Genomic DNA, 56101 nt, shown 5'->3' with positions numbered 1-56101 from the left:
TGCAGATCGACCATCGCCAGCCCCACCATCAGGAGGAAGCATAGGCCGAAGCGGATCAGGTGCTTGGCCGCCCACGGCTCCCACGAGCTGCCGGCGATCGAGAACATCATCAGGGCGCCGGCGCCGGCGATCAGCGCCAGCACCAGGCCGAAGGTCCAGTCGAACTGGCCGATCTTGACGATCAGGCGATCGCGCTCGCCTGGGCGTGTCAGGGCGCTGACGGTCATGCGGGCCTCCCGCTGGACGACTGGTCTTGGATTTCGGGCTCGGCCGCGCCGCCGATCGGCGGCAGCGGCGTGTGGATGCGCCTTAGCACTTCAGGGTCTTTCAAGAGGGCCACGCGCATCACCTCCCGCGCGCGCGGCGCGCCGGCGGTGGCGCCGCCCAGCCCGCCGTGCTCGACGATCACCGACACCGCATAGCGCGGATCGTCATAGGGCGCGAACGCCACGAACAGGTTGTGGTCCTTCAGCTTCCACTGGACGCTGGCGCTGTCGCGCGAGGCGGCGCGGTCGTAGCTGCGGACCTGGGCGGTGCCGGTCTTGCCCGCCATCATCACATCGCCCAGGCCAAGCTGGCTCTGGCGGTAGGCCGTGCCCGAGGCGTCGTTGGCCACGGCGCGCATCCCGCCGCGCACGTACTCCAAGTGCTCGGGGGCGAACGGCAGCGCCTCGGCCGCGTCGCCGCGGGGCAGCTCCACCCCGCCGATCGACTTGATCAGGCGTGGATTGAGCGCGGTCTTCCCGTTCGCCAGCCGCGCCGTCATCACCGCCAGTTGCAGGGCGTTCACCGCCACATAGCCCTGGCCGATGCCGTAGCTCACCGAGTCCCCGGGCTGCCAGACCGGCTCGCGCTTGACCGCCGCGCGCTTCCACTCGCGCGAGCCGACCACGCCGGCCCGCTGGCCGGGAATGCCGATGTCGAAGGTCTGGCCGAAGCCCAGCGCCTTGGCCGCTCGGGCGATCGCGTCCGGACCGATGCGCAGGGCCGTCTGGTAGAAATAGATGTCGCAGGAGTTCTTGATGGCGTCGTGCATGGTCTGCGGCCCATGGCCGCCATGCTTCCAGCACCGCCAGGTGCGGCCGCCGAAGCGCCAGCCGCCGGCGCAGTTGATCGGCTCGTTGGGATCGATGCCGGCTTCCAGCGCCGCCAGCGCCACCGTCGGCTTGAAGGTCGAGCCCGGCGGATAGGTCCCGCTCATCGCCTTGTCCAGCAGCGGCCGGCGCTCGTATTGCGCCAGCGCCCGATAGTCGGCGCTGGACAGCCCGCGCACGAAGGCGTTGGCGTCGAAGCTCGGCGCGGAGGCCAGGCACAACAGGTCGCCCGAGCGGCAGTCCATCACCACCACCGCCCCGCTCTCCTCGCCCATCACCTCCAGCGCGCGGTTCTGGATGTCGGCGTCCAGGGTGAGCTGCACGGTCTTGCCCGCCGTGGCGGCGATGTCGCCGGCCGGATCGCGCCGCACCTCGCGGCCGTGGGCGTCCACCTCCACCTTCTTCGCGCCGGCCTTGCCGCGAAGCTCCAGGTCCAGGGCCTTCTCCACGCCCTGGCGGCCGATGCGGAAGCCCGGATGCAGCAGGATCGGGGCGGCGTTCGGCCCGGTCTTGGTCAGGTCTTCCTTGTTCACCTTGGCCACATAGCCGATCACGTGGGCGAAGGCCCCGCCATGGGGATAGACCCGCACCTCGCCCATGTCGGCGGTCACGCCGGGCAGCTCGGGCGCGCGCACGTTGATGGCGCTGAACTCCTCCCAGCTCATGTCCTCCAGCACCGACACCGGCGCGCGGCGGGGGGCGCGGTCGATCTCGCGGATCAGGCGCGCGCGGCGCTCCTCGTCCAGCGGCACGTAGTTGGCCAGCCGCTCCAGCAGCGCCGGCGCGTCGGTGTTCTTGTCGCGCATCACCAGCAGGCGGAAGTTCGGGCGGTTGGAGGCCAAGACCGTCCCGTCGCGGTCGACGATCAGGCCGCGCGGCGGCGGGATGAGCTTGAAGTCGAACTGGTTGTCAGCCGAGAGCTTCTGGTAGCGCTGGGCCTCGACGAGCTGCAGTTGCGCCAGGCGGCCGGCCATGGTCGCCAGGCCCAGTCCCGCGCACGCGCCCATCAGCACCGAACGGCGGTGGAACAAGCCCTGCCGTTCATTGACCTCGGAGAAGACGATGGAGGGTTCGGCCACGAACGGTCGATCCTTGGGTTCTGTTCAGCGTTTGCGACGGTCCGGCCTCGGGGCCGGGTCCGTCACGTCGAAGTTCCCGGCGCGGCCGGGTGGTCGTCGGGAATGGGCGTGGGCGCCTCGGGCAGGCCGCCCTCCATCTTGGCGTCGGCGGGCAGCTCCGGCATCGGCAGCGGCTTGACGATCCGGGCGCGCACCTCCGGGTCCTTCAACAGCGCCACGCGCATGATCTCGCGGGCCCGGGGCGCGGCGGCCGAGGCGCCGAAGCCGCCGTGCTCCACCAGCACGCTCATGGCGTAGCGCGGGTCGTCATAGGGCGCGAAGGCCACGAACCAGGCGTGGTCGCGCAGCTTCCACTCGCCGACCGCGCCGTGCGCCCCTCGCCCGCCGCCGTAGGAATAGGTCTGCGCCGTGCCGGTCTTGCCCGCCATCTTGATCGGGCCCAGGCCCAGGTCCGCCACCCGCGCGGCCGTGCCGCTCGTCGTCACCGCCGCCATGGCCTCGCGCACGAACTGCAGATGGTCCAGGTTCACCGGCAGGTCGCCGAACGCCGAGCCGCGCGGCCGCTCGACCCCGCCGATGGATTCGACCAGGCGCGGGTGCAGCGCCTTGCGCGCGTTGGCGATCCGCGCGGTCATGACGCACAGCTGCAGCGGGTTGAGGTGGGTGTAGCCCTGGCCGATGCCCATGCTGGGCGTCTCGCCCGGGTGCCACACCGGGTCCTTCGGGAAGGTGCGCCGCTTGTAGGCCCGGTCGGGCACCAGTCCCGCCTTCTGCCCCGGAATGCCGATGTCGAAGATCTCGCCCAGGCCGAACTTGCGCGCCGTCTCGGCGATCTTGTCGGGGCCGACGGCCAGGGCGCACTGGTAGAAATAGATGTCGCAGGAGGTGGCGATCGCCCCTTTCAGGTCCTGCGCGCCGTGCGCTTCGTCGCAGTGCCAGACCCGCCCGCCCCACGGCCAGGCCTTGTTGCACACATGCACCGTCGCCGGATCGTAGCCGTTCTCCAGCGCGGCCAGCGCCACCATGGTCTTGAACGTCGAGCCCGGCGGATAGGTGGCCGTCAGCGCCTTGTTGAACAGCGGCTTGCGCTCGTACTCCGCCAGCGCCTTGTACTCGGCGCCGGTCAGCCCCTTCACGAACCGGTTGGCGTCGAAGCTGGGCGCCGAGAACAGGCAAAGGATGTCGCCCGTACGGCAGTCCATCATCACCGCCGCCCCGCTCTCCTCGCCGAACACCTCCATGGCGCGGGTCTGGATGTCGGAATCCAGGGTGAGCTGGATCGTCTTGCCGACGGTGGCGGGAATGTCGCCCGCCGGGTCGTTGCGCACCTCCCGGCCGTTGGCGTCCACCTCCACCTTCTTCGCGCCGGCCTTGCCGCGCAGTTGCAGGTCGAACGCCTTCTCCACGCCCTGGCGGCCGATGCGGAAGCCCGGATGCAGCAGGATCGGGTCGGAGTTGGGCCCGGTCTTGGTCAGGTCCTCCTTGTTGACCTTGGCCACATAGCCGATCACGTGGGCGAAGGCCCCGCCCTGCGGATAGACCCGCACCTCGCCCATGTCGGCGGTCACGCCGGGCAGCTCGGGCGCACGGATGTTGATCGCGCTGAACTCCTCCCAGCTCATGTCGTCCATGATCGACACCGGCACGCGGCGCGGCGCGCGGTCGATCTCGCGGATCAGCCGCTTCTGCCGCTCGTCGTCCAGCGGCACGTAGCTGGCCAGGGTCTTGAGCGTGGCCTCGGTGTCGGTGGTTTTGTCGCGCGTCACCAAGAGGCGGAAGTTCGGCCGGTTGGAGGCCAGCACCACGCCGTTGCGGTCGATGATCAAGCCCCGCGGCGGCGGCACCAGCTTGTAGTTGAACTGGTTGTTGGCCGAGAGCTTCTGGTACCGCTGCGCCTCGACGAGTTGCAGGTGCGCCAGCCGCCCGCCCAGCGCCGCCAGCCCCAGACCGGCCAGGCCGCCCAGCAGGATCGAGCGCCGGTGGAACACGCCCTGGCGCTCGTTGACCTCCGAAAAGAAGATGGATGGCTCAGCCATCTCTCCGCCCCCTAGCGGAACCTCACATCGGCGTCCTCGAAGCGTTCGATCAGCCTATGTGTGAAAGGGTAAAGGACGATTGTGGCCAGCAGTTGCCAGCCGACGCTCACGATGTTCGGCGCCTGATGGGCCTGCACCATGCTGAACAGATAGGCCGCCCCCACGGCGATGAGGCATGTCACCGCATACCAGGCCCACATCATCGGCTGGCTCTGGCCGGCCATCATGCTGCGGGTGACCAGCACCACGCCGTAGCCGGTCAGCAGCGCCAGCGCCCAGAGGCCCAGCGGCCCGCCCCAGAACACGTCCAGGAACAGGCCCATGAACAGCACCGCGATCGGCGCCATGATCGAGGGGCGGATCACCGCCCAGGCGAAGGTCGCCACCATCGGCGCCACCGGCTCGGGCAGGCGCAGGCCGAACATCCTCAGCGGAATCGCCAGCAGGATCGTCACCGCCAGGCATTGCAGCATCGGCACGCCGAGCCAGCGCAGGGGCGTCAGGGGCTGGGCGGCCGAATAGCTCATTCCTCGAACGGCGCCGTTTGCGGTTCGGACGACTGAGCCGGCGGTTCCCGCTGCGGCGGCTTGGCGGCCGGCGTGGACGCCGCCGGCGTCTGGGCGGCGGGCTTGGCGGCGGCCGGCTTCGGCGCGGCCGGCTTGGCGGCCGGCGGCGCGGCGGCGCCCGTCGTCGATCCGGCGGCGGATGCAGGCGGCTTGGCCGGGGCTTGCGTCGCCGGCTTGGGGGCCGTCGCGGAGGGCGTCGTCGCCGACGCGGGCCTGGACGGCGCCGGCGTCGCCACGGACGGGGCTGTGGCCGATGGGCTCGTCGCCGGCTTGGGCGGGGCCGCCGCCGGCTTGACCGCGGCCGCGGCGACCGCCGAGGCCGACGGCAGCTCCATGGCCGCCGGCGGGGTCATCCGGTCCAGCGCCTTGGCGTCGATGAGCTGGGTGAAGTTCTTGAACAGCAGGATCCGCACGAAATCGATCGGGGCGGCGTCCGAGGCGAGCACCACGCGCCACTCCCCGTCCAGCCCCTTCACCGCCACGCCCACCGGCAGGCCGCGCGGCATCAGCCCGCCGTCGCCGGAGGTGAGGATGCGGTCGCCTTCCTTCACCGGGTCCTGGCCGCGCAGGTACTCCAGCTTCGGGTTCGGTCCGCCGTCGCCGGTCAGGATCGCCCGTGCGTTGGTGCGGTCCACCATCACCGGCACACGGCTGGCGATGTCGGTGAGCAGCAGGATGCGGCTGGCGCCCCTGGTCACGCCGATCACGCGGCCGACGACCCCGTTCTCGCTCATCACCGGATTGCCCTCGGTCACCCCGCGCTCGGCGCCGGCGTTGGCCAGCCGCGTATTGGCGAACGGGCCGCGGGCGTCGGCCACGACGCGCGCTGTCGCCATCGGGATCGGCGGATCGGTCTTCAGGCCCAGGATCGTCTTGTAGCGGTCGTTGGTGTCGCGCAGGGCGATCGCCACGTCGCGCCACTGCTTCATCTCGGCGAGTTCGGCCTTCAGCTTGCGGTTCTCGGAGACCGCGAAGAAGTAGCCGCCGATCGCCTTGCCCCCCAGGCCGATCCAGCGGCCCGGCGTGGACAGCACGTCGCCCACCGGCGTCGCCACCGCATCGGTCACCTTGCGCGTCACGCCATAGGCTTCGGCCTGGAACCGCTCGCGCCGGTCGCCGATCAGCAGGGCGGCGGCCACCACCGCGGCGACGACCAAGGCCACCCCCGCCGTCCAGGTCAGCGGGACCTTCAAATCGCCGAACTGGTTGTCCCGCAAGGGCACTTAAGCGTCGTCTCCAAAGGCCGTCGTCACCTGCGCGCCCACGGCTGCGCAGGCGCGATTCGCTGGCCTCAGGCTAGAGTGGACTCCAGCACGCCCTTCATCCACTTCGGATGTTCGAGCACCTTGCCGCATCCCAGCGCCACGCACGACAGCGGATCGTCCGCCACGGTCACCGGCAGGCCGGTGTGATCGCGGATCTCGGCGTCCAGGCCGCGCAGCAGCGCCCCGCCGCCGGTCAGCATGATGCCCTTGTCGGCGATGTCGGAGGCCAGCTCCGGCGGCGTCGCCTCCAGGGCCATCTTCACCGCGTCGACGATCTGGCCCACCGGCTCGGAGAGCGCGTCGGAGGCCTGCTTTTCGCTGATGCGCACCTCGCGCGGCACGCCCTGCATCAGGTCGCGGCCCTTGACCTCGATCGACAGGCCCTCGCCGTCCGCCGGCGCCCGGGCCGTGCCGATCTCCTTCTTGATCCGCTCGGCCGTGGTCTCGCCGATCAGGAGGTTATGGTTGCGGCGCATGTAGCTGATGATCGCCTCGTCCATCTTGTCGCCGCCCACGCGGACCGAGCGCGAATAGACGATGCCCGACAGCGACAGCACGGCCACCTCGGTGGTGCCGCCGCCGATGTCCACCACCATCGAGCCGGTGGGTTCGTGGATCGGCAGGCCGGCGCCGATCGCCGCGGCCATCGGCTCGTCGATCAGACCGACGCGACGGCCCCCGGCGTTCAGGCAGGAATCGTTGATGGCGCGGCGTTCCACCGCGGTCGCGCCGGACGGCACGCAGACGATCACCTTCGGGTTCACGAAGCCCTTGCGGTTGTGAACCTTGCGGATGAAGTACTTGATCATCTCCTCGGCGACTTCGAAGTCGGCGATCACCCCGTCGCGCATGGGGCGGATGGCTTCCATGTGGCCGGGCGTGCGGCCCAGCATCTGCTTGGCCTCGATGCCGACGGCGTGCACCACCTTGCGTCCGCCCACGTTGCGCAGCGCCACCACCGACGGCTCATTGAGCACTATGCCCTTGCCCTTCATGTAGATCAGGGTGTTGGCGGTGCCGAGGTCGATGGCGATATCGTTCGAGATGGCGCCGAAGAGGGACGAGATCATTTAGTGCCCTGAAAGGAAAGCGAGCAGGAACGGCGAGTCCAAGAAGCCTTGCGGCGCGGCTCCACGCGCCCCGCGTCCGGAAGCGCCTGACCACCCAGCCTTCGCTGTCGGACTCCCGTCCGTGTGCCCTGCCATCTGGTCGATTTCAAGGCTTATTGACGCGAGCATGGTCAACGAACTCGCACAGCCGCGGAACGACGATCCAAGCGTGCATTGATTCGGCCAGCGACCCCCAGGTAGATCGGGTCCATTGTGGCGGGATGTCACGGGCCGGGGCCAGCCGTATCGCGCCTCGGTGGAACTTCGATCAGGCAGCGCAGCCCCTCTGGCGCGAACGTCAGGTCCACTCGCCCGCCCAGTTCGCGGCTCACCGCGTTCTCCAGGAAGCGGCGGCCGAAACCCAGCCGCGCAGGCGCGTCCACGGCGGGCCCGCCGCTCTCGATCCAGGCCAGGGCGAGCCCGCCGCGCGCGTCAGGCCGCCAGCTCACGTCAACTCGTCCGCCTACGGACGATAGCGCGCCGTAGCGCTCGGCGTTGGCCGCCAGCTCGTGCAGCGCCATGGCGAGGGTCACCGCCGCCCGCGCGGTGATCGGCGTCGGCGGGCCGCTCGCCTCGACGCGCCCCTCGCGTCCCGGATCGAGCACGGCCGCGGCCAGGACGCCCAGTTCGATCTCGCGCCAGTGGGCGCGCGCCAGCAGGTCGTGCGCCTGGCTCAGCGCCAGCAGGCGCGCCTCGAACGCGGCGGCCATGACCGCCGGATCGCCCCCGCCCCGGAAGCTCTGCCCGGCCAGCGACTGGATGGTCGCCAGGGTGTTCTTCACCCGGTGGTTCACTTCGTCGAGCAGCGCCTTCTGCCGCAGCTCGGCCTCCTTCCGCTCGGTGATCTCCACCAGCATGTTGACCGCGCCGATCAGCGCGCCGTTCTCGCCGTGCAGCGGCGTCGGATAGGCCAGCACCGCGCCGCGGGCGCCGTCGTGGCGCTCGAAGCCGACCTCGACGCCGACGCCCCCGAGCCCCTCCCGCACCGCCGCCGCCAGCGGACAGGTCTCGCGCGCCATCTCGCGCCCGTCGGGATGGAAGAGCCGGCGAAAGCCGCACCAGCGGTTGACGCCCGCCTCAGGGCGTCCGCCCCAGAGCATCTCGGCGGCCGGGTTGAAGGCGGTGATGCGGCCCTGCACGTCGGTCCAGTAGACGGCCACGGGCGAGTTCTCGACCATGCGCCGCGCCCACACCCGCTCCTTGCGCAGGTCGTCGCGGGCTCGGCCGATGGCGTCCACGCCCTGGAAGCAGACGATCACGCCGGCCGCCGCGCCGTCCTCGTCGCGCAGCAGGTCCGCGGCGGTGAGCAGGTGCAGCCAGCCGCCGTCAGCGCGCTCCACCGCCACCTCCAGGTCGCGGATCGGCGCATTGGCGGCCAGGGCCTCGGTCATCGTCGCGCCGCACAGGGCCTGGTCGAGCTCCTCCGCCGAGGCGGCGGCCGCGCCGATCTCCTTGGCCCGGCGGTTGGACCGCCTGAGCACGCCGTTGAGATCATAGAGGTGGGCGCCTACGGGCAGCGCCTCCAACAGGCTCGCCCATTGGGAGGCGAAATGTCCCCCTCCCTCCACCGGCCGCTCGCTTCGAGCAAACCCGTCTATCCGCATCGCCATCCCCATGGCCCCGGCGGGCGCCGCAAGCGCCGCGCCCGAACTAAAGCCCGAAACGCGCGTTGGTTCCGTCGCTGACGGCGCCGTCACCGAACGCCGGCGCGCGACACGGCCGAGCCGGTCGTCACGCCTTGGGCGCCTGCGCCGGCGCTGTGAAGCCGTAGCGCCGGAAGATCCGCATCGCCTCCTTGCCGGACATGAAGTTCAGGAAGCCGGCGGCCTGTTCGCTCTTGGTCGAGGCCGTCAGGGCGGCCGGATAGATGATCGGCGGATGGCTCCCGGCCGGGAACCGGCCCACGATCCTGACCTTGGGCTCCACGAAGGCGTCGGTCTCATAGACCACCCCCAGGGGGGCCTCGCCGCGGGCGACGTACTGCAGGGCCGTGCGCACGTTCTCGGCGTCAACGACCTGATTGGAGACGCTGTCCCACACGCCGAGCGCGCCCAGGGCCTCGCGGGCGTAGCGGCCGGCCGGCACCTGCGGCGCGGCCACCGCCAGCCGCCCTCCGTTCAGCGCGCGCGCCAGCGGCATGTTCGGGCCGATGCGCAGTTGCGTCTTCGACCCGGCCGGGGCGATCAGCACCAGCCGGTTGCCGAGCAGGTCGCGGCGGCTGGCCGCGTCGATCAGCTTGCGCTCGGCCAGATAGTCCATCCACTTCACGTCGGCAGAGACGAACACGTCGGCCGGCGCGCCCTGCTCGATCTGCCGGGCGATGGCCGAGGTCGCCGCGAACGACACCTTCACCTTCACCCCCGTGCGGGCCTCGTAGGCTTGGCCGACCTCGCCCAGGGCGTCCTTCAGCGAGGCGGCGGCGAACACCGTCACGCTCTGCGCCGCAGCCGGAACCACGCTCAACATCCAGGCGGCGACCAGCGCCGCGACCCACCGCATGACCGTCATGTCCGTCTACTCCACCGCCAGGATCACGTGGGGCGCCTTGATCAGGGCCAGCGCCGCGTCGCCCGGCTTCAGGTCCAGCGCCTCGGCGCTTTCGCGGGTGATCGTGGCGGTCAGCGTCTTGCCGTCGGCCAGCTCCAGGGCGATCTCGCTGTTCACCGCCCCGTCCTCGCGCCGGCTCACCACGCCGGCGAGCTGGTTGCGCGCGGAGGTGCGCAGCCCCTCGCCCACCGCCAGGGTGATGAAGCTCGACTTGATCAGGGCGATGGCCGCCGCGCCGGGACGCAAGCCCAGCTCGCGCACGCTGTCGCGAGTCACCATCGCGGTGATCGACACGCCCGGCGCCACCTCGACCACCACCTCGGCGTTGACCGCGCCCTCGGTCACCGCGCTCACCACGCCGCGCAGGGCGTTCCGCGCGCTCGTCCGCATCCCCAGGCTCCAGAAAAGCTCGCCGACGTCGGCGCCCGCCAGCCCCGCCTCCAGCCGCGCCACGGCCGAGGCCAGTTCGGCCTCCACCTTGCGGAAGGCGGTCACCACCGCCCGGCCCCGCGGCGTCAGGCTGGCCTCGCCACCGGAGCGGCCGCCGGCGTGGGCGGCGATCAGCGGCGCGTCGAACAGGTTGTTCAGCGCCTGCACCGCGTCCCAGGCGCCCTTGTAGGACAGGCCCAGGCGCTTGGCCGCGCCGGAGATCGAACCGAACTCGGCCACCGCCTCCAAGAGCGCGATCCGCTCGGCGCCCACGCGCGCGCCGGCGCCGCGCCGCAGCGTCAGGGAGGCGACCAGGGCCGAGACGTCGTCCATGCGTTATGTAGACGTACTTCATAACGACTCGGCAAGGCGAAACTCAGCCGAGCGCGGTCAGCACCACGCCCACCGCCGTCGTCACGCCGGCCGCCGCCTGGGCCAGCGAAAGCCGCTCCTTGAACAGCCGCCGGCCCGCCGCCGCGGCCACCGGCGCCTCGATCACGCCCACCGCGCGCACCAGCCCCGCCGGCGCCAGGGCCAGCGCCGAGAACCAGCAGGCCGAGGCGGCCGCGCCGAAGAAGCCCGCGCCCAGCGAGGCGCGCCAGGAGGCGATCACCGCGCGCAGGGCCGCCGGTCGGGTCAGCGCCAGCATCGCGGTCAGACCGATCGTCTGCAGCGTCTGGGCCACGCACACCGACGCGATCCCGGAATAGAGCGGATGGTGCGGCTCCAGGGCGAGGCCGGCCTCGCGATAGCCGTTGAGCGTCACGGCGAAGAACGCCGCCGAGGCCAGGCCCGTGGCGACCCCGACCCAGTCGTTCGCCTCCCGCCCGCCGCGGGGCCACGACAGGGCCGCCAGTCCGGCCGTGGTCGTCGCCACGCCGATCCAGCCCTGGGCGCTCAGGTTGTCGCCCAGCACCGCGAAGCCCAGCAGCGCGCCGAACGGCAGCGAGGCCTGCTGCATGAAGGTCGCCACCGCGAATCCCGAGCGCCGCATGGCGGTGAGCAGCGCCGCCGTGGCGCTCACCTGGCCCAGGGCGCCGATCGACACGGCCGCGAGGTAGCGCCCGCTGAAATGCGGATCGGCGCCGGGCGTCAGCAAGGCCGCCACCGCGAAGAGCGCCAGCGAGAACGGCAGGCCGAACAGGAAGCGCACCAGGGTCGCGCCCCAGGGCCCGGCCTCGCCGATCAGGCCGCGCTGCAGCGCGTTGCGCGCCACCTGCAGCGGCGCGGCCGCCGCCGTCAGAACAATCCACAACATGTGAGAAACATCCGCTCAGCCCGCGCACGCGCGGGCCCGCCGCCCGTCTCGGGGCGGCGAGGTCGCCATCAATCCCGCCTTGCGGCCGGTGCGTCTAGAAGCCGGAAGCGACCTTCGCTTCGGGCGCGCTCTTTTCCTTCCTCGCGAAGAGGTTGTTGAGCGCGTTGACGTAGGCCTTGGCCGAAGCCGTGAGCGTGTCGGTGTCGGCCGCCTGGCCGGTGGCGATGCGGCCGTCCTCTTCGAGCCGCACCGAGACCTGCGCCTGGGCGTCGGTCCCCTCGGTCACCGCGTGCACCTGGAACAGGCGCAGGATTGCGGTGTGCGGGATCACTTCGTGGATGGCGTTGAACACCGCGTCCACCGGGCCGTCGCCGGTGGCCACGCCCTTGCGTTCCTCGCCGTCCACCGAGACGGTCAGCTCGGCCTGCTGCGGGCCCTCGGTGCCGGCCACCACGCGCAGGTGCTTGACCTGGATGCGGTCGGCGCCGGACGCCAGGGCGTCGTCCACCAGGGCGACGATGTCGTCGTCGAAGACGTGCTTCTTCTTGTCGGCCAGGTCCTTGAAGCGCTGGAACGCCTCGTTCAGGGCGTTCTGGCCCAGCTCGTAGCCCAGCGCCTTCAGCTTTTCGCGGAAGGCGTGGCGGCCGGAGTGCTTGCCCATGACGAGGTTGGTGGCGCCCTGCCCCACGTCCTCGGGCTTCATGATCTCGTAGGTCTCGGCGTTCTTCAGCATCCCGTCTTGGTGGATGCCGCTCTCGTGGGCGAAGGCGTTCTTGCCGACGATCGCCTTGTTGAACTGCACCGGGAAGCCGGTGATCGCCGACACGTAGCGGCTGGCCCGGGTGATGTGTTGCGGGTCGATGTTGGTGTGGTAGGGCAGCGCGTCGCCGCGCACCTTCAGCGCCATCACCACTTCTTCGAGCGCGGCGTTGCCGGCCCGCTCGCCGATGCCGTTGATCGCCACTTCCACCTGCCGCGCGCCGCCTTGCACGCCCGACAGGCTGTTGGCCACGGCCAGGCCCAGGTCGTTGTGGCAGTGGGTGGAGAAGATCACCCCGTCCGCGCCCGGCACGTTCTCGATCAGGTCGCGGAAGATCTCGGCGTATTCCGACGGATAGGTGTAGCCCACCGTGTCGGGGATGTTGATCGTGGTCGCGCCGGCCTTGATCGCGGCCTCCACGCAGCGGCGCAGGAAGTCGCGCTCGGTGCGCGTGGCGTCCTCGGCCGACCACTCCACGTCGCCGCACAGGTTGCGGGCGTGGGAGACCGACTTGGTCACCATCTCCAGCACCGCGTCCGGCTCCATCTGCAGCTTCCACTTCATGTGGACCGGGCTGGTGGAGATGAAGGTGTGGATGCGGCCGCGCTTGGCCGGGCGGATCGCCTCGGCGCAGCGCTCGATGTCGGCCTGGCCGGCGCGGGCCAGGCCGCAGATCGTGCTCTCGGTGACGATCTTGGCGATCTCGCTCACGGCCTGGAAGTCGCCGTTCGAGGCGATCGGGAAGCCGGCCTCGATCACGTCGACGCGCATTTCCTCAAGGATCTTGGCGAGCTCCAGCTTCTCGTCCAGCGACATGGAGGCGCCGGGCGATTGCTCGCCGTCGCGCATGGTGGTGTCGAAGACGATGACGCGGTCTTGCGCGGCTTGGGATACGGAGGTCATGGGACGGGTCTCTTCGCGGAGGGCTGTTCTACAAGGGTCGGGCTCGTGGGTCATCCCCTGAACGCCCGGCCGCGAAGACGCGCAGCCTAGTAAGGCGCCCAGGGGCGGCTAAGGCCGAGTCCAAGCAGAAGTTGGCTGTCGCGACGCATGTCCATGCCGCTCATCTACCGAAAAGCCCCTGATCGCGCAAGGCTATTGCGCGTCCCGCGGCTCTAGGCCGCTTCCTCGGCAAGAACCTTCCTCACGGCCGGCCGCTCGGCCATCCGCGCGGCGTGCTCGGCCACCTTCGGGAAGCGGGCGATGTCCACCTCGTCGGCCTCCAGCCAGCCGCAGATCGTGAAGAGGTAGGGATCGGCGATGCTGTAGGCTTCGCCCATCACCCAGGGGCCCTTGAACATCTGGGCCTCGATCAGTTCGAAGCACTCGCCCATCACCTGCGGCGCCTTGCGGCGCATGTCGGCCAGCGAGCCTTCCTCGTCGGCCCAGCGGTGGCCGCGATGACGGTGGGCGTGCGCCGGGTGCACCGTCGAGCAGAGATAGGCGTTGAAGGCCTGCAGCTCGGCGAAGGCGAAGGGATCGTCGAGCGGCGCGAGCCCGGCCTGCGGGTGGGTCTGGGCGATGTAGGCCAGGATCGCCGGGGTCTCGGTGATCACCCCCTGGGCGGTCGCCAGCGCCGGCACGCGGCCCTTGGGATTGATCGCCAGATAGCCCGGCCCGCGCTGCTCGCCGCCGCGCACGTCGACGCGCACCGCCTCGTAGGTGGCGCCGGCCTCTTCCAAGGCGATGTGCGAGGCCAGGGCGCAGGCGCCGCGGGCGTAGAACAGTTTCATTCGGACGGATCTCCCAGGGCGCCCTCGCGCCGCTTCAGCCACCGGCGCGCGAACCAGCCGATGGCCAGCCACAAGATGGCGATGGCGGCGAGCCCCACAAGGTAGCGCCCGCCCTCCCCCTTCATGGCGTGGACGATGGAATTGCCGGCGAAAGCCGTCAGCGCAATCTTCGGCACGATGCCGATGGCCGTGCCGGCGACGAACGGCCAGACCTTCATCGGCGTCACGCCCGCGGCCATGTTGACCACGATGAACGGCGCGGAGGGCACCAGCCGCACGATCAGGCTGGCCAGGAAGCCGTTGCGCCCCACCAGGTCCATGAACTTGCGCACGCCGTCGCTGGACAGCAGCTCCAGCGTCCGCGCCCCCGCCACCCGGCCGATGTAGAATCCGACCATCGAGGAGACCATCGTGCCGATCCAGCTATAGGCGAAGCCGGCCCAGGCGCCGAAGGCGACCACCGCCGCGGCGATCAGCACGAATTGCGGCACGCCGACGAAGGCCAGCAGGGCGAAGGCCGCCACCGCCACCGGCAGCGCCCAGGGCCCGTGCGCCGCCAGCCCCAGCCAGCGCTCCACCGTCGCCTCGCCGGAGAAGCCCAGCACCTGGGCGCCGAACAGGAACACCACCCCCACGCCGCCGAACAGCACGAAGGACACGGCCAGCGTGCGCCAGGCGCGGGCGTCCATGTTGGTCAGGAAACTCAGGATCCGGCGCATGCCGCTCCCTCGCCCGTTCGCCTGCGCCGGTCAAGCGCGGCTGTGGGCGCGCGCCGCGTTCGCGAACGCCGCCTTCAAGGCTGCAATCACGCCAGCAGCCTCGCCCCGGCGAACAGCATCCAGACCCCGGCCGCCGACGACAGCGCCCACACGCCCAGCACCGCGGCGATGTTGACCAGGCTCAGCCACGCCGGCAGTCGCCGCCGCGCCACCAGATAGAGTCCGGCGCACATCAGCAATATCGCACCGTTGGCGAAGACGTAGCTCTGGGTCGGCGCGAACAACAGGAACCAAAGCACATAGGGAAAGATGAACAATCCCGGGAGCTGCGCATAGACCATGTAGCCGTGACAGGTCGTGGCCGCGCACCGGTCCAGCATGAGGGAGCTCAGGTCCACCGCCCAGAGCAGCGCCAGCACCGCGCCGATCGTCCACCCCGGGACGATCGGCGCGGCGCGCAGCGTTCTAATGGAACACGACTTGGCCATGCTCGAGCGCCCTTTGGTAGGCGTCGCGAGCCCGCCGCCCCAGTTCATCGGTTCCAGCTTCGTCGATCAGTTGATCGATCGCCGTCTTCTGATTTGGGCTGATCACGATAGGTATCCCCTCCGCACAGCCAAGGTAGCCCTCAATCCTCGGTTGTCAAGAACAAATATAGAACAACCAGCCCCGTCACCCCTTCGCCACGCCCGGCACGGCGAAGCCGCGGCAGAGCTCGCGCACCTGCCCGCACAGGCGTCCGGCCAGGGCCGCGTCCTCCGGCGCGCGCAGCGCCTCGACCATCCAGCCGCCCAGCCGGCGCATCTCCTCCTCGCCCATGCCCCGCGTCGTGCAGGCCGGCGTGCCCAGGCGCACCCCGCTCGGCCGCAGCGGCGGGCGCGGATCGTCCGGGATCACCTGCTTGTTGGTGGCGACGCCGATGCGGTCCAGCGCCTCCTCGGCGGCGCGGCCGTCCAGGCCGAAGCTCTCCACCGTATCGATCACCATCATGTGGTTGTCGGTGCCGCCGGTGATCAGGCGTGCGCCCCCGTCCAGCAGCGTCCGCGCCAGGGTCTTGGCGTTGGCCAGCACCTGTTCGGCGTAGCCGCGGAACGCCGGCTCGGCCGCCTTCTTGAAGGTGATCGCCGCCCCGGCCACGTTGTTCATGTGCGGGCCGCCCTGCAGCCCGGGAAACACCGACGAATCAATCGCCTTGGCCAGCCCCTTGCGGCACAGGATCATTCCGCCCCGCGGCCCGCGCAGGCTCTTGTGCGTGGTGGTGGTGACGATGTCGAAGCCCGCATCGAAGGGATTGGCCATCACCCCGGCCGCCACCAGCCCGCCGATGTGCGAGATGTCGGCCATGGCCAGCGCCCCCACCTCGTCGGCCACCTGGCGGAAGCCCGCATAGTCGTAGTCGCGCGGATAGGAGGAATAGCCGGCCAGCACGATCTTCGGCCGCACCTGCTTGGCGATCGTCATCATCTGCTCGAAGTCGATCGCCCCGCCCTCGCCGGTCTTGTAGCGGACGAAGTTGAACACCTTGCCCATGTGCGAGACCGGCGCGCCGTGGGTCAGGTGGCCGCCGTGCGACAGATCCATGGCCAGCACCGTGTCGCCCGGCTGCATCACGGCGAAGTAGGCAGCCTGGTTCATCGGCGAGCCCGACAGCGGCTGGACGTTGGCGTGCTCAGCGCCGAACAGGGCGCAAGCCCGCTCGCGGGCCAGCCGCTCGACGGCGTCGGTGTGCTCCTGGCCGCCGTAGTAGCGCCGGCCCGGATAGCCCTCGGAGTACTTGTTGGTCAGCACTGAACCCAGCGCCGCCAGCACCTCGGGATAGGTGTAGTTCTCCGACGGGATCATCTCCACGCCGTCGGTCTGGCGGCCCTCCTCGCCGGCTATCTCGGCGAAGATCTCGGGGTCGTACGACTTCAGGGCTTGGCGGTCGGCGTCCATGGGCGGCTCCTCCTTGGAAGAAGCGTTGGACCGGGATGGCTCCCGATCGCCCAGGCGAGCGGCCGATGACGCCCGCGCTTCCCGAGGGTTCAGCCCCTCCGATCTCGCCAGTCACGCGGACGGCGCAGACATACCCGCCCGTGTCACCCCTCGCAATGGATCAGGCCCACCGGCGCGGGGAACGGCCCGCCCTCCACGAGCACGCCCTTGGCCGCCTCGACGAATCGCAGGCTCAGCGCCTTCGCTGGCGTCGGCGCGCCCTTGCTGGCGCAGGCGGCCGCGACGTCGTAGCCGCCGGGCGCCTCGGCCACGCTGTCGAAATCGCAGGTCACCTCGTCCGGCGCCGACAGGCCGTCGGCGGTGAAGATCCAGGGCGCGGTCGCGCAGGTGGCGGTGGCCTCCGACCAGCGCCCGACATAGCGCGCCGCCTTGCGCTCGTCGGCCGAAAGCGTCCTTGGCGGCGCCGGCGCGGCCGCCGCCGGCTGCGCAGCCGCTGCGGGCGGTTTCTGCGGTTCGGACGAGCTGACGGGCTGGCCGCATCCGGCCAGAACCGCGCAGGCGAGGAACAGCGAAATCTTGCGTGGCATCGGCGCCTCCTGTGGCCTTTCGGCAAGCGCGGGCCGCAAGGCGCCCTTCGGACGCCCATATTGGGTTCCCGCAGTGAGCGGCATGGGCTACACCCGCGCCGTTTCCTCCACCCCTAACTGGAAAGCACGAAGAGCCATGTCGCTCCAGTCCGCCACGCTCGCCCGCGTCAAGCCCTCCGCCACCATGGCGACCGATCAGAAGGCTCGTGAGCTCAAGGCGCAGGGGAAAAACGTCATTAGCCTCGGGGCCGGCGAGCCGGACTTCGATACGCCGGACAACATCAAGGAAGCCGCGATCAAGGCGATCCGCGACGGCAAGACCAAGTACACCACCGTCGACGGCATCCCGGAGCTGAAGGAAGCCATCTGCGCCAAGTTCGCGCGCGAGAACGGCCTGACCTACAAGCCCTCCCAGGTGAACGTCTCGCCCGGCGGCAAGCCGGTGATCTTCAACGCCATGATGGCCACCCTGAACCCTGGCGACGAGGTGGTGGTGCCCACGCCCTATTGGGTGAGCTATCCGGACATGGTGCTGCTGGCCGGCGGCACGCCGGTGTTCGCGCCGACCACGGCGGACAACGGCTTCAAGCTGAAGGCCGCCGACCTTGAAGCGGCGATCACGCCCAAGACCCGCTGGCTGATCCTCAACTCGCCGTCCAACCCGTCCGGCGCGGCCTACACCAAGGCCGAGCTGAAGGCCCTGGCCGAGGTGCTGCTGCGCCACCCGCAGGTGTGGATCCTCACCGACGACATGTACGAGCACCTGGTGTTCGACGACTTCGAGTTCTGGACGATCGCCCAGGTGGAGCCGGCGCTCTACGACCGCACCCTGACCATGAACGGGGTCTCCAAGGCCTACGCCATGACCGGCTGGCGGATCGGCTACGCGGCCGGGCCGGAGGAGCTGATCAAGCTGATGGCCAAGGTCATGAGCCAGTCGACCTCCAACCCCTGCTCGATCAGCCAGTACGCGGCCGTCGAGGCGCTCAACGGCTCGCAGGACTTCATCAAGCCCAACGCCAAGCTCTTCCAGGAGCGGCGCGACCTGGTGGTGTCCATGCTGAACCAGGCCTCGGGCCTGAAGTGCCCGACGCCGGAGGGGGCGTTCTACGTCTATCCGTCCTGCGAAGGGCTGATCGGCAAGACCGCGCCGAGCGGGGTCAAGATCGCCTCGGACAAGGACTTCGCCAACGAGCTGCTCGAGGCCGAGGGCGTGGCGGTGGTGTTCGGCGAGGCGTTCGGCCTGTCGCCGTTCTTCCGCATCAGCTACGCCACCTCCAACGCCACGCTGGAAGAGGCCTGCGCGCGCATCCAGCGCTTCTGCGCCTCGGTGAAATAGGAATGGACGAGGCGGCCCGCCGCCGGCTCGCGAGGGACATCGCGTCCGTCGCCCGGCTGGAGGGCCGCTTCACCCTGCGCTCCGGCGCCGTCGCCGCCGAGTACTTCGACAAGTACCGCTTCGAGAGCGACCCCGCCCTGCTGAAGCGCGTGGCGGCCGCCATGCTTCCGCTCGTGCCGGATCGGGCCGAGGTGCTGGCCGGGCTCGAGCTGGGCGGCGTGCCCATCGCGACCGCCATGTCGCTGGCCGACGGCCGGCCGGCCGCGTTCGTGCGCAAGGAGGCCAAGGCCTACGGCACATGCCAGGCGGTCGAAGGCGCGCAGGTCGGCGGCAAACGCGTGGCGATCATCGAGGACGTCATCACCACCGGCGGCGCGGTTCGTGACGCGATCGGCCACCTCGAGGCCGCCGGCGCCGAGGTCGTCGCCGTCGTCTGCGCGATCTGGCGAGGCGACGGCGAGCCGAAAATCGCCGGCGTCGAGGCCGCCGTCCTCCCCGCCTTGCGCCGCGAGGACCTCGAACAGGCCTAGTGGCGCTCGCGCCAGGCCGAGCGCGCGGCGTCCTGGGTCAGGTTCAGGCACACCTTGTCCCGTTCGATATGATCCACCCAGGTCATCGGGATCAGGTGGTGCCTGAAGCCCGATCCGGTATCCAGGCGCGCCAGCTCGATCTCGCGGCCGAGCACGTGGTCGACCCTGCCGACGTGGCCGCCGTCGGAGCCCACCACCTCCATGTGCTCGTGAATGTCCGAAGCTTGGACCATCGCCGATCTCCTTCGTTGCTGCGGGTGCGAAGAAAACCGTTGAACCGCGCCGCGGTTGCCGCGGGCGGCGCGATCACGCGGCGCTTTCGACCTCCTCGTCGGGGGATGTGCTCGGCGGCGGCGCCAGGTTGAAGGCGATGGCGCAGGTCACCCCGTCCGGGTCGAAGTTGAGCCTGACGTCGCCGTTCAACTGGTGCGCCAGGCCGCTCACGATCAGGCGAGAGCCGAAGCCGGTGCGCGAAGGCGTCGTCACCGTCGGCCCGCCGGCCTCGCGCCAGACGATCGACACGCGGTCCGGCGCCTCGTCCGAGCGCGAGACGGTCCATTCGACCCTGACCCTGCCGTTGGCGCCCGACAGCGCCCCGTGCTTGGCCGCGTTGGTCGCCAGTTCGTGGAACGCCATGCCCAGGGCCACGGCGGTGTTGGGCGACAGCCAGACCGGCTCGCCCAGGATCGTCACCCGTTCGCGCCGCCCGCCGCCGTAGGGCGCCAGCTCGGCCTTGGCCAGGTCCGCCAGGCTCGCGCCGCGCCAGTTGTCGCGGGTGAGCAGGTTGTGCGCCTCGCTGAGCGCCATCAGCCTGGCCTCGAAGGTCTTGCGGCCGGTCTCCAGGTCCGGCGCGTTGCGCAGGCTCTGGGCGGCGATCGACTGCACGGTGGCCAGGGTGTTCTTCACCCGGTGGTTCAGCTCGCCCAGCAGCAGTTGCTGGCGCTCCTCCGCCAGCTGCCGCGTCTGGACCTCGCGTTCGGCGGCCAGCCGCGCCTGCACCTGGGCCAGCATGGCCCCGGCGATCAGCGCGGTCGCCAGCACGCCGATCGCCGCGAAGCCGGTGACGAACTGCGCGTCGTCCGCCGGCCTGAACTCGTCGTTGGCGTTGTAGGCGACGATCCAGCTACGGCCGGCCACGTCCAGCCGCCGCACCGACCGGAACTCCGCGCCCGGCCCGGACGTGCGAGGCGGCGCCGAGCGCTGCAACAGGTTCTGCGGCGCGGCGGTCCCGTCGTAGACCGCATACTCCAAGCCCCGGTTGTTCAGGTTGGCGATCACGCTCTGCAGCAGCGCCTTGGCCTGGAACGGCGCATAGACGAAGCCCTCGAACCGCGTGCGCCGCGCGGCCAGGTCCGCCGGCACGTCCCCGCCCGTGTAGACCGGCTCCAGCATCAGAAAGCCGGTCTGGCGGCCGTCGGCGTCCTCGCGGTGAAGCTCCACCTTGCCCGACATCGCCGGCCGGCCGCTGTCGCGGGAGCGGACGATCGCCTCGGCCAGCACCGGATCGGCCGCCAGGTCGCGCCCCAGCTCGCGCCGGTTCGGCTCGGTCTGCGGCTCCAGATAGGTCACGATCACGCCGTCTTCGGCGCGTCCCGGAGCCGGCCTGCGCGCGGCGAAGCCGATGCCCTCGATGCCCGGATAGCGCCGCACCAGCTCGATCCGCCGGGCGAAGCTCTTGAACTCGCCGGGGTCGACGGTCTTGCTGGCCGCATAGAGGCCGGCGCCGGCGCGCAGCACCGCCACATAGGTCTCCAGCCGGTCGACGATCGCGTCGTTGGTCTCGTCCACCAGCCGCTCGAAGCGGTCGTGCGAGCGCTGGGCGTTCACCTTGTGGATCAGGAAGCCGCCCGTGATCGTGGCCAGCGCGCCAAAGGCGGCCACCAGCAAGGGCGCCCACCGAAGGCGCGCCCACCGGACGCCATCGCTGATCGAGCCCGTCTTCACGACCGCCCCCAAGGGTTCCGTCGGTCAGCCGTGACTCATTTGGCGGCGACAGTCCACACCGTTCGCCCGGCCGCCGGCGCCCCGGTCACGGCGGTCGCCCGTGGGGTCGGCGGCGGGTCCGCCGCGCCAAACCCGTTTGCCGGCCGCGCGTTTGGGTGCAGGATCGGCGCCCGTCGCAAGGGTCCGCCGATGAGCGAAATCATCAATCTGAACAAGGCGCGCAAGGCGAAAGCCCGCGCCGAGGCCATGGCGCAGGCCGCCGAGAACCGCGTCCGCCATGGCCGCGCGAAGGCGCAGAAGGTCCAGACGCGGGCGGAAATCGCCAAGCTCGAGCGCCGCCTGGACGACGCCCGCAGGGAAGACTGACCTAGGCCGCCGCGCGGGCCGCGGTCATGTCGCGATCCTCGGGCGGGATCGCGTCGTAGAGCGTCGCCGGCGTGATGTTCAGCCGCTTGCGCGCCGCCTCCAGCGGCTCGCTCATCACGCGCGCATAGTCCTCGCCCAGCAGCCACTTGGCGGCCTTGCCGCGCTGGTAGCCCTGCCAGATCGCCCGCCGGTAGGGATGCGGCCGGGCCGCCTTGCGCGAACGCGACGCCGCGCCCGCCGCGATGAACGCCCAGCCCAGGCCGCCGGTCTGGGCGAACGAGAACGCCACCAGGCACGCCTCGCCCAGGCCGTCGCGGTGATAGCCCGACAGGATGTGCCAGATGTCGTGCACGTCGCGGGTGCGCCGGCCGAACCAGGCGTAGGGATGGGCGACGTCCACTTCCTTGGCGTTCTGCTGGCTGACTTCGGCCAGGCCCTGCGCCGAAAGGTTCTCGCTGCGCACGAAGTCGCGATAGGCCGCGCCCACCGTGCCGGCCGCGAAGCTGTCCAGCCAGGCGTCGTCCATCAGCCGCTTGGCGAACTCCTCGCGCTCATAGGCCATGCGCCCGCCCTCGGCGGTGGCCAGCAGGCGGTGATAGCCCTTGGCCGTCGAGCGGCCGTTCAGCGCCCGCATGATCTCGAACACCTGGCCGGTGTCCTCCTTGTCGCGGAACAGGCGGCGCAGGGCCTTGAAGGCCACGCCCCATTGCAGGCGCGGCGGGCCGATGTGGCGGGGAGCGGCGGAAGCGGGAGAGATTACGGCGTCGGTCATGCCGAAACCATAGACTGAACACTGTTTAAATAGAAGTGACGGTTGCGTCACGCACACGAGTTTTGCACCGCTCGCGCTTGCGCCCGGCCGCCGATCGCCCGCACAAGAGCCCATGCCCCGCCTGCGCAAGCGCTCGATCCTTCTGTCCGGCCACGCCACCTCCGTGGCGCTGGAGACCGAATTCTGGACCGAGCTGGAAGAGATGGCCGCCGAACAGGGCGTCAGCCTCGCCGCCCTGATGGCCGAGATCGACGAGACGCGCGCCGACACGCCCCTCGCCTCCGCCTGCCGCCTGGCCGCCCTGGCCCACGCCAAAACCGCCGCCCGAGGTTAACCGGCGGCCGGCGTGTGCTACATATGTTCTGATGTCTTCGCCTGAATCACTCGACCCTGCCGGCTTCGACGCCCCCTCCCCCCGTGTCAGCGACCTGGCCCGCGTGCGCGGTCCCGACTACCTGGAGGGCCTGAACCCCGAACAGCGCGAGGCGGTGGAGACCATCGAGGGCCCGGTGCTGGTGCTGGCCGGCGCGGGGACCGGCAAGACGCGGGTGCTGACCACCCGCCTCGCCCACATCCTGGCCGCCGGCAAGGCCAAGCCGTGGGAGATCCTGGCGGTCACCTTCACCAACAAGGCCGCGCGCGAGATGCGCGAGCGGATCACCGCCATCATCGGCCCGCAGGCCGAGGGCCTGCGCTGGCTCGGCACCTTCCACGCCATCGCCGCCCAGATCCTGCGTCGCCACGCCGAGCTGGTCGGGCTGAAGTCGAACTACACCATCCTCGACACCGACGATCAGGAACGCCTGATCAAGCAGGTGCTGGAGGCCGAGAACATCGATTCCAAGCGCTGGCCGGCCAAGGCCCTGGCCGGCCTGATCGACCACTGGAAGAACCGCGGCTGGACGCCCGAGCGGCTGCCGCCCGCCGAGGCCGCCCACTTCGCCAACGGCAAGGGCCAGGCGCTCTATCGCCTCTACCAGGAGCGCCTGCGGGTGCTGAACGCCTGCGACTTCGGCGACCTGCTCCTGCACAACCTGACGGTCTTCACCTCCCAGCCCGACGTGCTGGCCGAGTTCCACAACCGCTTCAAATACATCCTGGTCGACGAGTATCAGGACACCAACGTCGCCCAGTACCTGTGGCTGCGCCTGCTCGCCCAGGGCCGGCAGAACCTGTGCTGCGTGGGCGACGACGATCAGTCGATCTACGGCTGGCGCGGGGCCGAGGTGGACAACATCCTGCGCTTCGAGCGCGACTTCCCGGGCGCCAAGGTCATCCGGCTGGAGCGCAACTACCGCTCCACCAGCCACATCCTGGCCGCCGCCTCGGGCCTGATCGCCGCCAACAAGTCGCGCCTCGGCAAGACGCTGTGGACCGAGGCCGAGGGCGGCGAGAAGGTGATCGTCCGCGGGGTCTGGGACGGCGAGGCCGAGTCCCGCCTGATCGCCGACGAGATCGAGCGCGCCCACCGCGGCTCCACCGAGCGCGACCCGCGCAAGTACCGCGACATCGCCATCCTGGTGCGCGCCTCCTTCCAGATGCGCGCCTTCGAAGAGCGCTTCGTCCTGCTGCAGATCCCCTACACGGTGGTCGGCGGCCCGCGCTTCTTCGAGCGGGCGGAGATCCGCGACGCCCACGCCTATCTGCGGCTGATCCAGTCCGACGCCGACGACCTGGCCTTCGAGCGCATCGTCAACACGCCCAAGCGCGGCATCGGCGAGACCAGCGTCCAGAAGCTGCTGCAGGTCGCGCGCCTGAACGGCGTGCCGGCCACCGCCGCCGCGCGCCAGCTCGCCCTGACCGACGAACTGCCGGCGCGCACCCGCACCTCGCTCGCCAACTTCCTGCGCGACATCGACCGCTGGCGCGCCCAGGCCGAGGTGATGCCCCACCAGCGGGTCATGGAGCAGGTGCTGGAGGAGAGCGGCTACACCGACGCCCTTCGCCTGGACAAGACGCCGACGGCCCAGACCCGGCTGGAGAACCTGAAGGAGCTCGTCCAGTCCATGGGCGCCTTCGACAGCCTTCAGGCCTATCTGGAGCACGTCTCGCTGGTCATGGATCTCGACCGCGGCCCTTCGGCCGACGCCGTGCAGATCATGACCCTGCACTCGGCCAAGGGCCTGGAGTTCCCGCTGGTCTTCCTGCCCGGCTGGGAGGAAGGCGTCTTCCCCTCCCAGCGCAGCATGGACGAGAAGGGCGAGAAGGGCCTGGAGGAAGAGCGGCGCCTGGCCTACGTCGGCATCACCCGCGCGCGGGAGGAAGCGCGTATCTCCTTCGCCGCCAATCGCCAGGTCTATGGCCGCTGGACCAGCCAGCTTCCCTCCCGCTTCGTCGACGAGTTGCCGCTGGCCAATGTCGAGGCCTCGTCGGAGACCGGCTACTACGGCGGCGGCCCGGGCATGCAGCAGCACGGCAGCCGCTGGGACGAGAGCCCTTCCTTCGGCGCGGGCTATTCCTCGCCCGGCTGGAAGCGCGCCCAGGAGCGCAACTACCACGGCAGCCATCCCGGCCGGCAGCAGGTGATCGAAGGCGAGGGCCGTCTGGTCGCCGTCTCCACGCCGTCAGCCTCCAGCGACTATCAGCGCGGCGACCGGGTGTTCCACGTCAAGTTCGGCTACGGCCAGGTGAAGGGCGTGGAGGGCAACAAGCTCACCGTCGTCTTCGAAAAGGCCGGCGAGAAGCGGGTGATCGACTCTTTCGTCGAGAAGGGCTGACCCCGCCCTAGCGCCGCCGCAGCAGCCGCGCCGCCGTCACCCCCAGCCCGACCACCAGGGCCGCCGTCCCCGCGGCGAGGGCGATCAGCTTGGTCTTCGGCGCGACCGCACCCGCCGCCTTGCCTTCCGGCGAGGCCGGGATCACGGCCACCGGCGCCGGCGCGGACACGGCCTTGACCGCCGCCGGCTTCCTGGCCGCCGTCTTCACTGCGCGCTCGAACACCACCTTGCCCTCGCGCCGGTCCACGTCGGCCACGCGCCAGCCGGCCGACAGCCAGCCGGCCTTGTGCGGCTTGTCGTCGTCGTTCGACCACCAGGTTCCGTGGGTCGAGGCGGTCTTGGGCAGGGAAAAGCCCAGCACGGACTCCACCTCGGCGAAGCTCGCGCGCCATTCATCGGCGCTCATCGCCGCCAGATGGTCGGCCAAGGGCTGGTATTTGCTCATGGTGCGCTCCCGTTGCGGCTCATGCCTCATTGCGCCGATGCGCCTGAAGCTTCAAGTTAAGGCGTCGGAAGCCAAACGCGAGGCCGAGATGCGCTGGATCATCGCGGGCGCGGGCGCGATCGCCGCCGCGTTCGCCGGCGCCGCCGCCGGCGGCGTCATAAAACCGGAGTTCGGCAGCTTGGTCGGCCAGCTCTCCGCCCCGCGCCTGGTCACCGCCAGCGCCGGCCGCCGCGCCGCGGCCGAGGCCGAGACCGCCCCCGACGCCGCAGACGCCAACACCGACGACGCTTCGTTCGACGGGAACCTGCCGGACTACGTGGTCGGCACCGACTGGCTGCCGCCCAAGTTCGAGGAGGACGCGCCGCCCGCCGACGCCGGCGACATCGCCCCCGTCCAGGTGCTCAGCGCCGCCTCGCCGGCCCCCGCCGCCCGGACCAAGGTCGTGCAGCCCCTGGCCGCCGGCAAGGCGCTGGAGCCCCTGCGCACCGCGCCCTCGGCCCTGGTGGCCGACGCCGCGGCCAAGGCCAAGTCGGCCTTCTAACCCCTCGCCTTTCGCCGCGCGCCTCTCTAGAGGGGGCGCATGACCGACGACGCCTATCAGATCATCGCCCGCGGCCCCCGCGCCGACGCCGAGGCCGCCGCCGCCGCGATCGACGCCGATCCGGCGCTGGAGGGCGCCACCTACTCCATCCTGGAGGAGGACGAGGACCGCGGAATCTGGCGGATCGACGCTTTCCCCACCTCCGACGAGGAAGCCGCCGGCCTGCAGGCCGCCCTGGCCGCCTTCCCGGCCCTGAAGGTCTCCCGCGAGAAGCTGGCCGACGCCGACTGGCTGGCCATGGCGCTCTCCGGCCTGCCGCCGGTGCGGGCCGGTCGCTTCTTCATCTACGGCGCCCACGACCGGGGCCTGGCGCCGCCGAGCACCGTCAACCTGCGCATCGAGGCCGGCGCGGCCTTCGGCACCGGCCACCACGGCACCACGGTCGGCTGCCTCCTGGCCTACGACCGCCTGCTCAAGGCCCGCCGCTTCGCGCGCGTGCTCGACGTGGGCTGCGGCACCGGCGTGCTCGGCATCGCCGCGGCCCGCACCGGCTCGCCCGTCGTGGTCGGCACCGACATCGACAAGGTCTCGGTGCGCATCGCCCGCGAGAACGCCAAGCTCAACCTCGCGGGGGCCCGTTTCGTCCACGCCTTCGGCCTGAACCACCGGGCGGTGAAGGCGAGCGGCCCCTACGACCTGGTGTTCGCCAACATCCTGGCCGCGCCGCTGGTGTTCCTCTCCCAGCCGATCAAGCTCGCCCTGAAGCCCGGCGGCCTGGCGATCCTGTCGGGCCTGCTGCGCTCGCAGGAGCGGCGGGTCCTCGCCGCCTACCGCTCCAAGGGCTTCGTCCTGGTCCGCCGCATCCACCGCGACGCCTGGGCCACCCTGGTGCTGCGCCGGACCTAGCCGGCCCACTCCTCGGCGAGCACGGCGTAGACGCAGGTGTCGCGCCAGCCGTCGCGGCCCATGTGGTTCTGTCGCAAGAGGCCCTCGCGGCGCATGCCGAGCTTCTCCATCACGCCCCAGGAGCCGCGGTTGCGCACGTCGCAGATCGCCCACACCCGGTGCAGGCCGAGCGCGCCAAAGGCCGCGCCCACCACCGCGCGGGCGGCTTCGGTCGCATGGCCCTGGCGCCAGTACGGCCGGTGGAAGCTGTAGCCGATATCGGCGGCGAAGTTGTCCGGCTCCTTGATCTCCAAGCGGATCGAACCGATCACAGCGCCGGTCTCGACAAGTTCGACCGCGAGGCTGACGCCGGGCCGCGGCCAGACCTTCGCCGCCTCCAGCCAGCCGTCCAGCACCTTGCGGGTGACCTCGGGCGTGTTCGGGCCCCACTCCATGTAGCGGATCACCTCCGGGTCGACAGCGTAGGCATGGACGTCGTCATAATCCTCTGCGCGGAAGTCGCGCAGCAAGAGCCGCTCCGTTCGCAGCGGAAACCAGGGGTCGGGGGGAAGGGTCATGTCGAGCTCTCCGAGGATGGATCGGACGGGCTCGTCTTTCGTGGACCCCGGCCGATGGGCGGGGTCCGGTCGCTTCAGCCCTGGCTCAAGGCGCGCGACGGCGAACGACCCCGCAAGGAGCGTTCGAGTTCGAGCAACCGAGGGCGGCGGCGTGGACCATGGGCACGGTCTTACCCAAGGCCTGGCTTGGGCGCAACAAACGCCCTTTGCCGGGCGCGCCGGACGGCCTACATCCCTTGCATGCGCCAGACCTTCGATGAATCCACCGATCCGTCCTTCGGCCCCAGGCACGTGCCGCTGATCCGCCAAGCCATGGCCGAGCAGGGCCTGGACGGCTTCCTTGTGCCGCACGAGGACGAGCACCAGAACGAATACCTGCCCGCCGCCAACGACCGGCTGGCCTGGGCCACCGGCTTCACCGGCTCGGCCGGCGCGGCGGTGATCTTCAAGGACAAGGCCGCCGTCTTCGTCGACGGGCGCTACACCCTGCAGGTGCGCGACCAGGTGGACGCGGGCCTCTTCGAGATCCGCGACCTGATGGAGGGCGGCGTGCCGGCCTATCTGGAGGCCGCGGCGGGCAAGGGCCAGGCGATCGGCTACGATCCGCGCCTGCACAGCCCCGACGGCCTGGAGCGGTTGAAAGCCGCCGCCGAGAAGGCCGGCGCCAAGCTGAAGCCCGTCAAGGTCAACCCGCTGGACGAGGCCTGGGGCGCCGACCGGCCGGCCCAGCCGCAGGCGATGGTCGTCCCCCACCCCCTGGAATATTCGGGCGAGGACTCCTCGGCCAAGCGCGCCCGGGTGGGCGGCGACCTTGCCAAGAAGAACGCCGAGGCCGCGGTGCTCACCGCGCCCTCCTCCATCGCCTGGCTCTTCAACGTGCGCGGCGGCGACGTGATCCGATCGCCCCTGCCGCTCGGCCAGGCGATCCTGAACGCCGACGGCTCTGCGCGCCTGTTCCTCGACCCGGCCAAGGTGAGCGACGAGTTGCGCGCCTTCCTCGGCAACGAGGTGCGCCTGGAGACGCCCGAGGATCTGCCCTGGGCGCTCAAGGAGTTGAAGGGCAAGCGGGTGCTGGTCGACCCTGCCCAGTCCTCGGCCTGGTACTTCGAGGCCCTGGACCAGGCCGGCGCCGAAGTGGTGCGCGGCGAGGATCCCTGCGCCCTGCCCCGCGCCTGCAAGAACCCCGTGGAGATCGAGGGAACCCGCAGGGCCCACGCCCGCGACGGCGCCGCGCTCACCCGCTTCCTGCACTGGCTGGCCACCGAGGCCCAGACCAGCCTGCCCGACGAGGTGGAGATCGTCAGCCGCCTGGAGGCCTTCCGCGAGGAGACCGGGGCGCTGAAGGACCTTTCCTTCGACACCATCGCCGGGGCCGCCTCCAACGGCGCCATCGTCCACTACCGGCCGACCGAGCGGCTGAACAAGCGCACCGAGGCCGGCTCGCTGCTGCTGGTCGACAGCGGCGCCCAATACCTGGACGGCACCACCGACGTGACCCGCACCGTCGCCATCGGCGAGCCGAGCGCGGAGATGGCCGAGCGCTTCACCCTGGTGCTCAAGGGCAACCTGGCGCTCGCCCGCGTGCGCTTCCCGGAGGGAACCACCGGCTCGGCGCTCGACGCCCTGGCCCGCATGGCGCTCTGGGCCCATGGCCTGGACTACGACCACGGCACCGGCCACGGCGTGGGCGCCTACCTCGGCGTCCACGAGGGCCCGCAGCGCATCTCCAAGGCGCCCAATTCGGTGGCCCTGAAGCCGGGGATGATCGTCTCCAACGAGCCCGGCTACTACAAGGAAGGCGCCTACGGCATCCGCATCGAGAACCTGCAGGTGGTGACCGAGCCGGCCGACATCGCCGGCGGCGAGCGGCCGATGCTGGGCTTCGAGACCCTGACCCTGGCCCCCATCGACCGGCGCCTGATCGTCGCCGACCTGCTCACCGCCGAGGAGCGCGCCCAGCTCGACGCCTACCACGCCCGCGTGCTTGAGGTGATCGCGCCCCAGGTTCCGGCCGACGTCGCCGCCTGGATGGAAGAGGCCTGCGCGCCGATCTGAAATGCGCGCTTGGCCTTGTCCTCCCCCTCTGGGGAGGTGGCCCTCAGGGCCGGAGGGGGACTTTGGCTCTCCCCCGGCGCAGAGGTTCGCAAGTCCCCCTCAGTCGCTTCGCGACAGCTCTCCGAGAAGGGCAGCATCCGGGGCGCTAGCCCGCCCTATCCACGCCGGCCGAACAGGCGGGCGAAGAAGCCGGGGCGGGCCTCGCGGACGGGCTCCGGCTCCGCGCCTGGACCGACGAGGCCGATGAACGCCGGAACCCAGTCGTCGGCGCGGTAGCCGCAGGCGGCCTTGGCCGTCTCCAGCGGAATGTCGTGCAGGAAATCGGTGTCGGACTCCTCGCCGCCGTCGTCCTCCTGCGCCTGCATGAGCTGGTCGCGGATGGCGGCGAATTCGGGCGGCGGCTCGCCGGAGACCTCAAGCCTGCGCTTGTCGTTGTCGTGATAGACCCGCCAGAGCTCGGCGCCGCCTTGCGCGCCGGTGGCGATGGCCGTCATCTCCACCTTGTCCTCGAACTGCAAGCCCACGGCCTGGCCCAGGCGCGACAGCTCCAGCACCCGCTCGCGGCTCGCCCAGTCGAAGTCCTCGCTGAACACCACCGTCCAGCCGTCCGGCAGCTCGCCGCAGCTGATCCCCCGGTAGCGGGCGCCGGGCAGCACCTCCTCGCCAGTCTCCTCAAGCCCCAGCGCCTCCAGCACCGCCGCCTTCGGCGCCCCCTTCACCGCGATCCAAGACGCCATCCACCCCATCGCCCGCTCCTTGCAAGTGCAGGATCACTCAACCATGAGGCGGATCGAGACGTCAAGAACAAACAGGGAACTTTTGGGGTGTGGGTGCGCGAAACGCTTCCTCTCCCGCAAGGGGAGAGGGTGGCCCAGCGGAGCCGGGTCGGGTGAGGGGCTGAAGACGTCTTCCGCCTCGAAAGCGGCGATGTCGGGCGCGGGACCCCGCTTTGCGACCTTCTTTGGATTGCACGTTTATGACTCGCACACTCTATACGCGTTCTCATTTGAGCCTGGACAGAGTTCGACATTGGCGCTCGGTGACGGCATGAACGGTGCGTACTACAACACCTCAGGACACAACCGCGCTCACGCCAGCAACGCACACGCACATCGGCATTTCCAACTGCTCGCAGTGCTGTGCATGGCTGCCGGCGCTTTGATCACTCAACCGGCGGACGCGGCGCTCCCCCAAGGCCAGATCACCCTTCTCTGCACGGGCGTCGAACCCGTCTGGAACTCCGGTAGACGCACCGACGCCCCGTTCGAACAGCGCGTCATTATCGACTTCGATCGCCGAACGTTCTGCCTCGACACGTGCGAGGAGCACTTTCCTGTCAGCGCGATCACGCCGGACAGAATTGTGCTTCGAAACGCCCTTGAGGGCGGACGGCACATCGACAGCATTGTCGTCTACCGAGAACACGAAACCTATCGACTGGAGTCGTCATACGAAGCCGTGATGCGATGGCGCAAAGGCCCCTGCAACGTCGTCGATTGATCGCTGAATTTCCCAGAAGGAAACACCACAGCAAGTAAGCTGCACCACATGCAAGGCTTGGCGCGAAGTAGATGCAGGTTGACGGTTGGCGGGCGGAGCCCATCTTCCACAGTGAAGTTACATCCTTTGGCCAGATATCGATGAGCCCCCTGAGCTGGATCGAGCACCACCCTGCATTAGCTGCCTGGATTCAGGGTATCGGCACCTTCCTCGCAGTAATCGTAGCCGCCGCGATCGCCGCGGCGCAAATCCGTGCGACCCGCAGTCAACAGGCACGACTTGACGCCTATCGGCTTCTGTCCAACCGGCAGGCTGCTACGGAAGTCGCAACAATAGTCGGAAAATTTGTTCAATCATTCGGCAATTCAGTTGACACTCCTAGTAGCCTCGACGCCTTACGGCACATCAAGTCTCTCGACGGGGCGCTTCGCGGCTATGATGAAGCGCTCGGCCAGATAGTGCTGGGAGACCTTCGCGACGCGATCATGTGCGAGCGTATCTTCGTGATGCGAAGCCACATCATCAACATGCTGGAAATGATTGAGAATCTTCGGAGCTACCTAGTCCGCGGCGGCAGCAACAAGGCGGAAATTGGCGCTCGCACCAGCAGTGTGAAGAGCTCGGCCACGGCCGTCATGACCGCCGCCTCCGAGCTTCGGGAAAGGCTTGGCCTTCTCTATGGACCTGCTGCCGATCACTCTGGGACGCGAGACAAAAGGGCTTAAGTCGAAGTCGCTAGGCGTGCCCTGGTAACGAAAACCAGAAAAAGCCTGGGTCCCCGCCTTCGCTGGGATGAGCGGGCGTTTCGTGGGGAGTGCGCGCCGCGGCGGCGGGCCTTTCGAGGCCCGTCCGCCCCCTACCCCACCAGCGCCCGCCGCCAGAAGTCCATCATGTCGGCGCGGAACAGGGCCGGCTGGCCGGGTTTGGAGCCAATCTCCGCGCCGCGCACGCCGAAGCCGGCCTTCAGGGCGTAGACCATCAGGTCGCGGTCGACGAGCGCCGGGTCGGCCAGGCCGGTCAGCGGATGGATCATGGCCCCGTCGTCGGCGATGTAGGTGGTCGGCGCGGCCGGGGAGACCGAGGCCTCGGCGATGGTCTCCAGCGGGCTTTCGCGGTCGAAGCTGTGGGCGGCGTCGGCCACCAGGCGGAAGTCGGCCCGCCCGCCCGTCAGGCGGATGGCGTTGAGGCAGCCCTGGGCCTGCTGGGGCGAGCACCATTCGTCGCGCTCGCCGATGATGGCGCGCACCCAGGTCTCGCCCACCGAGGGGTCGGCGAACTGCTGGCCGCACCAGGGATAGGCGGCGTAGACGGCGGCCAGGCGCGGGCCCTCGCCCATCACCGCGTCGGCGAAGCGGGCGGAGGCGGCGGTGAGCACGGCCGAACCGCCGCGACTGTGGCCCTGGGCGCCGATGCGGGCCGGGTCGATCCCGGGCGTCTCGGCCAGCACGCGCAGGGCGGCGAGCACGTCGTAGCCGCTGGCGGCGAAGGAATACTGGGCCTGGTTGGCGACGGTGGAGGTGACGCCGCGCGCCCCGAACGGGTCGATGACGAGGGCGGCGATACCGGCGTCGGTGAGGGCCTCGGCGTGGGCCAGGTGCGAGACGGCCACCCCCAGGCTACCGGGCGTGACGATGACGGCGGGCGTCAGCGCGCCGGCCGCCACCGGGGGCAGGAAGAGCTTGGCGTCGATGCTGGCCGGCGCCATCTCGCCCGGCGCGCTGATCGCCTGGTGAAAGTTGACCGGGTTGGCGGTCGGCACGGCGATGTCGCGGCCGACGAGGCCGTTGGCGAAGACGACATCGCGGTCGCGGAAACGGGCGGGCGTGAGGGCGGTCTCGGACATGGCGGCAATCTGACCCTCCGGGCGGGCGATGCAAGGGCCGTCGGGCGCCGCCCCTACCCCGCCCCCACCAGCGCCAGCCACTCGTCCTCGGTGAGCACCTGGATCCCGAGGTCGGTCGCCGTCTTCAGCTTGGAGCCGGCGCCGGGGCCGGCGACCACCAGGTCGGTCTTCTTCGACACCGAGCCGGAGACCTTGGCGCCCAGGCGCTCGGCCTGGGCCTTGGCCTCGTCGCGGGTGAGCCGCTCCAGGGAGCCGGTGAAGACGATGGTCTTGCCGGCGACGGCGGTGTCGGCCTTGGGCCGCTCTGCGGGCAGGACGGTGAGCTCGGCCAGGAGGTTCTCGACCAGGCGGCGGTTGTGCGCCTCCTTGAAGAATTCGCCGACCATGCGCGCGGCGACCACGCCGACGCCGTCCACCGAGGCGATCTCCAGGAAGGCCTCGCCGGGGCGCTCGCCGACGGCGGACGAGGCGGCCAGCAGGAAGGCGTCCCAGCGGCCGAAGCGCTCGGCCAGGGCCGCGCGGGCGGTGCGGTTGAGCTTGGGGATCGCCAGGCGCAGGCGCTCCTCCAGCGAGGCGTCCTCGGGGACCAGGACGTCCCTGGGCGCCTCGGCGAAGGCCAGGATCGCCTCCAGGGCGGTGGGGCCCACGCCCTCCAGCGCCGCCAGGTCGTGGTAGGCCGGGCCGGGACTGGCCGCGGCGGTGCGGGCGCTGGCCTCGATGAAGGCCTCGATCGTCTCGAAATGGCGGGCGAGCGCGGTGGAGGTGGTCTCGCCGATGTGGCGCACGCCGAGGCCGAAGATGAAGCGGTCTAGCGGGATCGAGCGGCGCGCCTCGATGGCGGCGACGAGGTTGGCGACGGAAGTCTCGCCATAGCCCTCGGTCTCGCGCAACGCGGCGAGCTTCTCCTCGTCGCGGGCCAGGCGGAAGATGTCGGCCGGCTCGTTGATCCAGCCGCGCTCGTGCAGGGCCTGGAGCTGCTTTTCGCCGAGGCCCTCGATGTCGTAGGCGCGGCGGGAGACGAAGTGGCGCAGGTGCTCGATGCGCTGGAAGGGACAGGCGAACTCACCCGAGCAGCGGCGCACCACAGTCTCGGCGCCCGAGGCGGTGGTCTCGCGCACCAGGGGGGTCTTCAGGTCGCACGGGCAGAGCGTGGGGAACTCGAACGGCTCGGTCCCCTTGGGCCGGTCCTCCAGCACCACGCCGACGATCTGCGGGATCACGTCGCCGGCCCGCTGGACGATGACGGTGTCGCCGGGGCGGATGTCCTTGCGGGCGATCTCGTCGGCGTTGTGCAAGGTGGCGTTCTCGACGACCACGCCGCCGACAGTGACGGCCTTCAGCCGCGCCACAGGGGTGACCGCACCGGTGCGGCCGACCTGGACATCGATGGCCTCCAGGACGGTGCGGGCCTGCTGCGCCGGGAACTTGCGCGCGATCGCCCAGCGCGGGGTGCGGGTGATGAAGCCCAGGCGCTGCTGCCAGTCGAGCCGGTCGACCTTGTAGACCACCCCGTCGATGTCGAAGCCGAGCTTGGGGCGCAGCTCCTCCATGTCGCGATAGGCCGAGAGCAGCCCCTCGGCGCCCTCGACCCGCTCGGCCTGCGGGGTGACCTGGAAGCCCCACTCCCGCAGCTTGGCCAGCGCGCCCCACTGGGTCTCGGCGAACGGCGCCGACAGCTCGCCCCAGGCGTAGGCGAAGAAGCGCAAGGGGCGCTGGGCGGTGATCGAGGGGTCGATCTGGCGCAGCGAGCCGGAAGCGGCGTTGCGCGGGTTGGCGTAGGTCTTCTGGCCGGCGGCCTCGGCCGCGGCGTTCAGGGCGGCGAACTCGGCGTGGCCGAGATAAACCTCGCCGCGAATCTCGATCACGTCCGGCCAGCCGGCGCCCGCCAGCCGATGGGGGATTTCCGACAGCGTCTTCAGGTTGGCGGTGACGTCCTCGCCGACGCGGCCATCGCCGCGGGTGGCGCCGCGCACGAAGACGCCGTGCTCGTAGCGCAGCGAGGCCGACAGCCCGTCGATCTTCGGCTCGGCGGTGAAGGCCACCGGCTCGCCGACCCTCAGGAAGCGCTTCACCCGCGCCTCGAACTCGACGGCCTCCTCGTCGGAGAAGGCGTTGTCGAGGGAGAGCATCGGCACCCCGTGCTCGACGGGGGCGAACTTCTCGGCCCGCGCCGCGCCGACGCGCAGGGACGGCGAGTTCTCGCGGATCAGATGGGGGAAGCGCTTCTCGATCGCCGCGTTGCGCAGCTTCAGCGCGTCGTAGTCGGCGTCGGAGACGCTGGGCGCCTCTTCCTGATAGTAGCGGATGTCGTGCGCGGCGATCTCGTCGGCCAGGCGGGTGAGCTCGGCGGCGGCCTCGCTGGCGGTGAGCTCGGCGACGGGCTTGAGCGGCTCGGCGGTGTTCTCGGTCTTAGGCATGCATCAGGGCCCGGGCGGCTGCGCGCGCGGCGTCGGTGATCTCGGCGCCGGCGAGCATGCGGGCGATCTCCTCCTCGCGCTCGACCGGGCCCAGCACCTCCACGGCGGTGCGCACGTGCTCGGCGTCGCCGGCCTTGGAGATGCGCCAGTGCGCCTCGGCGCGGGCGGCCACCTGCGGGCTATGGGTGACGACGAGCACCTGGGCGTTCCCGGCCAGGCGCTTCAGGCGCAGGCCGACGGCGTCGGCCACCGCCCCGCCGACGCCCTGGTCGACCTCGTCGAAGATCATCAGCGGCTGGGCGCCCTCTCCGCGCGCGGCCAGCGAGGCTTTCAGCGCCAGGGCGAAACGGGCGAGTTCGCCGCCCGAGGCGATGGCGCCCAGGTCGCCGAACGGCGCGCCGGGATTGGTGGCGATCTCGAAGGCGACGCGGTCCAGCCCCGTCGGCCCGGCGCGCTCCTCGGCCAGGGTCTCGACGGCGACGCGGAAGCGGGCCTTGTCGAGCTTCAGCGGCGCGAGCTCGGCCATCACGGCGGAGGCCAGGGTCTCGCCGGCGGCCCTGCGGGCGGCCGACAGGGCCTGGGCCTCGGCGAGATAGGCGGCCCTGGCCTGCGCCACGGCGGCGTCGGCGGCCTTCAGGTCGTCCTCGCTGGTCTCCATGGCGCGCAGGCGCTCGGCGAAGCGCACGCGCAGGATCGGCAGCTCCTCGACGCTGACGTTCAGCTTGCGGGCCAGGCCGCGCAGGTCGAACAGGCGTTCCTCGGTCTTCTCGAGCTGGTCGGGGCGGAACTCGAAGGCCTCGGCCGCCGTGTCGATCGCCGCCTCGGCCTCCTGGATCTCGCTGAACACCCGGTCGACCGCGCCGGACGCGGCGATCAGGCGCGCGACGGCCGGCGCCTCCTCCCCCGCCCCGGCGGCCACGGCCCGCTCGCGGGCGCGCTCCAGGGCGCGGACCGACTGGGCCAGGCGGTTGGACAGCCCGTCGAAGGCCTCGCGCGCGCCGTTGATGTCGGCCAGCGCCTTTTCCGCCGCGCCGAGCACGGCGCGGGTCTCGGCGAGCTCGGCCTCCTCGCCCTCGCGCGGGTCGAGCCGGTCGAGCTCGGACAGGCGCAGCGACAGCTCCTCGGCCTCGGAGGCGGCCTGGGCGACCTGGCCGGCCAGCTCGTCGCGGCGCGCCTGGGCCGCGCGCCAGTCCTTCCAGCAGCCGGCGACCACCGCCCCCCGCCCCGCCAGGCCGCCGAACGCGTCCAGCAGCGGCCGGTGGGTGCGCGCGTCCAGCAGGCCGACGGTCTCGTGCTGGCCATGCACCTCCAGAAGCTGCTCGCCGATCTCGCGCAGGACCGTGGCGCTGGTGGCCTGGTCGTTGACGAACGCGCGGCTGCGCCCGTCGGCGCTCAGCGTGCGGCGCAAGATCAGATCCTCGTCGGTGCGGTAGGAGAGCCCCTTCTCCTCCAGGATCGCCCAGACCGCGTGGTCGGGCGCCGGGGCGAAGACGGCGGAAACGGCGGCCTGGCTCGCGCCGCGCCGCACCAGTCCGGCGTCGGCCCGCGCGCCGACGGCCAAGCCCAGGGCGTCGAGGATGATGGATTTGCCCGCCCCGGTCTCGCCGGTGAGCGCCGTCAGGCCCGGCCCGATGGACAGGTCCAGCGCCTCGATGAGCACCACGTCGCGGATCCAGAGCCCGATCAACATGCGCGGAAGATCGCCCGGAATCAGTCCGGCCGGAAGCCGGTTAGTTCGACTTTGGTTCTTCCATCGGCGGCGGCTTCAGGGTGGCCTTCTTGTCCTTCACGAACGGCAGGCGCGAGAGCATGCCCTTGCGCTCGGGGCCGGTGGCCGGCGCGCTCGCCGGGCGCAGGCCCTTGTTGTTCAGGAGCTTGTAGGCGTCCGAATACCAGATGCTGCCCGGATAGTTGTAGCCGAGCACGGCGCCGTTGCGCTTGGCCTCGTCGTAGAGGCCGAGGGTCAGGTAGGCCTCCACCAGCCGGTAAAGCGCCTCGGGCGTGTGGCTGGTGGTCTGATAGCGGTCGACCACGGTCTTGAAGCGGCCGATGGCGGCGAGCGTGTCGCCCTGGCGCAGGTACCAGCGGCCGATGCTCATCTCCTTGCCGGCGAGCTGGTCGTGGACCATGTCGATCTTCAGCCGCGCGTCACGGGCGTATTCGCTGTTGGGGTAGCGCTTGACCACCTCCTCCAGGGCGTCCAGCGCCTGGCCGGTGGCGGCCTGGTCGCGGCCCACGTCGACGATCTGCTCGAAGTAGCAGATGGCCTTCAGATAGTAGGCGTACACGGCCGCCGGATTGCCCGGATACAGCGACAGGAAGCGGTCGGCGTCGCCGATCGCCTCGGCGTAGTTGTTGCCCTGGTAGTGGGCGAAGGCGGTCATCAGGATCGCCCGGCGCGACCACTCCGAATAGGGGTGCTGGCGCTCCACTTCCTCGAAGTAGCTCACCGCCTGGCTCCACAGGCCGTGGTCCAGCCGGTCCGCGCCCGTCGAATAGAGCAGCTCCACAGGCCGCTCCTCGTAGGCGAGCTTGAGCTTTTCCTTCTTGCGGCCGGCGCATCCGGCGAGGGCCAGGGCGGCCACGGCGACGACGAGCGCCGTTCGACCCAGGGATTTGCGAAGCAGGAACACCGTCACCTCAAGACCAACGCGCGCCCCCGCGCCGCGTCCGTCGCTTCTACACCAGGGTGCGCTTCGCGCAAACGGAAGGCGATCACGCCGGCGTCAGACCGCTTCGGCCAGGCGCTCCACCAGGGTGCGGACCCGCCAGGCGTGCGGCTGGGCCAGGAGCGCGCGCACCAGGGCGTTGTTCACGCCGTGGCCCGCCAGAATCCCCTCGAAACGGCCGAGGATCGGCGCGCCCAGCACATAAAGGTCGCCGATGGCGTCCAAAGCCTTGTGGCGCACGAATTCGTCCGGACGGCGCAGACCTTCCGGATTGAGGATGCGATCGCCTTCGATCACCACGGCGTTCTCCATCGAGCCGCCCCGCGCAAGGCCCATCGCGCGAAGCGCCTCGACCTCGTGCAGGAACCCGAAGGTCCGGCAGTCGGCGAGTTCGCGGCGGAAGGCCTGCTCATCCATGCGCAGGTCGATTCGCTGGCGACCGATCGCGGTCGATGCGAAGGCGATCTCGAAGGCCACCTCGAACTGGTCGGCGGGCGTCAGCGTCGCGCGCTTGTCGCCGTCGATCACCTCGATGGGCTCCAGGATTTCGATGTAGCGGCGCGGCGCGTCCTGCGCGCGGCGGCCCGCCTGGTCGAGGATCTGCACGAAGGGCAGCGCCGAGCCGTCCATGATCGGCATCTCGGGGCCGTCGAGCTCGACCACGGCGTTGTCGACGCCCAGCATGGCCAGGGCCGACATCAGATGCTCGATGGTCGAGACGGTCACCCCGGCCTCGTTGCCGATCACCGTGCCCAGTTGGGTCTTGCACACCGCCTCGCCGGTCGCCGGCACGCGGTTGTCGCGGTCGGTCACGTCGGTCCGCACGAAGACGATCCCGGCGTCCACCGGCGCGGGCCGCACGGACACGCGCGTATAGGCGCCCGTATGCACGCCGACGCCCGCGAAGATCGCGGGTCCTTGGAGGGTGTGTTGAAACGCGGCTGCGGCCAAGGTGTTGAACCTTCCCAAAAAACGGGCGGCCGACTTGACCGCATAACGCCCCAGCGGCGTGGTAAACACTATGCTGCGGCGCCGCAAAACAACTCCTGTTTCGGATTGTTTCGCTTGTTCGAAGCCTTCGGAATCAAAGAGCCCCGGCGCCGGCCGGGGCTCCTTTTACGCTGTCGTCTCAACAAGTTACGCCCAGCTTCCGAGACGACCCAGGAAGCACCCCCTCGAAGCTAGTTGGCCAGCCGGCGAAGGAAGGACGGGATCTCCAAATCCTCGCCGGCTTCGTTGGTTTCCGGCTCGGCCGGCGTCTCGACGGCGAGCGCCCCGCCCCGCGGCGCGCCGGCCGACGGCCGCGGCGTCGCCGCCGGCGCGTCGTAGCGCGGCCGGCTGCCGAACAGGCTCAGGAAACCGCCCTTCTGCGGCCGGCGCTCCTCGAAGCCGGCGTCGCTGAACAGCGGCTCGTCTTCGTCGTCGGCCACGGCCGGATCGACGATCCGGGTGGTCGGCCGCACGATCTGCGGCTCGGGCGCCGCAGGCGCAGCGGGGGCCGCCGCGGCCGGCGCGGAATAGAGATCGCCCTGCTGCTCGTCGCTCGCCGCGGCGACGGCGCGCTCGGGCGCCGGTTCCGGCGCGGGCCCGAACGACTGCGGCGCATAGGCCGGCGCCGCGACGGGCGGCGCCGAGGGCGTGGCCGCCGTCGGCGCGACGTGCGTGCTCGGCTGGTAGCTGGGCTGATACGACGGCTGGGCCGGCGCGGGCTTGGGCTGGTAGGTCGCGGCCGGGCGCGCCGGTTCCGGCGCCGGCTGGCGCACGGGCTCGGGCGTGGCGCGCGCCACGGTCGTGCGCTCGGGCTTCGGCTCGATCGCGGCGATCGAGGCGCCGTCCATGCCGGTGGCCACCACCGACACGCGGATCACCCCGTCGAGCGACGGATCGAAGGCCGCGCCGAAGATGATGTTGGCTTCCGGATCGACCTGTTCGGAGATGGCGTTGGCCGCCTCGTCGACTTCCAGCAGCGTCATGTCCAGGCCGCCGGTGACGTTGACCAGCACGGCCTTGGCGCCCTTGAGCGACACCTCGTCCAGCAGCGGGTTGGCGATGGCGTTCTGGGCGGCCATCAGCGCGCGATCCTCGCCGGCCGCCTCGCCCGTGCCCATCATGGCCTTGCCCATCTCGGTCATCACCGTGCGCACGTCGGCGAAGTCCAGGTTGATCAGCCCGGGCAGCACCATCAGGTCGGTGATCGAGCGCACGCCCGAGTGCAGCACCTGGTCGGCCATGCCGAAGGCTTCGGCGAAGGTCGTGCGTTCGTTGGCGACGCGGAACAGGTTCTGGTTGGGGATGACGATCAGGGTGTCGACGTAGCGCTGCAGTTCGCCGATCCCGGCCTCGGCCAGGCGCATGCGATGACGCCCTTCGAAGTGGAACGGCTTGGTCACCACGCCGACGGTCAGGATGCCGCGCTCGCGGGCGCACTTGGCGATGATCGGGGCCGCGCCGGTGCCGGTGCCGCCGCCCATGCCGGCGGTGATGAACACCATGTGGGCGCCGTCCAGATGCTCGCCGATCTCGGGGATCGATTCCTCGGCCGCGCTCATCCCCACCTCGGGATGGGCGCCGGCGCCCAGGCCCTGGGTCACCTGCACGCCAAGCTGGATGCGGCGGTCGGTCTTCGAGAACGCCAGTTGCTGGGCGTCGGTGTTGGCCACCACGAACTCGACGCCCTCGAGATGGGCCTCGATCATGTTGTTGACGGCGTTGCCGCCGGCCCCGCCGACGCCGAACACCACGATGCGCGGTTTCAGCTCTGTCGCCTGCGGCGCTGAAAGTGCGATTGCCATAACGAGCCTGCGTCCTCCGCACAAAATCCCCGTACGAGCGCCCGCCAACCCCGCCCGGCGCACGCCCTCTCGCGGATGCGGTTAACTAAGCGACCACCATCCTTAATTGAGAGTTAACTCGCATAACCTGAGTCGGAGATTCGTCGATCTGGTCCGAAGCGAATTTTCTTGTGGGACAAGGGGTAGGACGAATCGGGCGCAGCAGATGCGACAAGCTGGCCCAGGCGATTTTATGGCGCATTCCCGGCGTGTCGCCGCGCCCTGGCGCCCGTTTAAGATGCGTCCGTTCGGCGCAGAATTTACGACATTCCCAGTGCGACCGGCCGGTGCGCGCGAGTGGGTCCAGCGCCTCGGCTAGAGGTGTTCGCGCAGCCAGGCCGCGGCCTTGGCCACCGGATTGGCGCCCGGATCGAGCGGCTCGCGGCGCAGCTTGGCGCTGGCCAGGGCCTTGGGCGAGACCGCCTCGCGCGGACCGAAGGCGGCGCGCTGCAGCACGCCCGCCGCCGCGCAGAACGCGGGGCCCGAGGCGGCGTCGGCCAGGTGCGGCACGCGCCGCGGACGGCCCAGCCGCACCGGCCGGTCGAACACCCGCACGCACACCTCGCGCACGCCGGCGAGCTGGCTGGCGCCGCCGGTCAGCACGATGCCCGCGCCCGGTTCCACCGGCGCGCCGGAAGCCTTCAGCCGGTCGCGCAGCAGCTCCAGCGTCTCTTCCACGCGGGGCGCGATGATGCCCTTCAGCAGCGAGCGGGGCGCCACCACCGGGCCCGCGCCGGGATCGTCGCCGCGCGGGGGCGCCTCGATCATCTCCCGATCCTCGTTAGCCGAGGCGATGGCCGAGCCGTGCAGGGTCTTGATCCGCTCGGCCCCGGCGATCGAGGTCGACAGCCCGCGGGCGATGTCGGCGGTCACGTGCTGGCCGCCCACCGGAACGGTCTCCACGTGGGTCAGGCTGCCGCCGGCGAACACCGCCGCCGAGGTCGAGCCGCCGCCCATGTCGATGCAGACCGAGCCGAGGTCCATCTCGTCCTCTTCCAGCGACGCCAGCGCCGAGACGAACGGCGCGGCGACGACGCCCTCGAACTGCAGGTGCGCGCGCTCCACGCAGGCGCCCAGGGTCTGGAACACCGCCTCGCTCACCGACACCACCAACAGCTCCACGCCCAGGCTGCGGCCGAACATCGAGCGCGGGTCGCGCACGCCGGCCTGGGCGTCCACCTGCCAGGCGATCGGCAGGATATGGGCGGCGCGGCGGCCCGGCAGCTTGATCTGCGCCAGGGCGGCCTGGATGGCGCGCACCAGGTCGTTGTCGGTGATCGGCCGCGCGCCGAGGGAGACCTTGCCGAACACCCGGTGGCTGGCGAGCTGGCCGCCGGCGGTGGCCACGGTGACGCCCTGCACCGAGACGCCGGCCACGTTCTCGGCCCGCTCGACGGCCTGGGCGATGGCGTCGGACGCCTCGTCGAGGTTGACGATCGAGCCGCCGCGGACCCCGCGCGACTGCACATAGCCCACGCCGGCGGTCGTCAGGGTGCGGTCGGCCCGGCGCACGCCGTCGGATTTCATGATGAAGCAGGCGACTTTCGACGCGCCCAGGTCCACGGCGGCGAGCACGGGCTGGCGGCCCAGCGCCGCCTTCAGGCTTTCGCGGTTTTCCTTGCGGTCTTCGACCCGGGTCGCCAACTGGGTTTCTCCCTATTGATCCTAAGCGCCGCCCGCGGCGAGCGGCTCCGAAGAGTCGCCCCCGCGCGGCCTGACGGCCACCATGTTCGGATCGCGCAGATCGATGCGCTCGAAGCCGAGCTCAAGGATGCGCGAACTGTGGTCCAGCTGTTCGAGCTGGATCAGCGCCGCCTCTTCGTCGACGGCCGGCAGTTGCACCAGCGAGCCGTCCTTCAGCCGCAGGTCCCAGCGGCGGTTGTCCACCCGCACGAGCGCCTCGAGCCGGCTGGTGAGCCAGGGCCGCGTGGCCAGCTCGGGCAGGATCTCGGCGGCGTGTTCGTTGGCCCCTTGCCCCACGATCAGCGGCAGCTGCGGGAAGCGGCGCGGATCGGCCTCTGGGATGACGGCGCCCCGCTCGTCGATCACCACCGTGCGCCCGTCGTTCTGCCAGACGGCCAGTTGCTGGCGCTGGACGACGACGATCATCAGGGTGTCCGGCAGGAGCCGGATCACGCGGGCTTCCTTGACCCAGCCCACGCCCTCCACCCGCTGGCGCAGAGCGTCCAGGTCCATGCCGATCATCGGCCGGCCGATGTCGGCGTCGGCGGCCTTGAGGATGTCGGCGCGGGCGGCCTCGGAGGCGCCCTCCACGTGCACCGCCTTCAGGCGCAGGCCCATCCCGGCCAGGCGCTCGCCGACGGCGTTGGTGGTCGCGTCGGCCAAGCGTTCGGCGCGATGGCCCGTGCCCAGGGCCACCGCCACCGCGCCGACCAGCACCGCGCCGGCCGCCATCAGGGCCTTCTGCGGCGACAGGCCGACGCCGTGCGCCGCCCCTAGCTTCGCCGGCGCGTAGCCGGCCTTGGACTTAGCCTGGTTACGCGATCTGGCCGGACTAGCGGACGCTTTGGTCCGAGGTTTCGCTTGCGCTCGCGATCCCCCCCGCAGAGCCGCGGGCATAAGCGTCCTCCGTGATCCAAAGCACAAGACGATCGAAGTCCACCCCCAGCGACGCCGCCTGCTCGGGAACAAGCGAAGTCGGCGTCATGCCGGGCTGTGTGTTCACCTCTAGAAGGACCAGAATGTCCTTAACGTCGTCATAACGCAGATCGGATCGTGTAACGCCGCGGCAACCAAGCGCCGCGTGCGCCATCTCGCTCAGTTTCATCGCCTTTTCAAGGACATGAGGCGGCAGCGCGGCCGGAACGATGTGCATGGAGCCGCCTTCGCCGTACTTGGCGTCATAATCGTAAAAGCCGGTCCGCGGCACGATGTCCGTAACCGTCATCGCCTTGCCGTCCATCACCCCCACGGCCAGCTCGCGCCCGGCGACATAGGGCTCGATCATCACCTCCTCGCCGAAGGTCCAGGACGGGGCGACGATCTCCTGCGGCGGACGGTTGGCGCCCTCGAACACCAGGAACACCCCTACCGAGGAGCCCTCGGCGTTGGGCTTGACCACGTAAGGCGGCTCCATCACGTGGCGCGAGGCCGCCTCGAAGCGGTTGAACAGCCCGCCCCCCGGCACGGCCACGCCGGCCGCGGCGAGCACCGCCTTGGCCTTGGCCTTGTCCATCGCCAGGGCCGAGGCCAGCACGCCGGAGTGGGTGTAGGGAATGTCCAGGGTCTCAAGCACGCCCTGGATGCAGCCGTCCTCGCCCCATTCGCCGTGCAGGGCGTTGAAGCACACGTCGGGCTTCAGCCGGGTCAGCACCTGGGCGACGTCGCGGCCGGCGTCCACGTAGGAGACCTTCGCGCCCAGGCGCTCGAGCGCCGCGCCGCACTCGCGGCCCGACACCAGGCTCACCTCGCGCTCCGACGACAGCCCCCCCATCAGGAGGGCGACGTGATGGCCCTTGATCCCGCTCATTTGGCCTCCGCCGACAGGGCGCGGAAATCGATGTCGCTGTCGGCGACGATGTAGAGGAAGCTCGCCCAGGCCGCGACGTTCTGCGCCATCTCCCCGGGGTCGATCTTGTCCAGGGTGTCGTCGGCCGAGTGGTGCCAGTCGAAATAGCGGGACGCGTCCTGCTGCATGTCCACCACCGGCGCGCCGGCCATGACCATGGGGAACACGTCCGAGCCGCCGAACCGCGAGGGATCGTCGGCGACGAACGCCTTCAGCGGCGGCAGGACCGAGGCGAAGGTCTTCATCTGCGGCGCGCCCGCCGCGCCCTTGGGCAGGGCCACCTTCCAGATCCGTCCCGCGCCCTCGTCGCTCTCGCCGACCAGCACCACCTTGGGCAGTTCGTCCTTGTGCGCGGCGGCGTAGGCTTCGCCGGCCCCACCCTGCTCCTCGGAGCCCCACATCACCACGCGGATCGTCCGCCGCGGATGCTTGGGCAGCTCGCCGATCAGCTTGGCCGCGGCGGTGGTGATCGCCACGCCCGCCCCGTCGTCGATCGCCCCCGTGCCCGGATCCCAGGAATCCAGGTGGCCGCCGATGATGATCACCTCGTCGGGCGCCTCGCTGCCGCGGATCTCGCCCGAGACGTTCCAGGCCGGCGCCTTTTCGAGCACGGTCGAGGTCATCGACAGCTTGATCCGCACCGGCTGGCCGCGCGCGGCCAGATGCTCCAGGAGCTCGGCGTCCGGCGTCGACAGGGCCGCGGCCGGGATCGGCTTCACATCGCCCCAGGGCCGCATCGCGCCGGTGTGCGGCAGGCGGGTGTCGTCGGTGGAGAGCGAGCGGTGCAGATAGGCCACCGCGCCGCGCTTGGACGCCTCGATCGGCCCGAGCGTCCGCAGCGGGTTGATCGCCCCGTAGCCGGAGCCGTCCATGGTGCGGGTCATCTTCTCGGTGACCACCACGATCTTGCCGGTCAGCGCGCCGGGCGGCTGGGCCTGCAGCTCCGCCAGCGACTTGAAGAGCGCCACCTCGGCCTCCAGCCCGCCCTTCGGCGTCTGCGCCGAGCCGCCCAGGCCCAGGATGTGCAGCGGTTGCGGGTATGGGGCGACCACTTCGGCGCTCTCCTGGCCCCGCAGCCACGAACGCGTCTCGAACGGCTCGACCTTCACGTTCTCGAAGCCCAGCGCCTTGAACTTGGCCACGGCCCAGTCGCGGGCCCTGGCGGCCGCCGGCGAGCCGGTGGGCCGGGGCCCGATCTCGGTGGTCAGCGACTCCACCACGTCCCAGGCGGTGGAGTCGGCCAGCGCCTTGTCGCGCAGGGCGGCGGCGGTCGTGGCGAGGTCGCCGGCATGGGCCGGGGCGACGGCGAGAAGCGAGGCGGATGCAGCCAGCATGGTCATGAAACGCATATGTCGCCGGTGCGCCCCGATCGGATTCTAGTCAAGCCGCTCCACGCGATGCGGCCGCGGTTGCTGACAGCATGATGGCCGCAGGCCCGGCGCATGTCTTGCGCAAACGGAGGACGCCATGATCGCGACGGCCCTGGACGGCCTGCCCGCCCCGCCCTGCGCCGAACTGCTCGGCTGGCGCCTGCTCGACGCCCGGCCCGCCGACGGGTGGGTGCGCGTCGCCTTCGAAGGCCGCGGCCAGTTCCGCAACCCGGCCGGCGTGATCCAGGGCGGGCTGCTGGCGGCGATGCTGGACGACACCATGGGCCCGGCGGTGTTCGTCATGACCGAGGGCGCGCTCTTCACCGCCACGATCGACATGAACGTCAGCTTCCTGGCGCCGGCCAAGGTCGGCCCGCTCTTCGGCGAGGGCCAGGTGATCCAGCTCGGCAAGTCGGTGGCCTTCATCGAGGCCAGGCTGATGGACGAAGCCGGAACCCTCGTCGCGCGCGCCACGTCCAGCGCCCGGCTGATCCCGGCGGCCAAGGCGCTCTAGCCGACGATCTCGAAGGTCTCGGCGTCCTCCTCGATGACCAGGGCCGTGGCGAGGTCGAGCTGGCGCCAGAGGGACATGGCGTCGAGGCCCAGGGTCTTGGCCGCCCACAGGCAGATCACCCGGCCGTGGCTGACGATCACCAACCCGCCGCCCGGCGTCATGGCCATCTGCCGGTCCAGGGCCTGGGCGAAGCGGTCGCGGGCCGCCGCGCCGGTCTCCTCGCCGAGGACGAGCTCGTCCGGATGGTCGAACATCCGGGCGACAAGGCCCTCGAAGAGCTGGCGTTCGAGAAAGCCGCCCTGCTCGTTGCGCTGCTCGCCGAGGCCGGCGTCGCGCCGCGGCTCGAGGCCGAGCGCCTTGCCGATGATGCTGGCGCTCTCCACGGCCTTGGGCTCTTCGCTGCTGGCCAGCCCCGTCGGCGCGAAGCGCCCGAGCCTGCCGGCCAGCGCGGCGACGGCCGCGCGGCCTTCGTCGCTGAGCGTCCAGGTTCCCGGCGGCGCGTCCGGGCGGATGTCCGGATGGCCGTGCTTGACCAGGATCAGCCGGCGGGGCGGCCGATGCGCTTGATCTCCCATTCCAGTTCGATCCCCGTCTTGGCCTTCACGTCGGCGCGCACCGCCTCGCCCAGCCCCTCCAGGTCGGCGGCGCGCGCCTCGCCGGTGTTGATCAGGAAGTTGGCGTGCAGGGGCGAGAACATCGCCCCGCCGTAGGGTTTGCCCCGCCAGCCGGCCTCGTCCACCAGTTTCCAGGACGAATGGCCGGGCGGGTTCTTGAAGGTGGAGCCGCCGGTCTTCTCGCGGATCGGCTGGGAGGCCTCGCGCCGGGCGGTGATCTCCTCCATGCGCGCGGTCACCGCCGCCGGATCGTCAGGCCGGCCTTCGAAGAGGGCGCCAGTGAAGATCAGCTCCCCCTGCGCCGCCCGGGCGGACTTGCGATAGCTGAAGCCCATCTCGGCGTTGGAGAAGCTCACGCGCTCGCCCGCGCGGGTGACCGCATAGGCCTCGACCAGCACGTCCTTGGTCTCTGCGCCATAGCAGCCCGCGTTCATCACGCAGGCGCCGCCGATCGAGCCCGGCACCCCGCGCAGGAACTCCAGGCCGGCGATCCCGGCCTTGGCCGCCTCGCGCGCCACCATGGCGTCCAGCGCCGCCGCCCCGGCGAAGATCTTCGCCCCGCCGCGCGGCTCGACCTTGGCGAAGGCCTTGCCCAGGCGGATCACCACGCCCTCGACGCCGCCGTCGCGCACCAGGGTGTTGGAGCCGACGCCCAGCGGGATCACCGGCACGGCCGGGTCCAGCTCCTTCAGGAACGCGGCCAGGTCGTCCTCGTCCTCGGGCAGGAAGATCACATCGGCCGGCCCGCCCACGCGGAACCAGGTGAACGGGCCCAGGGGCTCGTCCTTCAAGAGGCGGCCGCGCACCACCGGCAGGCGCTCACGCCAGTCCATGCTCAGACGCCCCCCGCATCACAGAGACCCACGCCGCCCGACAGCAGGGCGGTCTGCCCCGCCGGCGCGAAACAGAGATGCTCCCCCAGAGGGGGAGCATCCAGGCGCCCAGCGGTTCGAGCCTCTTCGACATGCGCTCACCTGCCCCGCCGAGAGAGGATCATTTGCAGTGAAAGCACTTCAGTCGCCCAGCGCTTCGAGCTGGCCCGGCAGGGCGTAGGCCCAGCTGGTGATGTCGCCCGCGCCCAGGCAGACGACGAGGTCGCCGGCCCTGGCCTCTTTGCGGATCAGGCCCGGCAGCGCCGCCGCGCTCTCCAGCGGCAGGGCCCGGCGGTGGCCGTAGCGGCGCAGGCCCTCCACCAGGGCGTCGCGGTTCACCCCTTCGATCGGCGCCTCGCCGGCGGCGTAGACGTCGGCCACGATCACCACGTCGGCGTCGTTGAAGCAGGAACAGAAGTCCTGGAAGAGGTCGTGCAGGCGCGTATAGCGGTGCGGCTGGACCACCGCGATCACCCGGCCGTTGGTCACCGCGCGGGCCGCCTTCAGCACCGAGGCGATCTCCACCGGGTGGTGGCCGTAGTCGTCGATCACCCGCACGCCGTTGGCGACGCCCGTCGTGGTGAAGCGGCGCTTCACCCCGCCGAAGCCGGCCAGGCCCTTGCGGATGTCATCCAGCGACACGCCCAGTTCACGGGCCACGGCGATCGCCGCCAGGGAGTTCAGCACGTTGTGCTGGCCGGCCATCGGCAGGTGCATGTCGTCCAGCCGGATCAACTCGCCGTCGTGCGGGCGGATCACCACGTCGAAGTGCGCGCCATCCGCGCCCATGGAGATCTTCTCGGCGCGGACCTCGGCCTGCGGATTGACGCCGTAGGTCACCAGCCGGCGGTTCTCCACCCGGGAGGTCATCGCCTGGACCTCGGCGTGGTCGGTGCAGACCGCGGCGAAGCCGTAGAAGGGGATGTTCTCGACGAAGTCCTGGAACGCCTTCTTCACGGCCTCGAAGTCGCCGTAGTGGTCCAGGTGCTCGGGGTCGATGTTGGTGACCACGGCCACCGTCGACTTCAGCTTCAGGAAGGTGCCGTCGCTCTCGTCGGCCTCGACGACGATCCAGTCGCCCTCGCCCACCTTGGCGTTGGTGCCATAGGCGTTGATGATCCCGCCGTTGACCACGGTCGGGTCCATGCCGCCGGCGTCCAGCAGGGTGGCGATCATCGAGGTGGTGGTGGTCTTGCCGTGGGTGCCGCCGACGGCCACCGAGAACTGCAGGCGCATCAGCTCGGCCAGCATCTCGGCGCGGCGCACCAGCGGCAGGCGCCGTTCGCGCGCGGCGACCATCTCCGGATTGTCCGGCTTCACCGCCGTGGAATAGACGACCGCATAGGCGCCCTCCACGTGGCTGGCCTCGTGGCCGATGGAGATTTTCGCGCCCAGCTTCTCCAGCCGCTCGGTGTTGGCGCTGGCCTTGGCGTCGGAGCCCTGCACCGCATAGCCGATGCGCAGCATGATCTCGGCGATGCCGCTCATGCCGATGCCGCCGATGCCGATGAAGTGCACGGGGCCGATATCGAACGGGACGGGACGGCGGTTCATGGAGGGATCAGGCTCTCGGCAGGGCTTTGGAGGTTTGGGCGGTCTTCTCGACCACGTCGGCCAGGCGTTCGGCCGCGTCGGGCTTGGCGACCGATCGCGAGGCGGCGGCCATGCGCGCCAGGCGCGTGGGATTGCTGAGCAGCTTGGCCAGCGCCCCGCTCAGGCTTTCGACGGTGAGCTGGTGCTCGCGCGCCACCTCGGCGCCGCCGGCCTCGGCGAGCAGGCGCGCGTTCTGGCCCTGGTCGTCGTCCAGCGCCACGGCCAGCGGCACCAGGATCGCCGGCTTGCCGGCCACGGCGAACTCGCACACCGAGCCGGCGCCCGAGCGGCCGATCACCAGGTGAGCGTCGCGCAGACGGCTGGCCATGTCGCGGAAGAAGGGCGCGACCTCGGCCTCGACCAGGGCGTCGCGATAGATCTTGCGGGCGATCTCCATGGATTCCGGCCGCGTCTGCTGCTGCACCTTCAGGCGCATGCGCAGCTCGTCCGGCAGGGCGCGGATCGCCTCGGGCACCAGTTCGGACAGCAGCCGCGCGCCCTGGCTGCCGCCGGTGATCAACAGGCGGATCGGCCCGTCCTCGGTCGGCGGCTCGTAGGGAACTTCGTAGAGCGCCTGGATCGCCGGGCGCACCGGATTGCCCACCACGATCGCCCGCGCCGCCACGCTCGGCGCGGCCTTCTGCAGGGTCGGGAAGGCGCAGGCGACGGTGCGCACGTAGGGGGCCAGGCGCCGGTTGGCCCGGCCCATCACCGCGTTCTGCTCATGGATCACGGTGGGCCGGCCCGACAGGATCGCCGCCACCAGGGCCGGCGCCGAGGGATAGCCGCCGAAGCCCACCACCACGGCCGGGTCGATCTCCCTGAAGGCCTTCTGCGCCTGCATCACCCCGCGGCCGATGGCCAGGCCCGCCAGGGCCATGCCCACCAGGTCGCCGCGCTTGAAGGTGCGGGCCGACAGCCCGATGCGCTGCTCGGCCGGAAAGCTCTCGGCGAAACCCGCCACACGCTCGTCCGAGGCCAGCACGATGCGCCAGCCGCGCGCGATCAGCGCCTCGGCCAGGGCCTGCGCGGGAAACAGATGGCCGCCGGTTCCCCCAGCGGCGACGACGGCGGTTCTGCCCATCGGCTGGCCTTTAAGCGAAGGAGCCGGCTTTGGCGAGGCCGTCGATCTGGGAATAGGCGCCCGGCCGGCGGCGGGTCAGCGCCAGAGCCATGCCCATGGTCAGGCCCATCGCCAGCATGGACGAGCCCCCATAGGAGATGAACGGCAAGGTCATGCCCTTGGTCGGGATCATGTTCAGGTTCACCGCCACGTTGATGAAAGCCTGCTGGCCCACCAGCACGAAGAGGCCGGACGCGGCCACCTGCTCGAACGGATCGGACAGCTTCATCGACTTGTAGAGCCCGCGGATCACCACGAAGGCGAACAGCGAGATCAGCAGCAGCGAGAACACCAGGCCGTATTCCTCGGCGCCCACCGAATAGATGAAGTCGGTGTGCAGGTCGGGCACATGGCGCTTCATCACCCCCTCGCCCGGCCCGCGGCCGAACAGGCCCCCGGCGGCGATGGCTTCGGCCGCGCGGTCCACCTGATGGGTGTCGGCCTTGTCGGGGCTTAGGAACCGGTCCACGCGGCTGGCCACGTGGGGGAACAGGAAATAGGTGCTGGAGAGCCCGGCGATCGCCGTGCCGCCCAGCAGCATCACCCAGCTCAGCGGCACGCCGGCCATCCAGAACGCCGCGCCGAAGGCCACGGTGATCAGCACGGTCTGGCCCACGTCGGGCTGGATGAGCAGCAGGCCCACCGACAGCAGGTAGAGCACGAAGGCGATGGTGACGCCCGGCACGCCCTCGCCCTTCTGGCCCTCGGCGAACATCCAGGCGACCAGAATGATCAGGGCCGGCTTCATGAACTCCGACGGCTGCAGGGTGAAGCCGCCGAACTCCAGCCAGCGCGTGGCGCCCTTGGCGTTGTGGCCGATGAACGGCAGGGCGATCATGATGCCGATCGCCACCAGGTAGATGAAGAACGCCGCGCGCTTGATCCCCTGGGTGCTCAGCATGGAGACGGCGACGACGATCACCGCCGCGCCGACGGCGAACACGCACTGGCGCACGGCGAAGTGGAAGGGATCGCCCACGTTCATCCGCGCCGCCGCGGCCGGGCTGGCGGCGAACGACATCAAGACGCCCAGCGAGATCAGCACCGCCACCGCGCCCAGCAGCCAGCGGTCGGTGGTCCACCACCACACGCCGAAGGTGGAGCGGTCGTTGCGCGAAAAGGCGTGGGCCTGCGACGGTTTCATGCCGTGGCTCCCTTGGCCGCCGGCATGGCCAGGGCCTGCACCGCGGCGCGGAACGCTTCGCCACGGGCCTCGAAGTCGGTGAACTGGTCGAACGAGGCGCAGGCCGGCGAGAGCAGCACCACCGCCTCCTCGCCCGAGGCGCGCGCGTCGGCCAGGGCCTGGGCGACGGCGGCCTCGATCGTGCCGCTCTGCACGCTCGGCGCGCGGCCTTCCAGCGTACGGGCGAAGGCCGGCGCGGCCTCGCCCACCAGATAGGCCTTCTCGACGCGGCCGAAGAGATCGACCAGGTCGTCGATGCCGCCGTCCTTGGCCCGGCCGCCGGCGATCCAATAGACCTTCGGATAGCTCGACAGCGCCTGGCGGGCGGCGTCGGCGTTGGTCGCCTTGGAGTCGTTGATGAAGCGCACACGGCCGATCTGACCCACCATCTCCATGCGGTGCGCCAGGCCTGGGAAGGTCAGCAGGCCGTCGGCCGCCTCCTCGGGCGACAGGCCGATGCCGCGCGCCGCGGCGTAGGCGGCCGCGGCGTTCTGCCAGTTGTGGCGGCCCGGCAGCGAGCGCGCCTGCAGAAGGTCGGCGACCTCCACCGCCCGCTCGCCGGTGGCGTCGTAGAGCAGGCCTTGCAGGGCGTAGACGCCGCGGCCGATCGCCTTGCTGGCCGAGATCGGCACGATGGTGCGGCGGTTGGCGGCGGTGATCTCGGTGCAGATCTGCTGGCCCCAGGGATCGTCCACGCCGATCACGGCGGTGTCGCCCTTGCCCTGGTTCAGAAGGATCCGGCGCTTGGCCGTGACATAGCCGTCCATGCCGCCGTGGCGGTCCAGGTGGTCCGGCGAGATGTTGAGCAGGATGGCGACGTCCGGCTTCAGGCTCGAGGTCAGGTCGAGCTGGTAGGACGACAGCTCCAGCACGTAGACCGCCCCGCCGTGCATGTCGTCCAGGCCGAGCACGCCGAAGCCGATGTTGCCGCCGATGCGCGCGTCGCGGCCGGCCGCGGCGCAGACGTGACCGATCAGGGCCGTGGTGGTCGACTTGCCGTTGGTGCCGGTGACCGCGATCACCTTGGGCCGCTTGTGCTCGGGCGCGGCGTTCACGGTGCGGGCGAAGAGCTCGATGTCGCCGAGGATCTCGACCCCGGCGGCCTTGGCCCGCTCGACGGTCCAGTGCGGCTTGGGATGGGTCAGCGGCACGCCCGGCGACAGCATCAGGGCGGCGAACTCGGACCAGTCGGCGGCCTCAAGGTCCACCAGCGGCAGGCCCTCGGCCTCGGCGGCGGCGCGGGCGGCCGGCTTTTCGTCCCAGAGCGCGACCTTGGCGCCGCCGGCCACCAGCGCGTGCGCGGCGGTCAGGCCCGTGCGGGCCAGGCCGAACACGGCGACCGTCTTGCCTTCGAATCCGCGGACCGGGATCATGCGCGCGCCGCCCCCCTACCGCAGCTTCAGGGTGGCGAGGCCGAGCATCGCCAGCATCACCGCGATGATCCAGAAGCGGATCACCACGGTGGACTCGGACCAGCCCAGCTTCTCGAAGTGGTGGTGGATCGGCGCCATGCGGAACACCCGCTTGCCGGTCAGCTTGAACGAGGCCACCTGGATCATCACCGACAGGGTCTCCAAGACGAAGAGACCGCCGATGATGCCCAGCACGATCTCATGCTTGGTGGCCACGGCCACCGCGCCCAGCGCCCCGCCCAGGGCCAGGGCGCCGGTGTCGCCCATGAAGATCTTGGCCGGCGGGGCGTTGTACCAGAGAAAGCCCAGGCCCGCCCCGATCATGGACCCGCAGAACACCGCCACCTCGCCCACGCCGGGCACGAAGTGGAGTTGCAGGTACTGGGCGAAGACGAAGTTGCCGACCAGGTAGGCGATGAAGCCGAACGCCGCCGAGGCGATCATCACCGGCACGATGGCCAGGCCATCCAGGCCGTCGGTGAAGTTCACCGCATTGGCCCCGCCGACGATCACGAAGGCGGCGAAGGCCAGGTAGAACCAGCCCAGATTGATCAGCAGCTCCTTGAACACCGGGAAGGCGACCGAGGTGGACAGGTTCGGCGCCTCGGGCGGCCGCGCGCCCCACAGCACCAGCATGGTCACCGCAGCCACGGCGATCAGCGCCTCCAGGAACAGCCGCGCGCGCCCGGAGATGCCGGCCGTGGTCTGCTTGGTCACCTTGGCGTAGTCGTCCAGGAAGCCCAGCAGGCCGTAGCCCAGGGTGACCAGCAGCACGGCCCAGACGTAGATGTTGGTCAGGTCGGCCCACAAGAGCGTGCCTACCGACACGCCCGCCAGGATCATCACCCCGCCCATGGTCGGCGTGCCGGCCTTCTCGACCACGTGGCGCTCGATGCCCTCGGCGCGGATCGGCTGGCCCTTGCCCTGCTTGGCCTGCATCCAGCGGATGAAGCGCGAGCCCATCATCACCACCACGAGTTGGGCGGTGAAGATCGCCAGTCCCGTGCGGAAGGTGATGTATTTCAATACGTTGAGGATCGGGACATGCCCGCCGGCGGCAGCCTGCTCGTACAGCCAGTAGAACATCAGGCAGTCTCCCCCGACACGGCGTCGACCTCGACCAGGGCGGCCGCCACCGCCCCGGCCTTCGAGCCGTTGGACCCCTTCACCATCACCACATCGCCTGGCTCTACGGCCCGGACGACCTGAGGCGCGAGGGCCTCAGCGGTCTCGGCGTAGCCGCCCCGACGAGTCGACGGAAGGGCGTCCCAGAGGGATTTCATCATCGGCCCGGCGCAGAATACGAGATCGACGCCGGCCTCGGCCAAAGGCCCCGCCAGGGCCGCGTGGAAGGCGGGCGCGTCCTGGCCAAGCTCGAGCATGTCGGTGAGCGCGACGATACGCCGCCCCTTGGTCCGCCGCGCGCCGAGCGAGGCGAAGGCCGCGCCCATCGACACCGGATTGGCGTTGTAGCTCTCGTCGATCAGCGTGAAGGCGCCGCCGGCCAGGCGCACTTGGCGCTCGGCCCCGCGGCCGGCCAGGGGCTCGAAGGCGCCGAGGGCGGCCACCGCGTCGGCGCGGCTCACCTCCAGGGCCTCCAGCATCAGCAGCACGGCCATGCTGTTCGGCCCCCAGTGGAAGCCGGTCTGCAGGATCGGAAACTCCAAGGGCTCGCCATGCAGGCGCGCGCTCACCACCGCGCGGCCCTCGGCGACGCGGAAATCCGTCAGCCGCGCGTCGCACCCCTCGCCCGTCCCGAAGCTCGCCACCCGCGCGCCCGCCTTCTCGGCCTCGGCCTTCAACAGGTCGAACCATGCGTTGTCGGCGTTGAGGATCGCCAGGCCGCCGGGCGTCAGCCCTTCGAAGATCTCGGCCTTGGCCAGGGCCACGCCCCGCTCGCCCTCGGCGAAGTTCTCCACGTGCACCGGGCCCACGGTGGTGATCACCGCCACGTGCGGCCGGACCATGCGCGAGAGGGGCCGGATCTCATCGGCGTGGTTCATGCCGATCTCGAACACCGCCCGCTCGGTGTCGCGGGGCATCCGCGCCAGGGTGAGCGGCACGCCGATGTGGTTGTTGTAGGACTTGACCGAGCTGTGGCCGCGGCCGGCGCGCAGCAGGCCCGCCCGCACCGCCTGGGTGACGCTGGTCTTGCCCACCGAGCCGGTCACCGCGCCGCGGCGCGCCTGCGGCGCCCGCTCGCGGGCGGCCACGCCCATCGCCTCCAGGGCCTTCAGCGTGTCGGGCGCGACGACGGCGGGGGCGTCCACCGGCCGGGCGGCCAGCACGCCCGCCGCGCCCTTGGCCAGGGCCTGGCCGACGAACTCGTGGCCGTCGCGCGCGCCGGCCAGGGCGACGAAGAGGTCGCCGGGCTCGATCGTGCGCGTGTCGATGGACACGCCCGAAACGGCGAACGCCCCGCCGGACACGGCGCCGCCAGTGGCCTGGGCGATCTCCTCGGAGGTCCAGAGCGGCTCAGCCATGGGCCGCCTCCAGCGCCGCGGCCACCTCGGCCACGTCGTCGAAGGGATGGGTGACGCCGGCGATGATCTGGCCCTGCTCGTGGCCCTTGCCGGCCACCACCAGCACGTCGCCTTCGGAAAGCTCGGCGACGCCCGCGCCGATCGCCTCGCGGCGGTCGCCCACCTCGCGCGCGCCGGGCGCGCCGGCCAGCACCTCGGCGCGGATCGCGGCCGGATCCTCGCTGCGGGGATTGTCGTCGGTCACGATGGCCTCGTCCGCCAAGTTCGCCGCCGCCGCGCCCATCAGCGGGCGCTTGGCCCGGTCGCGGTCGCCGCCGGCGCCGAACACCACGATCAGCCGCCCGGCCACGTGCGGGCGCAGCGCCTTCAGCACCGTCTCCAGGCCGTCCGGGGTGTGGGCGTAGTCGACATAGGCCTCGCCGCCCCGGGGGCCGCGCCCCACGCGCTGCAGCCGGCCCGGCGCGCCCTGCAGCGTCGCCAGGGCCGAGACCACGTCATCGATCCCGACGCCGGCCGCCAGGCAAAGGCCGGCCGCGACCAGGGCGTTGCCGGCCTGGAACGCCCCGGCCAGGGGCAGTTCGACCTCGAACGAACGGCGGTCGTAGGCCAGGGTGAGGCGCTGGCCGCGCGGCGTCATCGCCCGTTCGGCGAGGCGCAGCCCCTGCCCGGCCGTCCCGACGGAAAAGACGGTCTGGCCGGCCTGGACCGCGGCGGCGGCGAAGGCCGGAAAGGCGTCGGAATCGGCGTTCAGCACGGCGGTCCCGCCGCGCGGCAGGAGCGTCTCGAACAGGCGCAGCTTGGCCTTGCGGTAGTTGGCCATATCGCCGTGATAGTCCAGGTGGTCCTGGGTGAGGTTCAG

The 56101-nt window shown here is 70.8% G+C and carries 51 protein-coding genes, 1 pseudogene and 1 riboswitch (2 of these 53 only partly in view); of the genes and pseudogenes, 11 read left to right on the top strand and 41 right to left on the bottom strand.

Annotation, left to right across the window (positions count from 1 at the left end; all coding sequences use genetic code 11):
* The 16 genes and pseudogenes from rodA to ACE3TA_RS19715 all read right to left on the bottom strand — a co-directional run.
* A protein-coding gene (gene rodA / locus ACE3TA_RS19790) for a rod shape-determining protein RodA (RefSeq protein WP_374576058.1) crosses the window boundary here: on the bottom strand, positions 1–227 show its beginning. Its footprint begins 928 nt before the window's first position; 227 of the gene's 1155 nt are visible here — the first part of the coding sequence; the start codon lies at positions 225–227; the stop codon falls past the left edge of the window.
* Positions 224–2173: a penicillin-binding protein 2 gene (gene mrdA / locus ACE3TA_RS19785; RefSeq protein ID WP_374576057.1), complete on the bottom strand. Its 1950-nt coding sequence runs from the start codon at positions 2171–2173 to the stop codon at positions 224–226. Before mrdA (ACE3TA_RS19785) ends, rodA begins: the two co-directional genes overlap by 4 nt.
* A gap of 62 nt (positions 2174–2235) precedes the next feature.
* Positions 2236–4209, bottom strand: a complete 1974-nt coding sequence (gene mrdA, locus ACE3TA_RS19780; protein ID WP_374576056.1) for a penicillin-binding protein 2 — start codon at positions 4207–4209, stop codon at positions 2236–2238.
* 11 nt (positions 4210–4220) lie between these two features.
* Positions 4221–4736 carry a hypothetical protein gene (locus tag ACE3TA_RS19775; RefSeq protein WP_374576055.1) on the bottom strand — a complete coding sequence of 172 codons (516 nt, stop codon included), beginning with the start codon at positions 4734–4736 and terminating at the stop codon, positions 4221–4223.
* 212 nt (positions 4737–4948) lie between these two features.
* Positions 4949–5998, bottom strand: a pseudogene (mreC, locus tag ACE3TA_RS19770) (rod shape-determining protein MreC); the annotation flags it as partial.
* 68 nt (positions 5999–6066) lie between these two features.
* On the bottom strand, positions 6067–7110 hold the full coding sequence (locus tag ACE3TA_RS19765) for a rod shape-determining protein (RefSeq protein ID WP_012522835.1): 1044 nt from the start codon (positions 7108–7110) through the stop codon (positions 6067–6069).
* A 263-nt stretch (positions 7111–7373) separates the two neighbouring features.
* Entirely contained in the window at positions 7374–8675 is a 1302-nt protein-coding gene (locus ACE3TA_RS19760; protein WP_374576054.1) for a sensor histidine kinase, read from the bottom strand.
* 205 nt (positions 8676–8880) lie between these two features.
* The gene (gene modA, locus ACE3TA_RS19755; RefSeq protein ID WP_374576053.1) at positions 8881–9657 is read right to left on the bottom strand and encodes a molybdate ABC transporter substrate-binding protein; all 777 of its coding nucleotides are present in this window, start codon (positions 9655–9657) and stop codon (positions 8881–8883) included.
* Positions 9658–9663: 6 nt separating this feature from the next.
* Complete coding sequence (locus ACE3TA_RS19750; RefSeq protein ID WP_374576052.1) at positions 9664–10458, bottom strand: TOBE domain-containing protein; 795 nt, start codon at positions 10456–10458, stop codon at positions 9664–9666.
* A gap of 43 nt (positions 10459–10501) precedes the next feature.
* Positions 10502–11383 carry a DMT family transporter gene (locus ACE3TA_RS19745; RefSeq protein WP_374576051.1) on the bottom strand — a complete coding sequence of 294 codons (882 nt, stop codon included), beginning with the start codon at positions 11381–11383 and terminating at the stop codon, positions 10502–10504.
* Between the two features lie 94 nt (positions 11384–11477).
* Entirely contained in the window at positions 11478–13046 is a 1569-nt protein-coding gene (locus tag ACE3TA_RS19740) for a 2-isopropylmalate synthase (RefSeq protein WP_374576050.1), read from the bottom strand.
* A gap of 212 nt (positions 13047–13258) precedes the next feature.
* Positions 13259–13876, bottom strand: coding sequence for a glutathione S-transferase family protein (locus tag ACE3TA_RS19735; RefSeq protein WP_374576049.1), 618 nt, complete (start codon positions 13874–13876; stop codon positions 13259–13261).
* Complete coding sequence (locus ACE3TA_RS19730; protein ID WP_374576048.1) at positions 13873–14595, bottom strand: TVP38/TMEM64 family protein; 723 nt, start codon at positions 14593–14595, stop codon at positions 13873–13875. The genes ACE3TA_RS19735 and ACE3TA_RS19730 overlap by 4 nt, the downstream gene beginning before the upstream one ends.
* An 86-nt stretch (positions 14596–14681) precedes the next feature.
* A complete protein-coding gene (locus ACE3TA_RS19725; RefSeq protein ID WP_374576047.1) occupies positions 14682–15083 on the bottom strand; it encodes a hypothetical protein in 402 nt (133 codons plus the stop codon).
* Positions 15084–15267: 184 nt separating this feature from the next.
* On the bottom strand, positions 15268–16530 hold the full coding sequence (gene glyA / locus ACE3TA_RS19720) for a serine hydroxymethyltransferase (protein ID WP_374576046.1): 1263 nt from the start codon (positions 16528–16530) through the stop codon (positions 15268–15270).
* A gap of 41 nt (positions 16531–16571) precedes the next feature.
* A riboswitch (ZMP/ZTP riboswitch) is annotated at positions 16572–16655 on the bottom strand.
* Between the two features lie 18 nt (positions 16656–16673).
* Positions 16674–17117, bottom strand: coding sequence for a hypothetical protein (locus ACE3TA_RS19715; RefSeq protein WP_374576045.1), 444 nt, complete (start codon positions 17115–17117; stop codon positions 16674–16676).
* A 136-nt stretch (positions 17118–17253) separates the two neighbouring features.
* On the opposite strand from ACE3TA_RS19715, the gene ACE3TA_RS19710 reads away from it, so the two are divergent.
* Both ACE3TA_RS19710 and pyrE read left to right on the top strand, forming a co-directional pair.
* Positions 17254–18456 (top strand): pyridoxal phosphate-dependent aminotransferase, encoded by a 1203-nt coding sequence (locus ACE3TA_RS19710; RefSeq protein WP_374576044.1) that lies wholly within the window; start codon positions 17254–17256, stop codon positions 18454–18456.
* A gap of 2 nt (positions 18457–18458) precedes the next feature.
* Entirely contained in the window at positions 18459–18986 is a 528-nt protein-coding gene (pyrE, locus tag ACE3TA_RS19705) for an orotate phosphoribosyltransferase (protein WP_374576043.1), read from the top strand.
* On the opposite strand, the gene ACE3TA_RS19700 is transcribed toward pyrE, so the two are convergent.
* Both ACE3TA_RS19700 and ACE3TA_RS19695 read right to left on the bottom strand, forming a co-directional pair.
* Entirely contained in the window at positions 18983–19219 is a 237-nt protein-coding gene (locus tag ACE3TA_RS19700) for a DUF2171 domain-containing protein (RefSeq protein ID WP_374576042.1), read from the bottom strand. The genes pyrE and ACE3TA_RS19700 overlap by 4 nt on opposite strands.
* Before the next feature lie 73 nt (positions 19220–19292).
* Positions 19293–20867 (bottom strand): CHASE domain-containing protein, encoded by a 1575-nt coding sequence (locus ACE3TA_RS19695; protein WP_374576041.1) that lies wholly within the window; start codon positions 20865–20867, stop codon positions 19293–19295.
* Positions 20868–21119: 252 nt separating this feature from the next.
* Here ACE3TA_RS19695 and ACE3TA_RS19690 point away from each other — a divergent pair, with 252 nt between their 5' ends.
* Positions 21120–21296, top strand: coding sequence for a DUF4169 family protein (locus ACE3TA_RS19690; protein WP_374576040.1), 177 nt, complete (start codon positions 21120–21122; stop codon positions 21294–21296).
* 1 nt (position 21297) lies between these two features.
* Here ACE3TA_RS19690 and ACE3TA_RS19685 read toward each other — a convergent pair whose 3' ends face one another.
* Positions 21298–22068 carry a Coq4 family protein gene (locus ACE3TA_RS19685; RefSeq protein WP_374576039.1) on the bottom strand — a complete coding sequence of 257 codons (771 nt, stop codon included), beginning with the start codon at positions 22066–22068 and terminating at the stop codon, positions 21298–21300.
* 112 nt (positions 22069–22180) lie between these two features.
* On the opposite strand from ACE3TA_RS19685, the gene ACE3TA_RS19680 reads away from it, so the two are divergent.
* On the top strand, positions 22181–22402 hold the full coding sequence (locus tag ACE3TA_RS19680; protein WP_374576038.1) for a ribbon-helix-helix domain-containing protein: 222 nt from the start codon (positions 22181–22183) through the stop codon (positions 22400–22402).
* Positions 22403–22433: 31 nt separating this feature from the next.
* Positions 22434–24785: a UvrD-helicase domain-containing protein gene (locus tag ACE3TA_RS19675; RefSeq protein WP_374576037.1), complete on the top strand. Its 2352-nt coding sequence runs from the start codon at positions 22434–22436 to the stop codon at positions 24783–24785.
* Between the two features lie 7 nt (positions 24786–24792).
* Here ACE3TA_RS19675 and ACE3TA_RS19670 read toward each other — a convergent pair whose 3' ends face one another.
* Positions 24793–25230 carry a hypothetical protein gene (locus tag ACE3TA_RS19670; protein WP_374576036.1) on the bottom strand — a complete coding sequence of 146 codons (438 nt, stop codon included), beginning with the start codon at positions 25228–25230 and terminating at the stop codon, positions 24793–24795.
* A gap of 88 nt (positions 25231–25318) precedes the next feature.
* On the opposite strand from ACE3TA_RS19670, the gene ACE3TA_RS19665 reads away from it, so the two are divergent.
* On the top strand, positions 25319–25771 hold the full coding sequence (locus ACE3TA_RS19665) for a hypothetical protein (protein WP_374576035.1): 453 nt from the start codon (positions 25319–25321) through the stop codon (positions 25769–25771).
* A 39-nt stretch (positions 25772–25810) separates the two neighbouring features.
* On the top strand, positions 25811–26677 hold the full coding sequence (locus ACE3TA_RS19660; RefSeq protein ID WP_374576034.1) for a 50S ribosomal protein L11 methyltransferase: 867 nt from the start codon (positions 25811–25813) through the stop codon (positions 26675–26677).
* Here ACE3TA_RS19660 and ACE3TA_RS19655 read toward each other — a convergent pair.
* Positions 26674–27234 carry a GNAT family N-acetyltransferase gene (locus ACE3TA_RS19655; protein WP_374576033.1) on the bottom strand — a complete coding sequence of 187 codons (561 nt, stop codon included), beginning with the start codon at positions 27232–27234 and terminating at the stop codon, positions 26674–26676. The two genes, ACE3TA_RS19660 and ACE3TA_RS19655, sit on opposite strands and share 4 nt — an antisense overlap.
* A gap of 240 nt (positions 27235–27474) precedes the next feature.
* On the opposite strand from ACE3TA_RS19655, the gene ACE3TA_RS19650 reads away from it, so the two are divergent.
* Complete coding sequence (locus tag ACE3TA_RS19650; protein WP_374576032.1) at positions 27475–29289, top strand: aminopeptidase P family protein; 1815 nt, start codon at positions 27475–27477, stop codon at positions 29287–29289.
* Between the two features lie 155 nt (positions 29290–29444).
* On the opposite strand, the gene ACE3TA_RS19645 is transcribed toward ACE3TA_RS19650, so the two are convergent.
* On the bottom strand, positions 29445–30026 hold the full coding sequence (locus ACE3TA_RS19645) for a hypothetical protein (protein ID WP_374576031.1): 582 nt from the start codon (positions 30024–30026) through the stop codon (positions 29445–29447).
* A gap of 292 nt (positions 30027–30318) precedes the next feature.
* On the opposite strand from ACE3TA_RS19645, the gene ACE3TA_RS19640 reads away from it, so the two are divergent.
* On the top strand, positions 30319–30789 hold the full coding sequence (locus tag ACE3TA_RS19640; RefSeq protein ID WP_374576030.1) for a hypothetical protein: 471 nt from the start codon (positions 30319–30321) through the stop codon (positions 30787–30789).
* A 71-nt stretch (positions 30790–30860) separates the two neighbouring features.
* Positions 30861–31514 carry a hypothetical protein gene (locus ACE3TA_RS19635; RefSeq protein ID WP_374576029.1) on the top strand — a complete coding sequence of 218 codons (654 nt, stop codon included), beginning with the start codon at positions 30861–30863 and terminating at the stop codon, positions 31512–31514.
* 131 nt (positions 31515–31645) lie between these two features.
* On the opposite strand, the gene ACE3TA_RS19630 is transcribed toward ACE3TA_RS19635, so the two are convergent.
* The 10 genes from ACE3TA_RS19630 to ACE3TA_RS19585 all read right to left on the bottom strand — a co-directional run bounded on the left by ACE3TA_RS19630 (position 31646) and on the right by ACE3TA_RS19585 (position 45412).
* The gene (locus ACE3TA_RS19630; protein ID WP_374576028.1) at positions 31646–32632 is read right to left on the bottom strand and encodes a dienelactone hydrolase family protein; all 987 of its coding nucleotides are present in this window, start codon (positions 32630–32632) and stop codon (positions 31646–31648) included.
* 53 nt (positions 32633–32685) lie between these two features.
* Entirely contained in the window at positions 32686–35049 is a 2364-nt protein-coding gene (ligA, locus tag ACE3TA_RS19625) for an NAD-dependent DNA ligase LigA (RefSeq protein ID WP_374576027.1), read from the bottom strand.
* Positions 35042–36739, bottom strand: a complete 1698-nt coding sequence (gene recN, locus ACE3TA_RS19620; protein WP_374576026.1) for a DNA repair protein RecN — start codon at positions 36737–36739, stop codon at positions 35042–35044. Before recN ends, ligA begins: the two co-directional genes overlap by 8 nt.
* 40 nt (positions 36740–36779) lie before the next feature.
* Positions 36780–37676 (bottom strand): outer membrane protein assembly factor BamD, encoded by an 897-nt coding sequence (locus ACE3TA_RS19615; RefSeq protein WP_374576289.1) that lies wholly within the window; start codon positions 37674–37676, stop codon positions 36780–36782.
* A 99-nt stretch (positions 37677–37775) separates the two neighbouring features.
* Positions 37776–38669 (bottom strand): UDP-3-O-acyl-N-acetylglucosamine deacetylase, encoded by an 894-nt coding sequence (gene lpxC, locus ACE3TA_RS19610; protein WP_374576025.1) that lies wholly within the window; start codon positions 38667–38669, stop codon positions 37776–37778.
* Between the two features lie 230 nt (positions 38670–38899).
* Positions 38900–40510 carry a cell division protein FtsZ gene (gene ftsZ, locus ACE3TA_RS19605; RefSeq protein WP_374576024.1) on the bottom strand — a complete coding sequence of 537 codons (1611 nt, stop codon included), beginning with the start codon at positions 40508–40510 and terminating at the stop codon, positions 38900–38902.
* Positions 40511–40864: 354 nt separating this feature from the next.
* Positions 40865–42076 (bottom strand): cell division protein FtsA, encoded by a 1212-nt coding sequence (gene ftsA / locus ACE3TA_RS19600; protein ID WP_374576288.1) that lies wholly within the window; start codon positions 42074–42076, stop codon positions 40865–40867.
* Positions 42077–42214: 138 nt separating this feature from the next.
* The gene (locus ACE3TA_RS19595) at positions 42215–43129 is read right to left on the bottom strand and encodes a cell division protein FtsQ/DivIB (protein WP_374576023.1); all 915 of its coding nucleotides are present in this window, start codon (positions 43127–43129) and stop codon (positions 42215–42217) included.
* Entirely contained in the window at positions 43065–44039 is a 975-nt protein-coding gene (locus tag ACE3TA_RS19590) for a D-alanine--D-alanine ligase (protein WP_374576022.1), read from the bottom strand. Before ACE3TA_RS19590 ends, ACE3TA_RS19595 begins: the two co-directional genes overlap by 65 nt.
* The gene (locus tag ACE3TA_RS19585) at positions 44036–45412 is read right to left on the bottom strand and encodes a M20/M25/M40 family metallo-hydrolase (protein ID WP_374576021.1); all 1377 of its coding nucleotides are present in this window, start codon (positions 45410–45412) and stop codon (positions 44036–44038) included. Before ACE3TA_RS19585 ends, ACE3TA_RS19590 begins: the two co-directional genes overlap by 4 nt.
* A 133-nt stretch (positions 45413–45545) precedes the next feature.
* Between ACE3TA_RS19585 and ACE3TA_RS19580 the strand changes: the two genes are divergently transcribed.
* Complete coding sequence (locus tag ACE3TA_RS19580) at positions 45546–45962, top strand: PaaI family thioesterase (protein ID WP_374576020.1); 417 nt, start codon at positions 45546–45548, stop codon at positions 45960–45962.
* On the opposite strand, the gene ACE3TA_RS19575 is transcribed toward ACE3TA_RS19580, so the two are convergent.
* The 9 genes from ACE3TA_RS19575 to ACE3TA_RS19535 all read right to left on the bottom strand — a co-directional run.
* Positions 45959–46537: a histidine phosphatase family protein gene (locus ACE3TA_RS19575; RefSeq protein ID WP_374576019.1), complete on the bottom strand. Its 579-nt coding sequence runs from the start codon at positions 46535–46537 to the stop codon at positions 45959–45961. The genes ACE3TA_RS19580 and ACE3TA_RS19575 overlap by 4 nt on opposite strands.
* On the bottom strand, positions 46501–47409 hold the full coding sequence (murB, locus tag ACE3TA_RS19570; RefSeq protein WP_374576018.1) for a UDP-N-acetylmuramate dehydrogenase: 909 nt from the start codon (positions 47407–47409) through the stop codon (positions 46501–46503). The genes ACE3TA_RS19575 and murB overlap by 37 nt, the downstream gene beginning before the upstream one ends.
* A 180-nt stretch (positions 47410–47589) precedes the next feature.
* The gene (murC, locus tag ACE3TA_RS19565; protein WP_374576017.1) at positions 47590–49002 is read right to left on the bottom strand and encodes a UDP-N-acetylmuramate--L-alanine ligase; all 1413 of its coding nucleotides are present in this window, start codon (positions 49000–49002) and stop codon (positions 47590–47592) included.
* 7 nt (positions 49003–49009) lie between these two features.
* Complete coding sequence (gene murG, locus ACE3TA_RS19560) at positions 49010–50125, bottom strand: undecaprenyldiphospho-muramoylpentapeptide beta-N-acetylglucosaminyltransferase (protein ID WP_374576016.1); 1116 nt, start codon at positions 50123–50125, stop codon at positions 49010–49012.
* A 10-nt stretch (positions 50126–50135) separates the two neighbouring features.
* Positions 50136–51308, bottom strand: coding sequence for a putative lipid II flippase FtsW (gene ftsW, locus ACE3TA_RS19555; protein WP_374576015.1), 1173 nt, complete (start codon positions 51306–51308; stop codon positions 50136–50138).
* The gene (murD, locus tag ACE3TA_RS19550) at positions 51305–52720 is read right to left on the bottom strand and encodes a UDP-N-acetylmuramoyl-L-alanine--D-glutamate ligase (protein WP_374576014.1); all 1416 of its coding nucleotides are present in this window, start codon (positions 52718–52720) and stop codon (positions 51305–51307) included. Before murD ends, ftsW begins: the two co-directional genes overlap by 4 nt.
* 15 nt (positions 52721–52735) lie before the next feature.
* The gene (gene mraY, locus ACE3TA_RS19545; RefSeq protein WP_374576013.1) at positions 52736–53845 is read right to left on the bottom strand and encodes a phospho-N-acetylmuramoyl-pentapeptide-transferase; all 1110 of its coding nucleotides are present in this window, start codon (positions 53843–53845) and stop codon (positions 52736–52738) included.
* Positions 53845–55242, bottom strand: coding sequence for a UDP-N-acetylmuramoyl-tripeptide--D-alanyl-D-alanine ligase (gene murF / locus ACE3TA_RS19540; protein WP_374576012.1), 1398 nt, complete (start codon positions 55240–55242; stop codon positions 53845–53847). The genes mraY and murF overlap by 1 nt, the downstream gene beginning before the upstream one ends.
* Positions 55235–56101, bottom strand: the 3' portion of a protein-coding gene (locus tag ACE3TA_RS19535; RefSeq protein WP_374576011.1) for a UDP-N-acetylmuramoyl-L-alanyl-D-glutamate--2,6-diaminopimelate ligase. Its footprint extends 591 nt past the window's final position; only the last 867 of its 1458 coding nucleotides appear in the window; the start codon falls outside the window, past its right edge — the gene reads right to left on this strand; its stop codon occupies positions 55235–55237. The genes murF and ACE3TA_RS19535 overlap by 8 nt, the downstream gene beginning before the upstream one ends.

Origin of the sequence: Phenylobacterium sp. (genome assembly GCF_041916435.1) — a bacterium.
GTDB lineage: Bacteria > Pseudomonadota > Alphaproteobacteria > Caulobacterales > Caulobacteraceae > Phenylobacterium.
The sequence above is the reverse complement of the archived record's forward strand: the minus strand, read 5'-3'. Positions and strand labels throughout refer to the sequence as shown.

Bases quoted from the DNA above. Each gene is read 5' to 3' on its own strand.
- ftsW (WP_374576015.1), bottom strand. From the start codon at position 51,308: ATGAAACCGTCGCAGGCCCACGCCTTTTCGCGCAACGACCGCTCCACC.
- ACE3TA_RS19725 (WP_374576047.1), bottom strand. From the start codon at position 15,083: ATGGCCAAGTCGTGTTCCATTAGAACGCTGCGCGCCGCGCCGATCGTC.
- ACE3TA_RS19650 (WP_374576032.1), top strand. From the start codon at position 27,475: ATGCGCCAGACCTTCGATGAATCCACCGATCCGTCCTTCGGCCCCAGG.
- murD (WP_374576014.1), bottom strand. From the start codon at position 52,720: ATGATCCCGGTCCGCGGATTCGAAGGCAAGACGGTCGCCGTGTTCGGC.
- mraY (WP_374576013.1), bottom strand. From the start codon at position 53,845: ATGTTCTACTGGCTGTACGAGCAGGCTGCCGCCGGCGGGCATGTCCCG.
- mrdA (WP_374576056.1), bottom strand. From the start codon at position 4,209: ATGGCTGAGCCATCCATCTTCTTTTCGGAGGTCAACGAGCGCCAGGGC.
- ACE3TA_RS19750 (WP_374576052.1), bottom strand. From the start codon at position 10,458: ATGGACGACGTCTCGGCCCTGGTCGCCTCCCTGACGCTGCGGCGCGGC.
- recN (WP_374576026.1), bottom strand. From the start codon at position 36,739: ATGTTGATCGGGCTCTGGATCCGCGACGTGGTGCTCATCGAGGCGCTG.
- ACE3TA_RS19670 (WP_374576036.1), bottom strand. From the start codon at position 25,230: ATGAGCAAATACCAGCCCTTGGCCGACCATCTGGCGGCGATGAGCGCC.
- murC (WP_374576017.1), bottom strand. From the start codon at position 49,002: ATGAACCGCCGTCCCGTCCCGTTCGATATCGGCCCCGTGCACTTCATC.
- ACE3TA_RS19655 (WP_374576033.1), bottom strand. From the start codon at position 27,234: ATGACCCTTCCCCCCGACCCCTGGTTTCCGCTGCGAACGGAGCGGCTC.
- ACE3TA_RS19685 (WP_374576039.1), bottom strand. From the start codon at position 22,068: ATGACCGACGCCGTAATCTCTCCCGCTTCCGCCGCTCCCCGCCACATC.
- ACE3TA_RS19660 (WP_374576034.1), top strand. From the start codon at position 25,811: ATGACCGACGACGCCTATCAGATCATCGCCCGCGGCCCCCGCGCCGAC.
- ACE3TA_RS19590 (WP_374576022.1), bottom strand. From the start codon at position 44,039: ATGAGCGGGATCAAGGGCCATCACGTCGCCCTCCTGATGGGGGGGCTG.
- ACE3TA_RS19630 (WP_374576028.1), bottom strand. From the start codon at position 32,632: ATGTCCGAGACCGCCCTCACGCCCGCCCGTTTCCGCGACCGCGATGTC.
- ligA (WP_374576027.1), bottom strand. From the start codon at position 35,049: ATGCCTAAGACCGAGAACACCGCCGAGCCGCTCAAGCCCGTCGCCGAG.
- ACE3TA_RS19585 (WP_374576021.1), bottom strand. From the start codon at position 45,412: ATGCTGGCTGCATCCGCCTCGCTTCTCGCCGTCGCCCCGGCCCATGCC.
- ftsZ (WP_374576024.1), bottom strand. From the start codon at position 40,510: ATGGCAATCGCACTTTCAGCGCCGCAGGCGACAGAGCTGAAACCGCGC.
- ACE3TA_RS19735 (WP_374576049.1), bottom strand. From the start codon at position 13,876: ATGAAACTGTTCTACGCCCGCGGCGCCTGCGCCCTGGCCTCGCACATC.
- ACE3TA_RS19745 (WP_374576051.1), bottom strand. From the start codon at position 11,383: ATGTTGTGGATTGTTCTGACGGCGGCGGCCGCGCCGCTGCAGGTGGCG.
- murB (WP_374576018.1), bottom strand. From the start codon at position 47,409: ATGGACTGGCGTGAGCGCCTGCCGGTGGTGCGCGGCCGCCTCTTGAAG.
- ACE3TA_RS19740 (WP_374576050.1), bottom strand. From the start codon at position 13,046: ATGACCTCCGTATCCCAAGCCGCGCAAGACCGCGTCATCGTCTTCGAC.
- ftsA (WP_374576288.1), bottom strand. From the start codon at position 42,076: ATGAAATCCGACGGCGTGCGCCGGGCCGACCGCACCCTGACGACCGCC.
- ACE3TA_RS19675 (WP_374576037.1), top strand. From the start codon at position 22,434: ATGTCTTCGCCTGAATCACTCGACCCTGCCGGCTTCGACGCCCCCTCC.
- ACE3TA_RS19575 (WP_374576019.1), bottom strand. From the start codon at position 46,537: ATGGGAGATCAAGCGCATCGGCCGCCCCGCCGGCTGATCCTGGTCAAG.
- murG (WP_374576016.1), bottom strand. From the start codon at position 50,125: ATGGGCAGAACCGCCGTCGTCGCCGCTGGGGGAACCGGCGGCCATCTG.
- pyrE (WP_374576043.1), top strand. From the start codon at position 18,459: ATGGACGAGGCGGCCCGCCGCCGGCTCGCGAGGGACATCGCGTCCGTC.
- ACE3TA_RS19710 (WP_374576044.1), top strand. From the start codon at position 17,254: ATGTCGCTCCAGTCCGCCACGCTCGCCCGCGTCAAGCCCTCCGCCACC.
- ACE3TA_RS19700 (WP_374576042.1), bottom strand. From the start codon at position 19,219: ATGGTCCAAGCTTCGGACATTCACGAGCACATGGAGGTGGTGGGCTCC.
- murF (WP_374576012.1), bottom strand. From the start codon at position 55,242: ATGGCTGAGCCGCTCTGGACCTCCGAGGAGATCGCCCAGGCCACTGGC.
- ACE3TA_RS19645 (WP_374576031.1), bottom strand. From the start codon at position 30,026: ATGGCGTCTTGGATCGCGGTGAAGGGGGCGCCGAAGGCGGCGGTGCTG.
- ACE3TA_RS19680 (WP_374576038.1), top strand. From the start codon at position 22,181: ATGCCCCGCCTGCGCAAGCGCTCGATCCTTCTGTCCGGCCACGCCACC.
- modA (WP_374576053.1), bottom strand. From the start codon at position 9,657: ATGACGGTCATGCGGTGGGTCGCGGCGCTGGTCGCCGCCTGGATGTTG.
- ACE3TA_RS19775 (WP_374576055.1), bottom strand. From the start codon at position 4,736: ATGAGCTATTCGGCCGCCCAGCCCCTGACGCCCCTGCGCTGGCTCGGC.
- ACE3TA_RS19665 (WP_374576035.1), top strand. From the start codon at position 25,319: ATGCGCTGGATCATCGCGGGCGCGGGCGCGATCGCCGCCGCGTTCGCC.
- ACE3TA_RS19595 (WP_374576023.1), bottom strand. From the start codon at position 43,129: ATGCCCGCGGCTCTGCGGGGGGGATCGCGAGCGCAAGCGAAACCTCGG.
- ACE3TA_RS19730 (WP_374576048.1), bottom strand. From the start codon at position 14,595: ATGCGCCGGATCCTGAGTTTCCTGACCAACATGGACGCCCGCGCCTGG.
- ACE3TA_RS19635 (WP_374576029.1), top strand. From the start codon at position 30,861: ATGCAGGTTGACGGTTGGCGGGCGGAGCCCATCTTCCACAGTGAAGTT.
- ACE3TA_RS19580 (WP_374576020.1), top strand. From the start codon at position 45,546: ATGATCGCGACGGCCCTGGACGGCCTGCCCGCCCCGCCCTGCGCCGAA.
- ACE3TA_RS19765 (WP_012522835.1), bottom strand. From the start codon at position 7,110: ATGATCTCGTCCCTCTTCGGCGCCATCTCGAACGATATCGCCATCGAC.
- ACE3TA_RS19690 (WP_374576040.1), top strand. From the start codon at position 21,120: ATGAGCGAAATCATCAATCTGAACAAGGCGCGCAAGGCGAAAGCCCGC.
- ACE3TA_RS19715 (WP_374576045.1), bottom strand. From the start codon at position 17,117: ATGCCACGCAAGATTTCGCTGTTCCTCGCCTGCGCGGTTCTGGCCGGA.
- glyA (WP_374576046.1), bottom strand. From the start codon at position 16,530: ATGGACGCCGACCGCCAAGCCCTGAAGTCGTACGACCCCGAGATCTTC.